At 46.2% G+C, this 57,671-nt stretch carries 42 protein-coding genes (2 of these 42 only partly in view); 28 read left to right on the top strand and 14 right to left on the bottom strand.

The window, feature by feature from the left end; all coding sequences use genetic code 11:
- The 7 genes from IEX60_RS11460 to IEX60_RS11430 all read left to right on the top strand — a co-directional run.
- Positions 1 to 294, top strand: the final stretch of a protein-coding gene (locus IEX60_RS11460) for an O-antigen ligase family protein (RefSeq protein ID WP_188750694.1). The gene continues 867 nt to the left of window position 1, outside the view; only the last 294 of its 1,161 coding nucleotides appear in the window; its start codon lies beyond the left edge, outside the window; the stop codon is at positions 292 to 294.
- A 21-nt stretch (positions 295 to 315) separates the two neighbouring features.
- A complete protein-coding gene (locus IEX60_RS11455) occupies positions 316 to 1,503 on the top strand; it encodes an acyltransferase family protein (RefSeq protein ID WP_188750693.1) in 1,188 nt (395 codons plus the stop codon).
- 286 nt (positions 1,504 to 1,789) lie between these two features.
- The gene (locus tag IEX60_RS11450) at positions 1,790 to 2,983 is read left to right on the top strand and encodes a glycosyltransferase (protein ID WP_188750691.1); all 1,194 of its coding nucleotides are present in this window, start codon (positions 1,790 to 1,792) and stop codon (positions 2,981 to 2,983) included.
- A 104-nt stretch (positions 2,984 to 3,087) separates the two neighbouring features.
- Positions 3,088 to 4,167 carry a glycosyltransferase gene (locus IEX60_RS11445; protein WP_308420746.1) on the top strand — a complete coding sequence of 360 codons (1,080 nt, stop codon included), beginning with the start codon at positions 3,088 to 3,090 and terminating at the stop codon, positions 4,165 to 4,167.
- A 1-nt stretch (position 4,168) separates the two neighbouring features.
- A complete protein-coding gene (locus tag IEX60_RS11440; protein WP_188750687.1) occupies positions 4,169 to 4,738 on the top strand; it encodes a gluconate 2-dehydrogenase subunit 3 family protein in 570 nt (189 codons plus the stop codon).
- Between the two features lie 128 nt (positions 4,739 to 4,866).
- Positions 4,867 to 6,105 (top strand): glycosyltransferase, encoded by a 1,239-nt coding sequence (locus IEX60_RS11435; protein WP_229717532.1) that lies wholly within the window; start codon positions 4,867 to 4,869, stop codon positions 6,103 to 6,105.
- Positions 6,106 to 6,155: 50 nt separating this feature from the next.
- Positions 6,156 to 7,850: an FAD-dependent oxidoreductase gene (locus IEX60_RS11430; RefSeq protein WP_188750685.1), complete on the top strand. Its 1,695-nt coding sequence runs from the start codon at positions 6,156 to 6,158 to the stop codon at positions 7,848 to 7,850.
- A 7-nt stretch (positions 7,851 to 7,857) separates the two neighbouring features.
- Here the strand turns inward: IEX60_RS11430 and IEX60_RS11425 are convergent, their stop codons facing one another.
- The 4 genes from IEX60_RS11425 to IEX60_RS11410 all read right to left on the bottom strand — a co-directional run bounded on the left by IEX60_RS11425 (position 7,858) and on the right by IEX60_RS11410 (position 25,736).
- Entirely contained in the window at positions 7,858 to 9,282 is a 1,425-nt protein-coding gene (locus IEX60_RS11425) for a hypothetical protein (protein ID WP_188750684.1), read from the bottom strand.
- A 160-nt stretch (positions 9,283 to 9,442) separates the two neighbouring features.
- Positions 9,443 to 17,869, bottom strand: a complete 8,427-nt coding sequence (locus tag IEX60_RS11420) for a non-ribosomal peptide synthetase (protein ID WP_188750681.1) — start codon at positions 17,867 to 17,869, stop codon at positions 9,443 to 9,445.
- A gap of 6 nt (positions 17,870 to 17,875) precedes the next feature.
- On the bottom strand, positions 17,876 to 24,496 hold the full coding sequence (locus IEX60_RS11415; RefSeq protein ID WP_188750680.1) for a polyketide synthase: 6,621 nt from the start codon (positions 24,494 to 24,496) through the stop codon (positions 17,876 to 17,878).
- 448 nt (positions 24,497 to 24,944) lie between these two features.
- Positions 24,945 to 25,736 carry a hypothetical protein gene (locus tag IEX60_RS11410; protein ID WP_188750678.1) on the bottom strand — a complete coding sequence of 264 codons (792 nt, stop codon included), beginning with the start codon at positions 25,734 to 25,736 and terminating at the stop codon, positions 24,945 to 24,947.
- 223 nt (positions 25,737 to 25,959) lie between these two features.
- On the opposite strand from IEX60_RS11410, the gene IEX60_RS11405 reads away from it, so the two are divergent.
- Positions 25,960 to 26,880, top strand: a complete 921-nt coding sequence (locus IEX60_RS11405) for a glycosyltransferase family 2 protein (protein ID WP_188750675.1) — start codon at positions 25,960 to 25,962, stop codon at positions 26,878 to 26,880.
- 5 nt (positions 26,881 to 26,885) lie between these two features.
- Here the strand turns inward: IEX60_RS11405 and IEX60_RS11400 are convergent, their stop codons facing one another.
- From IEX60_RS11400 to IEX60_RS11375, 6 genes are all read right to left on the bottom strand, one after another.
- The gene (locus tag IEX60_RS11400) at positions 26,886 to 28,250 is read right to left on the bottom strand and encodes a flippase (RefSeq protein ID WP_229717531.1); all 1,365 of its coding nucleotides are present in this window, start codon (positions 28,248 to 28,250) and stop codon (positions 26,886 to 26,888) included.
- Between the two features lie 288 nt (positions 28,251 to 28,538).
- The gene (dapA, locus tag IEX60_RS11395) at positions 28,539 to 29,423 is read right to left on the bottom strand and encodes a 4-hydroxy-tetrahydrodipicolinate synthase (protein ID WP_188750672.1); all 885 of its coding nucleotides are present in this window, start codon (positions 29,421 to 29,423) and stop codon (positions 28,539 to 28,541) included.
- Positions 29,424 to 29,508: 85 nt separating this feature from the next.
- Positions 29,509 to 31,530, bottom strand: a complete 2,022-nt coding sequence (gene ligA / locus IEX60_RS11390) for an NAD-dependent DNA ligase LigA (RefSeq protein WP_188750669.1) — start codon at positions 31,528 to 31,530, stop codon at positions 29,509 to 29,511.
- A 74-nt stretch (positions 31,531 to 31,604) separates the two neighbouring features.
- Positions 31,605 to 32,333, bottom strand: a complete 729-nt coding sequence (locus IEX60_RS11385) for a DUF2147 domain-containing protein (RefSeq protein WP_188750667.1) — start codon at positions 32,331 to 32,333, stop codon at positions 31,605 to 31,607.
- 154 nt (positions 32,334 to 32,487) lie between these two features.
- Positions 32,488 to 33,519, bottom strand: a complete 1,032-nt coding sequence (locus tag IEX60_RS11380) for a glycosyltransferase family 2 protein (protein ID WP_188750665.1) — start codon at positions 33,517 to 33,519, stop codon at positions 32,488 to 32,490.
- A complete protein-coding gene (locus tag IEX60_RS11375) occupies positions 33,516 to 34,388 on the bottom strand; it encodes a lysophospholipid acyltransferase family protein (protein WP_229717530.1) in 873 nt (290 codons plus the stop codon). Before IEX60_RS11375 ends, IEX60_RS11380 begins: the two co-directional genes overlap by 4 nt.
- A 228-nt stretch (positions 34,389 to 34,616) precedes the next feature.
- Between IEX60_RS11375 and IEX60_RS11370 the strand changes: the two genes are divergently transcribed.
- Positions 34,617 to 35,228 (top strand): WbqC family protein, encoded by a 612-nt coding sequence (locus IEX60_RS11370; protein ID WP_188750661.1) that lies wholly within the window; start codon positions 34,617 to 34,619, stop codon positions 35,226 to 35,228.
- Positions 35,229 to 35,286: 58 nt separating this feature from the next.
- Positions 35,287 to 35,946: a hypothetical protein gene (locus tag IEX60_RS11365; protein WP_188750659.1), complete on the top strand. Its 660-nt coding sequence runs from the start codon at positions 35,287 to 35,289 to the stop codon at positions 35,944 to 35,946.
- Positions 35,947 to 35,950: 4 nt separating this feature from the next.
- Here the strand turns inward: IEX60_RS11365 and IEX60_RS11360 are convergent, their stop codons facing one another.
- A complete protein-coding gene (locus IEX60_RS11360; protein WP_188750658.1) occupies positions 35,951 to 36,598 on the bottom strand; it encodes a hypothetical protein in 648 nt (215 codons plus the stop codon).
- Positions 36,599 to 36,761: 163 nt separating this feature from the next.
- Between IEX60_RS11360 and acpA the strand changes: the two genes are divergently transcribed.
- Positions 36,762 to 38,108 carry an acid phosphatase gene (acpA, locus tag IEX60_RS11355; RefSeq protein WP_188750656.1) on the top strand — a complete coding sequence of 449 codons (1,347 nt, stop codon included), beginning with the start codon at positions 36,762 to 36,764 and terminating at the stop codon, positions 38,106 to 38,108.
- Positions 38,109 to 38,136: 28 nt separating this feature from the next.
- The gene (locus tag IEX60_RS11350) at positions 38,137 to 39,987 is read left to right on the top strand and encodes a cytochrome-c peroxidase (protein ID WP_188750654.1); all 1,851 of its coding nucleotides are present in this window, start codon (positions 38,137 to 38,139) and stop codon (positions 39,985 to 39,987) included.
- Here the strand turns inward: IEX60_RS11350 and IEX60_RS11345 are convergent.
- Positions 39,973 to 42,600, bottom strand: coding sequence for a valine--tRNA ligase (locus tag IEX60_RS11345; RefSeq protein ID WP_188750652.1), 2,628 nt, complete (start codon positions 42,598 to 42,600; stop codon positions 39,973 to 39,975). The two genes, IEX60_RS11350 and IEX60_RS11345, sit on opposite strands and share 15 nt — an antisense overlap.
- A gap of 293 nt (positions 42,601 to 42,893) precedes the next feature.
- Between IEX60_RS11345 and IEX60_RS11340 the strand changes: the two genes are divergently transcribed.
- From IEX60_RS11340 to IEX60_RS11290, 11 genes are all read left to right on the top strand, one after another.
- Positions 42,894 to 43,553 carry a DUF6266 family protein gene (locus IEX60_RS11340; RefSeq protein WP_188750641.1) on the top strand — a complete coding sequence of 220 codons (660 nt, stop codon included), beginning with the start codon at positions 42,894 to 42,896 and terminating at the stop codon, positions 43,551 to 43,553.
- 4 nt (positions 43,554 to 43,557) lie between these two features.
- Entirely contained in the window at positions 43,558 to 44,421 is an 864-nt protein-coding gene (locus IEX60_RS11335; RefSeq protein ID WP_188750638.1) for a DMT family transporter, read from the top strand.
- Positions 44,418 to 45,035 carry an IMPACT family protein gene (locus IEX60_RS11330; RefSeq protein ID WP_188750636.1) on the top strand — a complete coding sequence of 206 codons (618 nt, stop codon included), beginning with the start codon at positions 44,418 to 44,420 and terminating at the stop codon, positions 45,033 to 45,035. The genes IEX60_RS11335 and IEX60_RS11330 overlap by 4 nt, the downstream gene beginning before the upstream one ends.
- Before the next feature lie 201 nt (positions 45,036 to 45,236).
- Positions 45,237 to 47,345 carry a ferredoxin-like domain-containing protein gene (locus IEX60_RS11325; protein ID WP_188750633.1) on the top strand — a complete coding sequence of 703 codons (2,109 nt, stop codon included), beginning with the start codon at positions 45,237 to 45,239 and terminating at the stop codon, positions 47,343 to 47,345.
- Positions 47,346 to 47,359: 14 nt separating this feature from the next.
- On the top strand, positions 47,360 to 48,142 hold the full coding sequence (gene cobA / locus IEX60_RS11320; RefSeq protein ID WP_229717529.1) for a uroporphyrinogen-III C-methyltransferase: 783 nt from the start codon (positions 47,360 to 47,362) through the stop codon (positions 48,140 to 48,142).
- Positions 48,139 to 48,738, top strand: a complete 600-nt coding sequence (locus IEX60_RS11315) for a precorrin-2 dehydrogenase/sirohydrochlorin ferrochelatase family protein (protein ID WP_188750631.1) — start codon at positions 48,139 to 48,141, stop codon at positions 48,736 to 48,738. The genes cobA and IEX60_RS11315 overlap by 4 nt, the downstream gene beginning before the upstream one ends.
- Positions 48,735 to 49,445: a phosphoadenylyl-sulfate reductase gene (locus IEX60_RS11310; RefSeq protein ID WP_188750629.1), complete on the top strand. Its 711-nt coding sequence runs from the start codon at positions 48,735 to 48,737 to the stop codon at positions 49,443 to 49,445. Before IEX60_RS11315 ends, IEX60_RS11310 begins: the two co-directional genes overlap by 4 nt.
- Positions 49,446 to 49,526: 81 nt before the next feature.
- Positions 49,527 to 50,417, top strand: coding sequence for a sulfate adenylyltransferase subunit CysD (gene cysD, locus IEX60_RS11305; protein WP_229717535.1), 891 nt, complete (start codon positions 49,527 to 49,529; stop codon positions 50,415 to 50,417).
- A 40-nt stretch (positions 50,418 to 50,457) separates the two neighbouring features.
- On the top strand, positions 50,458 to 51,708 hold the full coding sequence (locus IEX60_RS11300; RefSeq protein ID WP_188750624.1) for a sulfate adenylyltransferase subunit 1: 1,251 nt from the start codon (positions 50,458 to 50,460) through the stop codon (positions 51,706 to 51,708).
- A gap of 233 nt (positions 51,709 to 51,941) precedes the next feature.
- Positions 51,942 to 53,273: an NADP-specific glutamate dehydrogenase gene (gene gdhA, locus IEX60_RS11295; RefSeq protein ID WP_188750621.1), complete on the top strand. Its 1,332-nt coding sequence runs from the start codon at positions 51,942 to 51,944 to the stop codon at positions 53,271 to 53,273.
- Complete coding sequence (locus tag IEX60_RS11290; protein ID WP_188750619.1) at positions 53,270 to 53,518, top strand: hypothetical protein; 249 nt, start codon at positions 53,270 to 53,272, stop codon at positions 53,516 to 53,518. The genes gdhA and IEX60_RS11290 overlap by 4 nt, the downstream gene beginning before the upstream one ends.
- A gap of 16 nt (positions 53,519 to 53,534) precedes the next feature.
- On the opposite strand, the gene IEX60_RS11285 is transcribed toward IEX60_RS11290, so the two are convergent.
- Positions 53,535 to 54,218, bottom strand: a complete 684-nt coding sequence (locus tag IEX60_RS11285; protein ID WP_188750617.1) for an SIR2 family NAD-dependent protein deacylase — start codon at positions 54,216 to 54,218, stop codon at positions 53,535 to 53,537.
- Between the two features lie 71 nt (positions 54,219 to 54,289).
- Between IEX60_RS11285 and rnhA the strand changes: the two genes are divergently transcribed.
- The 5 genes from rnhA to IEX60_RS11260 all read left to right on the top strand — a co-directional run bounded on the left by rnhA (position 54,290) and on the right by IEX60_RS11260 (position 57,461).
- Complete coding sequence (gene rnhA, locus IEX60_RS11280; protein WP_188750615.1) at positions 54,290 to 54,748, top strand: ribonuclease HI; 459 nt, start codon at positions 54,290 to 54,292, stop codon at positions 54,746 to 54,748.
- 87 nt (positions 54,749 to 54,835) lie between these two features.
- A complete protein-coding gene (locus IEX60_RS11275; RefSeq protein WP_188750612.1) occupies positions 54,836 to 55,342 on the top strand; it encodes a hypothetical protein in 507 nt (168 codons plus the stop codon).
- A 25-nt stretch (positions 55,343 to 55,367) separates the two neighbouring features.
- Positions 55,368 to 56,021 (top strand): hypothetical protein, encoded by a 654-nt coding sequence (locus IEX60_RS11270; RefSeq protein WP_188750610.1) that lies wholly within the window; start codon positions 55,368 to 55,370, stop codon positions 56,019 to 56,021.
- 34 nt (positions 56,022 to 56,055) lie between these two features.
- On the top strand, positions 56,056 to 56,829 hold the full coding sequence (locus IEX60_RS11265; RefSeq protein WP_188750608.1) for a sensor histidine kinase: 774 nt from the start codon (positions 56,056 to 56,058) through the stop codon (positions 56,827 to 56,829).
- Between the two features lie 5 nt (positions 56,830 to 56,834).
- Entirely contained in the window at positions 56,835 to 57,461 is a 627-nt protein-coding gene (locus IEX60_RS11260; RefSeq protein ID WP_188750606.1) for a response regulator transcription factor, read from the top strand.
- Positions 57,462 to 57,470: 9 nt separating this feature from the next.
- Here IEX60_RS11260 and lysA read toward each other — a convergent pair whose 3' ends face one another.
- A protein-coding gene (gene lysA / locus IEX60_RS11255) for a diaminopimelate decarboxylase (protein ID WP_188750604.1) crosses the window boundary here: on the bottom strand, positions 57,471 to 57,671 show its 3' end. It continues 981 nt past the right edge of the window; 201 of the gene's 1,182 nt are visible here — the last part of the coding sequence; its start codon lies beyond the right edge, outside the window — the gene reads right to left on this strand; it ends in the stop codon at positions 57,471 to 57,473.

Genomic DNA, 57,671 nt, shown 5'->3' with positions numbered 1-57,671 from the left:
ACTATCTGGTTCATTATTAACATGTATCTCATCGGCAAGTGTTGTGGTATCGTATGGCGGATACGCGATGATTCGCTTCGCGTTAAGCTCATTGCATTAACTTCCGGCAGCATCGGCATTTTTATCTGTAGTTATGGAAACGAAGTTATTAACGGTTTTCCCTCATCCGTTATTGTGTATTTATCATGGGGGTTGGTGATATACTCGCAAAAATATATTGACGACAAACAAGAAAGTGCAGGCACTGATTCTGCGGAGAAGAATAGTTCGGCCGTTGTCACGTCAACATACTGACCGAATCAAATAGTGAATGCTGTGGAACGTATTTTTAGACAACTGAATAAACTACCCGAAAAGCTTACCCGGATAACCTCCGGGGGTAAACTCATCCGCGAAATTGACGGTCTCAGATTTATGGCCATTATACCAGTGCTAGTTCAGCATTTGAATGAGCGCTTTCTTCGGAATACAACAGTTACATTTGCTGAAGATCCTGCTAATAGTGTTATCAATTTTCTAGCAGCTAGGGGATTTCTGGGAGTTTATCTTTTTTTTGTCATCAGTGGGTTTATACTGGCACTTCCGTTCGCCACTCACCGGTTAAAAGGGGGGCGAGAAGTGAATTATAGAGCTTACTATTGGCGGCGCGTTACCCGGCTGGAGCCTCCTTATATTGTTTGGATGACGATTTTTTATATTATCTTCGTGTTTATTAATGGTACTTCTTTTGCGGCTTATTTACCCAACTATCTTGCAGGGATTACTTATACACATAGCCTGATTTTCGGAGAATGGTCCCCGTTTAACCCGCCAACATGGACATTGGAAATCGAGGTTCAATTTTACTTGTTGGCTCCGCTGCTTGCGCTGCTTTTCTTCTCTATTCGCAATAAGGTAGTAAGGCGTATTGCTAATATAGGGATTTTATTACTGATGATGGGATTACAGCAGTATGGTGAAACTTTTCGGGGACTACCCAGCCTGACAATATTGGGACATATCCACTATTTTATAGTAGGATTTTTGTTGGCCGACTTGTTTATCTGTGATTGGCACATTAGGAAAAAGCGCATCGCATATGATGTGCTGGCGGTAGGAGCGTTTGCTTGTTTGATTGTTGTTTGGAGTTGGAATTTTGAATTCTTAAGCAGAATATTGGTAATCAGTTGTTTGTTTTTATTTTTTTATTCAGTTTTTAGGGCAAAATACGTCAACACATTCCTTACAAATAGATGGATTACCTCTATAGGAGGTATGTGTTACACAATATATTTGATTCATTTGCCTTTGGCTGAGCTGTTTATTCGAATAACAAAACACTTTCAGATTTCTAACAGCTATGGACTAAACTTGCTTGTTCAATTGTTGCTCTATATTCCTGTAGTGCTCGTTATTAGTGCTTTCAGCTACTTGATTTTCGAAAAGCCTTTTATGAATAAATATTGGCCAAATGAATTGAAACTTTTTTTGAAACGGAAATTAAAAACTCAACAATCAATATAAAAGGTATTCATACTGATAAAATAAATATTAATCTCTGCTATTGCAGTAATTTCAATCAATTGAGTATTGTTCATTAAAAAGGACAAAGGAAACATGAAAATGTATTTAACATAGTTTGAATGGAACTTAAGGACACCAAATGACTGATCTTAAATTGAGATAATATGCCTTTCGAAATTTTTGTTATTCCAGGGCTGATCGCTTTTTTTTGGGGCTTCTATGTAGGAAAGAAAGCGTATAAGAAACATAATGGATATAGCAATTACCGTTAACAATAGCTCTATATATGCAAGGTGAAAATATTGTAATCGTTGGGCAACAGCCATGGGATACTGAATTGGGCAGCAACTGTAAGGATATCGCCATAGAATTTAGCCGAAAGAACCGTGTACTGTATGTTAATTCACCACTTGATCGCTATACGTCCTTGTATCACAGAAGGCAACCTTATGTTAGACGCAGGCTAAATGTCGTTTGTGGAAAAGAAAGTGGGTTTAGTCAAATCAACGAAAATCTATGGGTACTTTATCCGGATTGCATAGTGGAATCCATCAATTGGATTGAATTATGGTCATTATTCAATCTAATCAACAAACTTAACAATAAGCGGTTTGCAAAGGCTATTAAAAAATATTTAAAAGAACTGAACTTTGATAAGTTTATTCTTTTCAATGATAATGAAATCCTGAAATGCCGTTACTTAAAGGAATATCTGAATCCGGAGGTAGCTGTTTATTATTCCCGAGACTTCATTTTGGCTGCGCCCTATTGGAGCAAACGTGCTGCTGCATTGGAACCAGACATCATTCGGAAAAATGACCTCTGTGTTGCCAACTCCATGTATTTGACAAATTATTGCAAACAATATAATCCAAACTCTCACTATATAGGCCAGGGATTTAATCTCGAACTGTTTAATGATGTTGATCAAACTAGGCCAAGTGACATAAAAAGCATAACGGGAAAGATTATCGGTTATGTAGGGGTATTACACAGTAGTCGTTTGGATATTGAGACCTTAGCTTACATCGCCAGCTCTAGGCCGGAGTGGAAACTAGTGTTGGTTGGCCCCGAAGATCAAGGCTTTAAACAAAGTGTACTACATAAAGCACCCAATATCATCTTTTTAGGCATGAAAAAGGGTAATGAATTGCCAAAATACATCAACGCGTTTGATGTTTGTATTAATCCACAGTTTCTTACTCCGTTGACCATTGGCAATTATCCCCGGAAGATCGATGAATACCTGATTATGGGTAAGCCCGTTGTGGCCTTACTGACACATGCCATGGAAATATTTTCTGAGGTGACTTATTTAGCTAAAAATAAGGAAGAATATGTGGATTTTATTGAGTTGGCAATGAAGGAAGATTGTGAAGAATTACGTAATAAAAGAAAAGCGATCGCACAAAGTCATTCTTGGGAAAATTCGGTAAATGCTATTTATTCGGCCATACAGGAAGTGAAGGAAACGTTATGATCTACAGTACAATATTATTAGATGGATTTTGGTATGTTGCGCAAACCTTAATAGGGATACACTTGTTTTGGCCGCTATTACTCTATCTCGTTTATCTCATGAAAATGAAGCGAGTAAATACAACTGAACAATCGGTTCCCGAAGGGGACTATGCAATTATCGTTACTGCGTACGAACAAACTCATATGTTACCTGCGGTCGTAGCGTCCATTCTAAGATCAAAGCATACCAATTACCTGATTTATATTGTTGCAGATAAGTGTGACGTGTCTACGTTGCATTTTGCAGATGAGCGAGTCATTTTGCTTAGGCCCGAACAGGTATTATCGAGTAACACGCGATCACATTTCTATGCTATCCAGCATTTCAGGCGTCCGCATGAGCGACTGACCATCATTGACAGCGACAATTTGGTTGACGAAAATTATCTTCATGAGTTAGATCGTTCATTCAATGATGGTTTTTTAGCTGTACAGGGTGTTCGCAACGCCAAAAATAAAAATACTATGTATGCCTGCCTAGATGCGGCACGCGACCTGTATTACCATTTCTATGACGGCAAAATATTATTCGGTGTAGGCTCGTCTGCTACCTTAGCCGGTTCAGGCATGGCTTTTACCGTATCACTGTATCGGGAATGTTTAACACAGTTGGACATTAGGGGGGCAGGTTTTGATAAAGTACTTCAGTTCGAAATTCTCAAGCGGAGTAAACGCATTGCTTTTAATCAACATGCAATCGTTTACGATGAAAAAACAGCATATACCGATCAACTAGTTAAACAACGTTCCCGATGGATTAATACATGGTTTAAGTACTTCAGGTTTGGCTTTTCGCTAATGGGCAAGGGGATTCTCAATGCCAATGTAAATCAATTACTTTTCGGCTTTACTCTGTTGAGACCCCCTTTATTTATTTTGCTGGCATTATCGCTTGTTTTCTTTTTGATCAATGTCTTTATAAACATTTGGGTGGCAATCGCTTGGATTGTTGGCATATTGGCCTTTGTAGGAGGTTTTTTCCTGTCATTACACCATTCTGAAGCTGATAAGCAAATTTATGCTTCATTAAAAGGGATTCCACTATTCATTGGTTATCAGTTGGTCTCATTGGTAAAGGCTAGAAAAGCCAATACAATTTCTATAGCTACAAAGCACTATGAACGGGGAGAAACGACTAAATAGCATGAATAGAAGAGGTGCTGTCATTGCAATCATTTTAGTTGTAGTGCTTGCCTTGACCGTTAAATGGTGGCGTTGGGCAATGCCGGTGCGTCTATCTGATTTGCGGGAAAAGAAAGCACTGATCGATGAATTGACAGAAATGATTATCCCACGTACCGATACTCCAGGGGCGAAAGATGCTAAAGTTGCAGAGTTTGTAATGGAGATGGTGGAGCATGGAATATCGTCTTTTGAGCAGCGTACGTTTATCGACGGTTTAAAAGCAATAGACATCTATTGCTTGAACCATTTTCAGCGAGAATTTATCACATGCACAGAAAAGGAAAGGATGGACGTCTTAACTCATTTTGAACGGGATGAACATTGGATGGAATCGGTTTATTTATGGTCTAAAATAAAGAACAAGTTATTTGGTCGTCCATTCTTTCCGCTAATAAGGCAATTGACGGTCATCGGATACTGTACTTCAGAAGCCGGTTGCACGAAGGGATTGGCTTATGACTACATTCCCATGCAATATGAACCATGTACAGTATTAGAAAAGGGCCAAAAAGCTTGGGCTACGGCTTAATTGTGGATTTAAACTCGAATTGTGAGAAAGTCGCCAAGTCCAGAATCGAAAAACCGATTCATAATTTGAGGAAATAATTTTTTAATCAATTTTAGTGTGGACTGAATTAAATGATAAAGAAAATATACATGAATACGTTGAGTTTTGTTTTTGTGAGCCTACAGAGGATACATACAGATCGCGATTCGACATCTACCAATCTCGCCAAAGAATTAGCTAAACGGCATAAGGTATTATATATCAATGCACCCATTGATATGAGAACCTATTATTCAGGGAAATCTGATTCTTATATAAAAGAACATATTCGCCTGATCCGGAGTCAATCTAAGGATAATTATCTACGACAAACTTCAGCTAATATGTGGGTCTTGAATCCACAAACAATTATTGACTCAATCAACTGGATACCCCATACAGGTATTTTTTCACTTCTTAATAGACGAAATAATAAACGTCTTGCAAAAGAATTTAAAAAAGTACTAAAAAGTATTGGTTTTAAGCAGTTTATTTTAATCAATGATAAGGATATATATCGGAGTTTTTACTTGAAAGAGTTACTAAATCCATTGTTATATGTCTATCTGGATAGAGATTATATCGTTGGGATGAAGTATTGGAAGCGGCATGGAGCGAAATTGGAGCCCAAGTTGATAGAAAAATCTGATTTGGTACTCTGTAATTCGCCCGGATTTACTGACCGAGCAAAACCATTCAACAGCAACAGCTACTATATAGGCAATGGGTGCAATGTCGAGCTGTTTGACATTAACAAGTACCCCGAGTGCCCAGAGGATCTTAAGCGGCTTAAAGACCGTCCGATTGTCGGTTATGTTGGAGCGCTGTTAGCCATGCGGTTAGATATTGATTTGATAGTTTATTTGGCGGTCTCTAGGCCAATGTGGAATTTTGTTCTAGTCGGCTCCGAAGATGATGCTTTCGCCAACAGTCAATTGCATAAGCTGACCAACGTCTATTTTCTTGGCAAGAAAGATACTAAACAGGTTCCGGCATATATTAAGTATTTTGATGTGTGCATTAATCCGCAGGCTATTAATGAAATCACAAACGAGAACTATCCGTTGAAAATTGACGAGTATTTGGCAATGGGTCGTCCTACGGTTGCCACTCAAACCCATGTCATGAAGCAGGTTTTCAGTCCAGTTGTTAAATTGGCATCAAATCAAGAAGATTTTTTAAATGAAATTGAAGCTAGCTTGAACGAAAATGATTCCGACCGGGTTCAGGAACGGGTTGAATTAGCTAGATCTCATAGCTGGGAAAAAATTACAGAAAATGTATTGCGTGTTATATTGAAACATTTGAATAATGGGAAAAATCCAATTGGGAGTTCGGCTTTTAGTTGATAAAAGAATGAACTAAAAGCAATGGTCTTCTGTAACTAAACGCTTGAAACATGTATATTAACGATTATATCAGTAAACAGCATGTATACGATGCGATCGTCATCGGTTCGGGCATTAGTGGTGGATGGGCGGCCATGGAACTATGTAAGAAAGGATTAAAGACCTTGCTGCTTGACAGAGGTAGGGACGTGAAACACGTTGTTGATTATCCAACGGCTATGCTCCATCCGTGGGAATTTAAGCTGAGGTTGAATAATGACATGTCTGTTATTCGTGAAAATCCAATACAAAGTAAGGGATTTGATGACGGAAACCGACTATTTTACGTAAATGACAAAGAACAGCCCTATATTCAGCAAAGACCGTTCAATTGGTTTAGAGGAAATCAGGTGGGAGGGAGATCACTGGTTTGGGGAAGACAGTGTTACAGGTTGAGTGACCTTGATTTTGAAGCGAATGTCAAAGATGGCGTTGGTATAGATTGGCCGATACGATATAAGGATATCGAATCATGGTATGAATACGTGGAGCGGTATATAGGGGTCAGTGGTCGCCGAGAAGGACTAACTCACTTACCTGATGGTGCTTATTTACCACCCATGGAATTGAATTGCATTGAGCAACATCTTGAAAAGAGTATCAAAGAGCAATTCAACAGGGTATTGACTATTGCACGCGTTGCAAACTTAACAAAGGGCTGGCATGGCAGGGGGCCGTGTCTGTACCGGAATCTATGTTCACGTGGGTGCCCTTACGGAGGTTATTTTAGTAGCAACAGCGCAACAATTCCGCAAGCAATGGAAACTGGTAACTTGACACTAAGGCCTTTTTCATTGGTTACGGAAATTATATATGATAAAGAATCAAACAAGGCAAAAGGGGTACGTGTGATTGACACGGAGACAGGCGACGTATATGAATATTACGCAAGAATCATTTTTTTAAATGCTTCGACCATTGCGTCTGCGGCTATTCTGCTTAACTCTAAATCGGACAGATTCCCCGATGGATTGGGAAATGATAGTGATCAGATCGGGCGGAATCTGATGGATCATCATTCGTCAGCAGGAGCTTCAGGTATTTATGAAGGCTATCAGGATTATTATTATAAAGGTAGAAGACCTTGTGGATTCCTGATTCCTAGATTTAGGAATGTTGGGGAAAATCATCGGCCAGAGTTTGTAAGAGGGTATCAGATTCAGGGTATCGGTAGTAGGGATAGTTGGCAAAATAAGATGGAGTACCTGTCTGGGTTTGGAAAAAAATTCAAGGACGAACTTACAAAACCCGGCGTATGGTCCATCTGGATGGGAGGGTGGGGAGAGTGCTTACCTTATTCAGATAATCGAATTACATTGGATAAAGACAGGCTGGACAAATGGGGTATGCCTTTGATTGCAGTAAATTTTTCCTACCGCGAAAATGAGGCCCGTATGAAAGAAGACATTCGTGAGGTATGTGCTGAGATGTTGAGGAAATCTGGTTTTGAACAGGTAAATAGTTTTGATTATGATAAGCCAGGCGGAAACACTGTACATGAAATGGGGACAGTGCGTATGGGAAATGACCCAAAGACTTCAGTTTTGAACAAATATAATCAAATTCATGCAGTGAAAAATGTATTTATTACAGATGGAAGCTGCATGACATCTTCTGCCTGCCAAAACCCCTCATTAACTTATATGGCATTGACGGCAAGAGCTTGTACTTACGCTTACGAACTATTAAAAAAAAGAGAATTATAGCAGGCTATTATTCCACTGCACCGACCGAAGGTGAATTCTTATTGCGTTGTTTTGTATAAATATCGGTGTTTAATGCGTTGGCTACACCGCTTTGATAGGCTTTTGAATCGGCAGATAGCTTGAAATATTCTTGGTCAGCAAATCCCGCTGCTACAGACGTTGGAAAATATAGGTTGTTATATTCCTTCAGTTTGCCCTCTTCCAAAGACATATAGCTTACTATATAGCTTTTTGGATGTGGAGCCTTGAAATCAAAGGCCAAGTTGTTATAGACCTCTAATTGTCCGCCAAACAATCGATAAGCATCAACAACAACGCCATACCAATCCCTCAATTCATTTAAGCCGCCACAGGTATTATGATAAACTTTTGCGTTTACATATGTGGTTTTATTTGGAATCATGTGTCGTTCAACGGATTGGACCTCAAACGCAGAATACTTGCGGGAGTTGACGACAATGTTATTGAAGATATGAATTTCTTTCGGTGTGGAACCTATGCTCACGGCCCACGCTCTTATCGCATTTCCTTGATGCTTACTGATATGGTTATTGTAGAATTTGCCGTTTCCCATTAAAAGGAACATCGCGTTGTGATTGTCATTCTGTGCATTGATATTTGTAAACGTATTGTCATGTACATCATAATCTTCTACTAAGCCTATGTAAACAACATTCCTAGCAATTGGACAATTTGATACGTCAATATAAGAGATTTCCAGTTTTCTAATCAGGCCTTCAATTTCAGCTCCGTTTATTTCACCCGGAAAATTAATCAATGAAGCGGTGTTAACGGCTTTGAGATGTGTAAATGTGAGATTTTGGGCATATGAAGAAGTCGAGCCATCATATTTCTTCTTGTTATTATAGGAAATCACATAATCACCTATATTTTTAAATTCAACATATTGGTAAGTAAAATGGTTAATATCGCCACTCAATTCAACCGCTCTGCCTTCATTATCTCTAAATAAAAATCCTCTTTCGATTCCTTGCGTTCCGTTGCCAGAAATGGTAATATGGGAGACGTTGGCTATTGACATCGTCTTTCGGAGTCCAACAAATTCTACCAAACCATCATTTTCGATGCGGATAGGGCAACCGGAATTACCGTTAAGATTACGTATCACAATTGAATTATATTGACCCGCCTTAATGGCTATCGTGGTGTTACAATCAAATTGCTGTTGGTTCCCATCAATGACCAGCCTGCCAGTGTCATCCGCGGTTAAGGTAATTTTTTTGGTATTCGCGTTTACGTTTGGTGCCGGACTATCTTCAGTCTTTTCGGGTTCCTGTTGTGGGTTATCGTCAGCCACTACTTCTTCCTTCGGTGGAATTTCCACGGCATCTTTATCACATGATATCCAAAATGGCAGAAAGTATAATAAGAGAAATAACAATTTGTTTATTGATAATGTAATTTTTTTCACAGGCAAGAAACCACTTTTTGTAGTAAAATTACTACAAAAGAAATAAAATGTTTCTTACAAACAAATTTTTATTGTCTTTTTTCCCGCTATAGTTAAAACCCGCATTTCGCCGATAGCGGAATATCCATTTCCGAATGGATAATGTTACCAGATAAGCACGTTAAACAGGCTCCCGTATTTCAGACCATGTTTCTTGCAATTTATAGTTAAGTTTAATGCCTAAATCTGCAACTTTATCCGCATAAAACATATTATTGTGTGATTCGTGAATTGGTACAATTTGAAATGTGTTTGGATGAACAAATGGCGCCCACCCATTTGTTGCATGGTCGTCAAAGTAGCGATTGGCGGGGTTCTCGGGACTTTTAAATAATACGATATTAAAAGGGAAATCGGATTTTTCGAGTTTGTATTTGTCATGCAGGTGGCTGTAAGTCACCTGATCTTTGGTATAGCGTAAAAGCTTATGTACGCATTTGGTATAGAGCCGGTAACTAAATTTGGCAATTGTCTGCCTGAAGACGAATTCAGATGCGAAGAGCAAAAATTTAATCCAACCGAACTGTTTGATTCCTTCCGAACTGAGTGTTTGGTAGAAACGTAATTTGTCCTTGAAGCTTGGATACTGGAAATCATTCACGAAAGTATCTAGCAACCCGATGAAGGAAACTTCCTTTCCCTGTGCTTTGAGTTGTTTTGCTATTTCCCAAGCAAAAATACCGCCGAAAGAATATCCCACCAAAGCGTATGGACCATTTGGCGTGTGCTTCAACATCTCTGATACATAGTATGCAGAAATTTTTTCAACAGAGGCCAAGGGTTTACTTTTTCCACTTAAGCCCATGCCCTGTATACCGTACACAGGCTGTTCAGCGTCAAGATAGGGAAGCAAATTCCTGATGTACAAAATATCTAGAAACGCTCCGTGTACGACATAAAGAGGGGGGAGTTTTCCTTCTTTTTTTATCGGTATCACACAATCCCATTTCATGGGATCCTGCTTTTCATCAATGAGTATTGCTTGCTGTTTAATTGTTGAATGTTCAAAGAGACTACCTAAGGGGAATTTTGCACCAAAATTCTTATGGATAAGTGCCATCAGTTTAACCGCAATCAGCGAATGGCCACCCAACTCGAAGAAGTCGTCCTCGATACCGACAGTTTCGAGTTGTAGTACATCTTTCCAAATAGTGGCAAGTAGTTTCTGCGTGTCAGTTTGTGGAGGAGAGTGAAGATCACGGAGGTCTTGCACGGGTTGATGGGGCAATGCTGATAAAGCTCTTTTATCAATCTTTCCGTTTGCCATTCTGGGAATATCTTCAACCGTTGACCAAATTCGGGGAACCATGTAATCTGGTAAAGCCGATTTTAACTTCATAATTGCCTCCTGCGCATTAAAACTCCCCGTAGGTACGACGAAGGCACGCAATCTATTTAATTCGTTGTCTTGCTTTTCAGCTATTACAACACATTGGTTTATAGCTAATAGATTTGCCATTACACGCTCTATCTCGCCGAGCTCTACCCGGTTCCCTCTAATTTTTACCTGGTCATCGTCTCTGCCAATGTATTCAATTTCACCGTTCGCATTCCACCTTACCACGTCTCCCGTCTTGTAAACAATCGGGTGGTTCGAAGCTTCGATGGGGTTTGGTATAAAGACACTCTCGGTCAGCGTTGGATTGTTGTGGTATCCTGTTGCCAGCCCGGCCCCGCCGATGTATAGTTCACCGGGAACGCCAATTGCACAAAACTGCATATCGGCGTTTAACACCAGCACGGTCGTATTAGAAAACGGTTTTCCAATCGGCACCGAAACGCCGTAGTCCCGGTTCTTGTCGACGATGTGCAACAATTTCCCGATAGTTGTCTCCGTTGGTCCATAGTGATTGACAACGATACAATCCGGTGCGCTATCAGCGATGGTCTTTACAAAGTGCCCTGGTAGCAATTCACCCCCAAACATCAGCAGTTTTTTAGGAAATAATCCACTGCTCGCCTCGGAAAGATATTTCCAATGCGATGGTACGATTTTCAGACAGTCAATGTGATGTTTTTCAAAATAGCCTTTGATATAAACGGCATCGTTGAACTGTTCTTTACGGAATACGTGCAATTGAGCTCCTGAAACCAGTGCACCAAACAATACCGTATTCCCTAGGTCAGTAGCAATAGAAGAACCAAGTGCATACGATTGGCAACTATTCCACACCGGGAGGTGTTGTTTTAATCCAAAGAAGTAGTCAACGAGCGACCTGTGGGTGATGACTACGCCTTTGGGAACTCCGGTAGACCCCGAGGTATAGATTACGTAGGCGTTGTCATCCGGTTTAGGTCGTATATCAGTGTTTTTCAAACTATCGGTAGTCCAGCACCTGTCGGCCGGATCGTCCAAAAGGCAGATCTCTTGATGTTCGGTCTTTACATTGTATAACCGTATTGCCGATTCTTGGTCACTGATGATGATCGGAGATGCACATTCACTTAAGATATGGCTTACACGTTGCTGCGGAAATTCAGGATCTACAGGTACGTATGCTTTTCCTGCTTTTAGAATACCCAAAATGCCTATAACCATCTCCGGAGATGGCTGGATGAAAATCGGTATCAAAGCTGCATGAGGAGCATTGTTGTTTAAGTGATTGGCTAATTGGGTAGACTTGTCGTCTAATGCTTTGTAAGTTAAATTACGGCCTCCAAATTGTACTGCGATACCATCCGGATGACGGTTTACACCACTTGCAAATAAATCAAGCAAGGTATTATCTCTCGGATATTCACATGGGTAATCGACGTATTCAGGGAAAGGGTTGGGAAGAGGCAAACTATCTTTGACTGCCACATCGGGGGTGTTGCCGGCTGTGCGAATGAGTAACTTTAGTTCATCCATCATTCGTTCTATGGTATCTCCTTTGAATAATTGGGTATTGTACGCCCAATAACAACTCACGGTTTGAGCCTCATTGTTGACACTTATATTAAGCAAGATTTCGAAGGTATGTGATACTCGCGGGTTGGATATGAATTGGCTGTGTAGACCCTCGAAATACACATTATTTTCACCGCTCATTTGTACGGTCAACACAAAAGGCACCAATGGTACGTGCCCCTTATCTCTTTTGATATTTAGCTTTCTTAGCAACTCGCTAAACGTCAATCGTTGATGTTCGTACGCGTCATAGATGTAATTTCTTCGTGACGAAAGATATTCAGAAAGTGTTTGCCCAGGAACTATTTTGGTGCGTAATGGCAGTAGGTTTACACAATGTCCTACCATATTGGTGTGGCCGGTTAAATACTGCCCCGCTGAGGTAATACCCAGAGAGATGTTTTCCTGCCCTGTCCGATGATATAAAAAGATTTCGACGAGCGCCGTGATTGTAGCGCCTATACTCATGCCTGCATTTTTCGAAACCTGTTTAAGCATAGCATAATGCTCATGGTTTAAAGAGAAGGTTTGGTGGTCTCCTTTATATGTCCGTTCCTTTGGACGGATGAAATCTATTGGCAGGTTGAAGTCCGGAATGTCATTCTGGTATTGTGAGAGCCAAAATTGCTGCACAGCTCCATAGGCCTCCGATTGCGTAAACTCGATATACGTAGTCGCGTAGTCGCTGAACGGTGTGGGGACAGATAAAATGGGTTGTTTCCCAGCAACAAACGCATTGTAGTATGCACTGATGTCCGACAATAAAACATCCATAGATGTCGCATCACAAATAATGTGGTGTATTACTAAAGTAACGTAATGTACTTCAGCGGCATGCCTGTGGACAAGAATCTTGAATAACGGTCCGGAATAAAGATTAAACGGCGTAGCTAATAGACGTTGAATATCATGTTTGAATCGCATGTCTTTTTCCTCTTCGTTTTCCAACGAAGAAAGATCCTCGAAAATAACAGGAGAAGTGATGCTCGTTGCGATGATCAGGTATTCACCATTTTCGTCTATCGTCGCACGTAAGACCTCGTGTCGGGCAATGACATGTTCGATCGCCCGGCGGAAAGCCAATTCGTCGAATCCCCCTTCCAATTTTATGGAAAACGATTGATTATAGGCGAGATTAGCTTCATCTCCACCGATCATGCATGATAACCATATTTCCTTTTGAGACTCAATAATAGGTATCGAGCGGGTAAGGCCTGAGCTTATAACCCCTCCGTCGTCTTTTTTTTCACTTTTATTGTCGTTAAGGAGTAAAGCAAAGTCTGCTAAAACGGAATGTTTGAATATACTAGTCAGCGGGAGTAGCACCCCATAAGTTTTTTCCAGCCGTGTAATGAGTTCGACAGCCAGCAAAGAATGCCCACCCAATTCAAAAAAGTCATCTTCGGACTTAATGTTATTAATTTTCAACACCTGTGACCAGATGTCCGCAACCAGCTTTTCGTTGGCTGATAATGTCGTCTCATGATCATGACTATCAATAACTTCCTGTTCCGGTTTGGGAAGAGCCTTTCGGTCAATTTTGTTGTTATTCGTCAGTGGGAACCGGTCGAGCAAAACCCAATCGTTCGGAAGCATGTAATCAGGCAATGATTTACGGAGGTTTGATTTCCATTCTATCCATCGATCTTTCTTTGATACTTCTTTTGTTTCGCCCGGAATCCGGATAAATTCCCGAAGGGAAATTTGGCCGTCAAGTGAAGTAGGAGGTGGGGGAAGTAACTGTTGAGCCGATTCAGCTATGAATACGGCTTCGAATATGCCGTCCGTGCCATCGGTTGACCACCGTACATGAGCTTGGTAGCCGTGTCTGCTTGCGATGTCCCACAACACATTTGGATCGACGTTGTTTGAGCTAGTGATGTGATCTATCCGTGCCTTTAACATGCCCACAGTGTCAGCGTCGCGCAATTCTTCCAAGCATGCGGTAATCGCCAGGTCGCGCGCTGTACGCTGGTTTGGAATACCCTGAATGGCCACCGTTTTGCCTTGATACTGCTTCAACAACCGTTCGGTGTGTTCAATGGATTGCCATATTCCTGTATACACGGGATCTACATGCTTTTGACTGCCATTGATGTGGAGCCATACATCGTAGTGATATTTGGTGATTTCGTTGAGGAATTTCCCTCTGCGTAATTGCACATCAACACCCGTAATCTGTGGTACTAATTCGGGAAGACGGTAAAAGAATGCCGGATCCATGGTCAGCTCATCCTCCAGCCGTAACCGGTTAGCGATTATTCTTTTGAAGTCGGCGATGGTGGTTGTATCTTTTGTGCGATATAACTGGTCTGCCGTATGATGGATAGGTAAGGTATTCTTACCTTGGATATCGCCTATGAATATGCATCCCCGACTCATATGTTTGGCTGCTTCGCTGATTACCTTGATAAGGTAATCCATATCAGGGAAATACTGCACTACGCTATGTATAAGTACTAAATCGGGCTTCAATCCACCGAGACAACTGAAATCGTCAGCAGGTGCAACATGCGCTTGGGCATGGCTCAATGTATCAGGTGAGGCAACAATTTTCTCTTGTAATTTTTTGATAGCTGATTCGGCATAATCGGTAGCAATATATTGTTCTGCTTCGGCCGCCAATTCAAACATTACTTGTCCGGCACCACTACCTATTTCAAAAATTCGTTTCGGTGTCAACCGCTTAATGCGGTCCACCGAACCGTTCAGCCATTCAGCAGTTTGTTCCTTCAGGTCACCGGCTTGGTTGCCCAATTGTTCTACAATAGCAACGTCAAGGTTTTGGTTCTCAAGGTCCAAATCTGCTTCTGAACGGATTCCTTGGAGGTAGATATTGTCCCATTTATCTTTCCAGGTTACTGCTGGTTTGGTTGGCTCATTGACGGTCTCCGGGATGATATAGGCCACCAGCCGCTGATCGCCGGGGGTATCTTCCCGGGCAACGATCACCGCTTCCTTGATGCCGGGTTGTTTGGATAGTTGATGCTCAATTTCTCCTAGTTCAATCCGATGCCCCCTGATTTTGATTTGATGGTCCATCCGGCCCACACAGACAATTTCGCCATTTTCGCTGATTTTTCCAAGATCACCTGTCGCATACATACGTTGCGACGAATCTGTCAGATCGGGCAGGAAGCGTTCTTGGGTTAAGTTTGGCTTCCCATGATAACCGCGGGCTACGCCATCTCCACCGATGAACAATTGTCCAACTTCACCTTGAGGCACAGGTGCCAGTTGCTCGTCGAGGACATAGAAAGATGTGTTTGCTATGGGACGGCCTACTGTAATGGTATCCAATTCGTTTGAACGAAGTCGCTTTGTCGATGACCATATAGTGGTTTCGGTAGGGCCATACATATTCCAGACTTCGCGGCCAATTTTCAATAGCTTCTCGGCAAGGTCTTTGGGAAGTGCTTCACCACCACACAAAATTTTAAGACGCTTCTGTGAATCCCACCCTGCGTTGATCAGCATGCGCCAAGTCGCTGGGGTGGCCTGCATCATCGTTATCCCTTCTTTATCTATCACCGTGATCAGCTTCCGCGGATCTCTTGCTGATTCCTTGCTCGCCAACACCAATTCCCCACCGCTGATCAATGGTAAGTATAATTCCAAGGCAGCGATATCAAAGGATATGGTAGTGACAGCCAGCAGACGATCGTCCGGTGTTATTCCCGGTTCACGTTGCATGCTTAACAGGAAATTGGTCAGACTGTGGTGTTCGATTTCTACACCTTTGGGTTTACCGGTAGAACCCGATGTATAGAGAATATACGCCAAGTCATCACCTTCGATTTGGTTTTCCACGGTGTGACTAGGTAATTTCTCTCGTTCAAGTTCAAAGCCCTCAATCGGAATTTCTAAGACTTCGTTAGAAAATGTTCCGATGTATTGGTTGGTAGTAATAAGTAATTTAGCATTTGAATCGGATAGCATGTAAGCGATTCGTTCGCTGGGGTACTCTGGATCAAGCGGAAGGTACGCTGCTCCAGCCTTGGCAATGCCGAGTAGGGAGACTACGAGACTTATCGATCGGTCGATGGCAAGCCCAACTACATCACCATGAACGACACCTTGTTGTTGCAGGTAATGTGCAAACTGGTTGGAACGCTGGTCGAGTTCGTCGTAGGATATAGACAGTGATCCAAACCGGACAGCCGTTTTTTCGGGCATGCGTTGCGCAGTTGCGCTGATTAGCTGAAAGAAAGGGGTATCTCGTGGATAGTCTTGTTTTACGTGTAATGTTGAGGCGGTTGCTTCTGCACTGCCGAGTTGATCGGTAATCTTTAGCGCTCCAATCGATATCGATGGCGACTGGACGACTGTACGCAGCAATCCCTCAAAATCAGCCATCATCTGTTTGATGGTTTCTGCGTTAAAAAGATGGGTGTTGTAAGACCACTCCAAAATAAAACTGTCACGAGTTCCGGTCAGGTTCAGGAAGATTTCGAAATTTTCAAATGTCCGAGGATTGGAGGTCAACGTATGTTTGATATTTCGGAAAGATACGTTGGCATCCATACCCGTATCGATATTGAACACAATGGGTACCAACGATATACGTGAGGCATCTCGCTTGATTTTAAGTGACTTAAGTAGCGACCCATATGTGAATAGCTGGTGGTCATAGTCATCAAGCAGCTGAGGTTTCCGACGCTTGAGATGTTCAATAAATGGCGTGGAAGATACCACGGTACTTCGTATGGGGAGGAGGTTTACACAATGTCCAATCAAATTGAAATGGCCTGTGGCGGCTTGACCAGCTGTGGGTAAACCGATCACGATGTCGGATTGCCCTGTCAGTCGACTTAAATATACCTCAAAAGAAATCAGAAGTGTATTCACGAAACTTAGACCTTGGCTTGCTCCCAGCCGCTTGATATCTTGTACAAGAGCAGCATCCAAGAAAAAATCGTCGCGACGGCTTTGGTAGGTCCGTTCCTTTGGTCGGGGCCTATCCCTTGGGAGCATCAGCGGCTCGGGCACCACCTGAAATTTGTCGAGCCAATAGCGAAGGGTACGTTGATAATCTTCACTTTTCGCATAGGCTTCCATCTCACGGCTATATTGCGCCATAGGGATGGCCGCTTGTAATTTCGGTTGCCTCTTGTCAAGCCTTGATTGGTATATCTCCGCGAGTTCTTCCAATAAAATGCCAAATGACCAGCCGTCACAGATGATGTGATGAGCAGTCAACCTCAACACGTGGCAGTCATTTGCCAATTTAAACAACGATATTCGGAACAGTGGCCCATTTTCCAAGTCAAAAGATTCTCCCGCATCACGGTTGCCGTATTCGACTAAGTAGCGTTTCTGGTCGGTATCCGTTTTATCCGAAATGTCCTCGTAGCGGATCTTCGTCCGGCTATTTTCGGTCACATGGATTTGCCTGCCGCTTGCACTAAACGTATAGCGCAAAGCTTCATGACGCTGGATGATATCGTGCAACGATTGTTCCAGGGTTAAGGTATCCAGCGTACCTTCCAAACGTAGCGAAATGGATTCATTATATGAGCAGTTGGCATCACGACCTCCAATGGCGCACGATAACCAGATTTCCAATTGCGTTTCAGCTGTTGGAATAACTTGTTCAATCTCACCGATGAAGAATGGGTCGTGGTCAACTGGTATTAAACTATGTGTTGTTGTATTCATAAGGTATTAGGATGTGACTACTTGTAAATATTTTCCTGGGTGTTTCTCGTCTTGCACAAACCAAGCAGCGTTACCATTGGCGTCTCTGCCCAAACGAGCATGGGGCACAGGGGGAACAGCTTCCGATTTACCATCTTGATGGGTAGGAATGAAACCCGCCATAACCAGTTCATGTATGCTTCCTTCAAATGCATGTAAGAGTTGTTGAATATCCTCATCGGTATGGGCGGTGGTGAGGAAACAGGGGAAACCATCGAGTATATGGATGCCCCGTAGCCGCATAGCGACGAATAGCAACTCGCTATAGGGAAATTCCTGATAGTATTTCACTTTCCAAAGTGAGCCAAATTGGGCAATAAAAATCGGTGTCCGATATTTTTGGCAGATTTTATTGAGTTCGTCGGCAAGCGATTTAGTACGTTTCGTAAGATCTTCCTGCAATTGGGGGCCTTGTGCTTTTAAATATTCCAACGCAGCCTTGGTTGCGGCTAACGCCAAGGGATGCCGAACGAATGTGCCCGCAAAGTAGGTAACACCGATCTCTGGCACCGATTCATTGCCATATTCCCAATATCCACCGTCCAGTGCATCCATGAATGCCCTCTTTCCGGCAATCACACCGACAGACATACCTGACCCCACGACCTTCCCATAGGTCGCCAAATCCGCCTCGATTCCCCAAACATGCTGCATGCCATGCAGGTGCATGCGGAACCCGGTGATCACTTCGTCAAAAACCAGGACGATACCCGATTCCGTGGCGATGTCGCGCAACTCACGGACGAACTCGATAGGTTGGAACTCGGGTCTCCTGCTTTGGACAGGCTCCACAAGAACAGCTGCAATGTCATCTGCCCGTTCGCGGATAATTTCCAATGCTTCGGGAGAGCCATAATCAAGGATAAGCATATTTTGTACCGCTTCGGGCAAAATACCCGAGGCTGCCGGAAATGTCTTCAGTTTTTTGGTTCCTCGAACGATCACCTCATCAACGATGCCGTGATAAGAGTTTGAGAATGCTACGATTGTCGATCTACCAGTTACGGTACGGGCAATCCGCATTGCTCCTAACACAGCTTCCGATCCGGTATTGCAAAGTGCCGCCCGTTCCATTTTTGTCAGTTCGCAGATCAATTTGCATACCTCACCAGCCTTTTCGTGCTGTGGACCAACTTCATAACCTTCGTCGATTTGTTGATGTAATGCTTCCGCTATAAAATCGGGTTGGTAGCCCAGCATGTTGGAGCCGAAACCATTCAATGCGTCGATGTATTCATTGCCGTCGATATCCCATAACTTGCACCCTTTGGAACGGTTGGTTACAATGGAATAGACCAATTCCTTTGTAGTCGGCTTAAAGCCGGAAACTACCCTGGGATCAGCCATGTAAGCCCTGTGTTCTTGAGTGTATGCCTTGCTTTTGGCTGTCTTTGCCACATAACGCTCGATAAGGTCGGCTAGGTAGCGAGATTGGGTTTCATTCAGGTCAGTTGCCTGTTTCTCGATACGTGCAGTAGCCCCAAAAGGCTTTTTGAGTTCCGCTACCTCTTCAGGGGCTAAGGACAAGTCAGTTTGGTTTTTGCTTGCCGATACCGGAGTCGTTGTCTTTTGGGGGGTAGCTTGTCCATTTAGCGCAACCGAATGATTGTTGGGGTTGGGAAATACTGGAGATTGAACGGTTGTACCTCCTTGTAGCAATGCGATTTGTTGGGATATCAAATTGATTTGCTGGGATATCAAACTAATGGCATCCAATTGAGGATACGTAACCATCGCACCGCCTGTAGCCGGCAAGTGCGCGGCCACGGAGAAAGTCCCGTTAGCGGTCGGCGCAGATACTTCAGCTGCAGCAGCCGTCGTTTCGACGGGTTGCTGGAATACGTCTGCCGGCAATTGTTTGTCCAGATAGCTGCCAAGCAGATCAAGGGTATTGTACTCGTCATTCAACATACGAAACGTCACAGGCACACCAAATGCTTTCTTCAGGCTTTGTGCGATTTGGGTAAGGAGAAGCGAATCAAAGCCGATCTCAATAAAATTAGCTTGTAACGGAGCATCTGCGATATCAATACCGGAAGCTTCTTCAAGCAATTCTTTTATCTTGCTGATCAATAAATCTTTTCTCATGGCTGTGTTAGTTGTATTTGAATATTTTTTTTCTGTAGATGGTGTGCTGGATTTCGATCCTACCCAATACCGCTTTCTGTCATAGGCATAGGTGGGTAGATCGTGGATAATCCGGGGAGAGCCCTCGTGATACACGCGCTCCCATTGTGGGTCGATTCCACGTAGCCAAAGGTTTCCCAGGGCCAGCATTAACGTCATATGCTCCCCTTCTTCCGAGCGGTATAACGATGAGAATGCCCTTTTAGCATAGTCTGTACCATGCTGTTTCACGAGTGTAGACGTGACCTGCCCTGGCCCGGCCTCAAGGTAAATGGGTGATAACTCGTGTTCGATAAACGTGATAGCATTTGAAAATTGTACGGTAGCAATAATGTGATTAGCCCAGTATTCGGGGCTGGTTGCTTGCTCGTCCTTCAACCAATTGGCTGTCACCGTGGAGACAATGGGGGTTTGCGGAACTTTCAACGTCACCCTTTCCACTTCGGCCTTAAATGCATCTATGATTGGTGCCATCATGGACGAATGGAATGCATGACTGGTTTGAAGCATTTTACAAAGAATCTCCTTGCTTTCCAACAGGCCGCTGAATTCCGTTATTTCTGCTTGGGGGCCGGCAACGACACAGAGGTTTGGTGCGTTGACAGCTGCTATAGACAGTCCTTTGGGCAATAGAGGTATGATTTGTTCAGCGGCCGCCCGGACCGACAGCATGCTACCCGTTGGTATCGAGCTGGAAAGTTTTCCCCGCACTGCGATCAGCCGCAATGCATCTTTCAAGGAAAATACACCCGCAAGATGCGCCGCAACAAACTCGCCGACACTGTGGCCAACAAAAGCCGTCGCCGTAATACCCCAACTCATCCAAAGCTTTGCCAATGCGTAAGACGTAACGAACAGCGCGGGCTGAGTGTAATACGTGTTTCGCAAGGCTTCTCCAGCGGTTTCACTATCTCCTGAGAAAACAATGGTTCGTATGTCTTCGCCGACCTCTTCCAATAAAATGTCTGCACATTCGTCAAACGCCCTACGGTAGACTGGCTCGCTTTGATACAACGTTTGCCCCATATTGGCGTATTGGGCTCCTTGGCCGGGAAATAGGAAAACCAGATTGCTAACTTTTTCCTGGAGATTATACGTGTGTTGTTGTCCGGCTGTTAACCTATCCGCGAGTTGGGTCCGGCTGTTGGCAACCACCATATAACGCCTATTGAGGGATTCTCGTGTAGTTTGCAAGGTATACGCCAACCCACTGAGCGAAATAGTTGGGTTCAGTTTCAGGAAATCGAGTAATCGTGCGGTATACGTCGACCCCGATTCTTCTGTTTTTGCTGACCAAACAATCAGCGAGGAACGATCGGCAGGAGCGGGCGTACTTTCATCAATAGTAGTGTTCACGTAATTTTCCAATACGATGTGTGCATTGGTTCCTCCTACACCAAACGAACTCACACCGATACGGAACGATTCTGTGGGCTTCCAGGTGAAAGCCGTATCGTTAACGACAAATGGGGTGTTGGAGAAGTCGATATTCGGATTTGGCTTGCGGTAGTGTATGGATGATGGAATTATGCCATGGTGGAGTGATAACGCCGATTTAATGATTCCAGCCACCCCAGCGGCATGGGTAAGGTGTCCCATGTTACTTTTAATGGAACCGATGCGGCAGAACTGTTTTTCAGTCACATTTCCAAACGCCATTTTTAACCCCTCTATCTCAATCGGGTCACCTAATGGCGTAGCGGTGCCGTGTGCTTCAATATAGTTGATTGTTTCCGGCGAAAAATCGGCGTCATTCAGGGCCATTCGAATGGCGGTTGCTTGACCGACAGCTGATGGGGCCATAAAACTTCCTTTGCCTCCACCGTCATTGCTCAATCCGACACCGCGTACAACGGCGTAGATCATATCTCCGTCCGCTTCGGCATCGTCCAGATCCTTAAGTAGCACAACACCCGCCCCATCGCTAAATACGGTTCCGGTAGCTTCCGCGTCAAAAGGCCGGGTATGGCCATCGGCACTGAACATCGCACCGTCCTCAAATTGGTGTCCGCTATTGATCGGTACCGTAATCGACACCCCGCCGGCGATTGCCATGCCACATTGCCCATTCCGGATTGCTTCAACGGCTTGAGCAATGGCGACCAATGATGTGCTGCAGGCTGTATTCAGACTTACAGCTGGCCCCTTGAGGTCTAACTGGTAAGCCGTACGCGTGGCAATATAGTCCTTCTCGTTGGCCAACATGACTTGGAAAGCGCCAATTTTTGCGATTTCTTCAGGATGGTGCTGGAGGTTGTTTTGAAAATAGGTGTTGTTGCCGGTACCCGCGAAAATACCGATGTGGTGTTGGTGTCTCGATACCAAATAGCCGGAAGATTCCAATACATCACGGCATATTTCAAGAAAGATCCGCTGCTGCGGATCCATGAGCTTTGCCATGGTTGGGTTGATACCAAACAAGGCAGCATCAAATTCATCTGCTTGATCGATAATACCGCGAGCCTTGACGTAATTTGGGTCGTTACGTGCCTCATTGGGGATGCTGCCATCCAACTCTTCGTCTGAGAAGAAAGACACGGTTTCTTTCCCCGATAGTAAGATGTCCCAAAGCTCGGTTATGGAAGCGGCACCCGGGAAGCGGCCTGCCATGCCGATGATGGCCACTCCACGGTTGCTGCGGTTGTTGCGCTTTAGGCGTGCTATTGGCTGTTCCGATTGAGGTGCTCCTTCACCGTCGATAACAGCGGCGAGGTGAGCAGCTGTTGGGTACTGGTAAATTTGCGTAATCACCACTTCCGTTCCGTGCCGCTGACGGAGTTGGGCGATGGTTTGTTGGGCAAGCAGTGAGTTTCCGCCCAATTCAAAGAAATTATCGTCAACACCTATCCGGTTAATCAACAGTAATTCAGACCATAGATCAACAATTTTACGTTCACTGTTGGTCGTTGGTTTTCGATACGGTACCCCTATATCCGGGCGTGTGATTTCTGGGGCGGGCAACGCAAAACGGTCTACCTTGCCACTGGTCGTTTTCGGAAATTTATCCAACCACACGAATGCGGCGGGGATCATGTAATCGGGCAAATGCCGCATGAGATGTTCGCGGATTGGCGAAATGTCGTGCGGTTTGCCATTCTGGCCTATGAGGTAAGCCACGAGCCTTTTGCTTCCCGCAATATCTTCACGCAACACGACCACATTTTGCGCAACATAAGGTAAAGCAGCTAATTGAACCTCAATTTCACCCAGTTCTACTCGGTTACCCCTAATTTTAACCTGATGGTCCGCTCGCCCATGGAATTCGACCTCACCGTTTGGCAATACGCGACCGAGGTCACCGGTGCGGTATAGGCGGTGTGGCTGTCCTTGCCCATCCACCCAATCGAGGTACCGCTCGCGTGTCAATTCCTCACGATTCAGGTAACCTTTTGAGACGTTAACCCCTCCGATATAGATTTCACCAACATCACCAATGGCTACTTCTTTCATTTCGCTATCAAGAAAGAAAAGATCAACATTGTCTATGGGTGACCCGATGGTGGGTATATCTGGCCATAGCGAAGCGTCGCCTATAAGCCGAAGGTCTGTTACCCAAATACTGGTTTCAGTAGGACCGTAAACATTGACAAGGGTACATTCCGGCTTATGAATGAAAAAATCACGAATGACAGGGGTGATTTTCAATAGTTCGCCTCCCGTCGTGATCTCAACCAATGATTCCGGGTAACGGTTTGCGTGGAGCGCTGCTTCCGTAAGGTATTGCAGTACGACGTAAGGAACGAATATACGGTTAATCCGATGTTGTTCGATATAATGTAGCAGCCGTGCGGCGTCAAGGCGGATAGTTTCATCAATAATGTGCAAGGTGCCTCCCGAGGTCAGGCTGACAAATACTTCTTGGAACGACGCATCGAAACTCAGGTGAGAAAAAAGCAGGTTGTTTGAATGTTGTGTCGCTTTACTGTTCCTTAGTTGATGGCTGATGAGGTTAAGCATACCCGCATGGGTCATACAGACTCCTTTCGGGATTCCGGTTGAACCGGATGTATAAAGCAGCGCGACCAACTCACCTGCGCCTGATAATGTCACATCGTTGCAAGGGCTATTGGGGACGGTGTCTGAAACCGACAACGTCGTTAAACCGAATTGTGCAAAGAACTCGGATTCCGATGGGTCACACACGATGTGTTTGATACCCGCGTCTTGCACCATTTGCGCAATACGTTCCACTGGATATTCGCGATCCAAAGGAAGATAGGCTCTACCCGATTGGATGATGCCTACCATACCCACGATGGTATTGGCTGTTTTAGTAGCACTGAGTGCAATAAAAGAGCCAGAAGCGCCACTCGTATAAATTTCTGTTGCCAACCGGTCGACGGCAGCGGTAAGTTCACGGTACGATATGGACACCTCGTTATACTTTATTGCGATTGCAGCCGGTGTTTTTGCAGCCCATTGATAGATGTTGTCAATGATTGAATGTAAACTTTTTTCCATATCGCTAACGCTTTCTATTTGAATCGATAAAATTGAAGCTTAATTAACATCAGGAATTAAATAATATTATTTTGCTTGTTTGGTGTCAAATTAGCTTGCAGTAGATTTGTGATCCAAACACCGGTACTTATTATGATAATATCACTCCATATCTTCGTTAATTCAAATCCAAAAATAAAACCTTATTCTTGAAAACCACCTGAACAACAGCTGAAAATCTCTATTTGTAGTGGATATGCTACGTATGGTAGAACAATACACGCCGAATTAAAATTTTGTAAATAGTGCCCCGCGAAACAACGATGATTTGTGCCAATTGGCGTGCCTAGTAAATTACATGTTTAGCCTGCATTCTACAATAGTATAGTATTCAGATAAGCTGTTACAAACAAAAGAAAGCAATGAGGAAATACCGGTTTGCAATTGGTATAGTACAGAATCCAAAAAATTATAGTGTTCCTTTTACGGTTTTGAAGTTCTTAGCTGGATTCATTAAATACATAAAGCCTAACATGACGACAAAGTAAATAACACCAAACACCGAATAGGTAAGTATACCCCCTAAACTTGGTGATACCGGTAGTGTCACCAACGAAAGATTCAACATAAACTGTAATATACATACACAGATACCACTTTTGGTTTTTCCATAAACAACTGCACACATGCCTGAAGCACCCAACATGTTAAAAGCTAATGACCATATAGGAAGATTAGGAATAACACCTGCATTGAGTATAACTGACGGCAGCCACCAACCTGTCCAAAATAGACCAATAATTTGACTTGCGTAAAACGGTTTTATAGTTTTTGATAATTCGCGAATGGCGTAGCTTACCCACACAACTTCTCCCATAAATGCCATATTAAGTATAAAAAGCGAGGATCCTAATGGCGGAAAGTTGAATTTTAAAAGCGAAGCATATTCAATGCCCTGATAAACGCTTTTAATCAACAATGTGATGGCACAGATTACAAATGGGAACAATAAACTGAATAAATACCATTTGGGATGGACTTTCCATGCCGACATTGGTCTAAACAAATCTTTTATACCTTCTGTCCCTTTAGTAAACATTACTACGCAGACTAAAAGGAGCATCAGCGCATAAAAGCGACCAAGCCTATAAACATCAATACTAATTATTCCTTTACTGTAAGCGTAACTCACAACTACATTCACTAAAGGAGCTAGCGTCAAGAATAGCCAAATTTCATATTTCTTAATAAAATCTCTCATAGTGGGTTTTACAGATAAAAGTCAAAGGTGTAAATAAATTGTAAATGAATGTTCTAATAAAATACATACAGCGTGTCTATATTTTATTTTGTCGAAATACATCTACATGATATTAGTTATCAACCATTAGCAACAATCATTTGTAGAAGAAAATTGACGTTTTACAACAATTCGTTTGGTTTATGTAGGCATCCCCTCACCAAAAACATAGCTTTGCATCGTCATGAAAGTAACGTCCATCATTACGGTCAATTATCGGCAATCAGCGCTTACGGTTGCCTTCCTTAATTCCATTAAACAGTATGCTCCTATGGGAGCGTTGGAGGTCATTGTTGTAGACAATGGAAGCACGGAAGATAATGGCCCTCTATTCCAATCGATATACCCGGGAACAGTTTATCTTCGCTCTGCAGAAAATCTCGGCTTCGCCGGAGGTAATAACCTCGGTATCCGGCATGCCAAAGGAGATTACCTGCTTTTCCTGAATAACGATACGGAAATCACAGCTAACTTTATTTCTACGATGTGCGACGAATTGGACCGCCATCCAGAGATCGGTTTGCTTTCTCCACTCATTCTATACTACGAAGATAAACGCAAGATCCAATATGCAGGTTACACGCCCATGAATTACCTAACCGGACGAAATCAAAATATCGGTGTAATGGTAGACGACAACGGCCAATACGACCAACTGACCACCGAAACAGGGTACTGTCACGGTGCAGCTATGTTATGTCGTAAGGCTGACCTCAGGCGGGTGGGCCTGATGGAAGAACATTTTTTCTTATACTACGAAGAACTGGATTGGTGCGAGAAATTCAAGCGCGCCGGATTGAAAATCGGATTCACCGGTAAGGCGAAGATCTACCACAAAGAATCGATGAGTGTAGGTAGGGAAAGTCCCTTGAAGACTTATTTCATGGCACGTAACAGGTGGCTATTTATCCGACGCAATGCAGGGTGGCTCCAAGCATTTGTTTTTAGCAGTTACTACCTGCTAATGGCGATTCCATTTCAACTAATGAAATATGTGGCTGCCGGAAAGTTTGATTTGGCAACGGCTACGTTACGCGGTGCCAAATGGAATCTCACACATCATATCAAAAGCAATGAGCTAGGATATAAGTTGTCAGATACTTAATTCTCTTACTTTTTTTCTGAACAATTTACTTCCCTTTTCCATTCCATTAATTTATTGTACGCCTCGTTATAGCTTTCAAAGGTATACCTCCAAACGGCTACCATACTTATACCTAATATTTTTTTCAAGATAAAATATGTAGCGGTAAAAAGAATCAAATAAGATACCAACATGGCCATCGCAGCGCCAATAATTCCCCAATATCGGATAAATACATAGTTAACGACTACGTTGAGTACCACGGATATAACTGTTGCATAAAAATTTAACTTCACGCGCCCGGTCGATTCAAGGATTGTCCCAAATTGTTTCGTAAACGGTATGAAGAATGCCGAAAGCAAAGTAAGTTGCAACAACGGTATCGATTCCGGATAACGCTCATCTCCGATGAAATGGATGACGGGTCCGGCAAACACATAGGCGATAACGATAGCTGGGAAAAGCATGGCCAAAACAGTACCGACTGATTTTTCATATAGAGATTTCACCCCCACATCCCCAAAATCTTCGAGCCTCCGGGCACTTTGGGGAAAAACAATAGTCGCCATGGCATTGGTCGGGATATTAATCATGTTTGTGACACGCACGGCGATGTTGTAAATCCCCGCCGAAGTTGCAGATACCAAACTCCCGATCATCATCTGATCTATAGAACTGGAAACTACAGCTGTCATTGACGTTCCAAAAGAATATTTGCCATATTGAAGCAATTGCTTTATCCAATGTCTGTCAAGTTTTATTGATAGCCTAAATGTGTGCTGTACGAAATAACGGGATACGAGTGTAGCAACTAGGGCACCGACGGTCATCACCTGTACCAACGCAATTAATGAAGTTTGCTTGCCCTCAAAATATATGTATAAAATGAACCCTAATAACGCAAGTTGCCGGATGAGATTTGATAAAAACACACCCCTAAACTGCAGATGGGCTTGTTCAATGGCTTGATATTGTGTTAGGAATCCGGAAATGACGAATGTCACAATATATAGATTAAACAAGGGAACAAGTTGTGGACTATCCCACATTTTGCTGAATAACGGAGCAAATAGGTAGCATGCCAAGGCTAATACGATGGTCAATGATAAGTTAATGACAAACGATGCCGTAATAATAGAATTATGGGAATCGCGTGAAGCTGAAGAAAGGTAGGTAATCAAGCTCTTGCTGATTAGTCCAACCCTTGCGAATTCCATGATCGAAATCGTAGACATGAACAATATCCAAACGCCAAAATCCGCTTTGTCCAATATTCGGATCAGAAAATAGAATGAACCGAACGAGATAGCTAACGTAAATGTGTTTTGAAGTAGATTGATTGAGCCAGACCGTAACCAGTAATTTGAGTTAAAAAAAGAAATAATCTTCATGTGTTTACCGAGGTCAAAATGTATGCTTGCTGCTCGTTATTCTTCATTGGTGTCTTTCACAATCGCCCCTGAACATCACTCATAGATACCTGTATATGATCGTTCCCATTCTATATGGAAATAAATCCGCCTTTTCGATATCGTATATCGAGCACGTTGAGTGTTGACGCCCAAATTTAAATGGAATAGAATCAGCTACAATGCTTTGTAGCTGATTAATTTTCTTTTGTAGTGATATAACTACGGAGCAGGTGTGTTTGTCGTAAGACAGTTCTTGACAGAGGATATCTACACTACCGCAAAAGTCTCCAGTTCGGAACGGATCGCCTCCTGCAACTGCGCACTCACGCCCACCAACGGCAACCTCACCGTCGGTCCGCAGATTCCCAGCTCATGGAGAATAGCCTTAACTCCCGCCGGGTTGCCCTCAATGAAACACAATTCCGTAATCCGTATCAGTTTACTGTGTAAACGCCGGGCCGCTTCAAAATTATTCTCCAGGCACATCTTTGCAAGCGTTGCAACCTGGGTAGGAAAGGCATTGCCAACAACGGAAATCACGCCGACGCCTCCCATTGCCATCATGGGTAGTGTCGCTCCATCGTCTCCCGAAATCAGCAGGAAGTCCTCCGGTTTGTCACGCATGATTTTGCCAAACTGCTCCAGACTGCCCGAAGCTTCTTTGGTGGCCACGATATTGCCGACTTCCCTGGCCAACCGAACCGTGGTTTCCGGACTGACGTTGCTGCCCGTACGGCCGGGAACATTGTATAGAATCACCGGCAGGGGAGAGGCAGCTGCTATGGCTCTATAATGCTGGAAGATGCCTTCCTGTGTAGGTTTGTTGTAATAAGGGCTTACCGATAACACCGCAGCGTATCCGGTGGTGTCAAATTGCTCAAGCTGATGAACAATCTCGGCGGTATTATTGCCACCGATACCGGCCACCAAGGGAATCCGGCCTTTCACTTTTTCCACAGTAAACGCCCATACGGCCTTTCGTTCGCTTTCGGACAACGTTGCCACCTCACCGGTAGTACCCAACGAAACCAAATAATCCATGCCACCGCTGATCTGATGTTCAATCAGCCGTTCCAAACCCCCGAAATCAATCGTTCCGTCCGAATGAAATGGGGTCACCAAAGCTACTCCTGCGCCGTAAAGCTCGTTCATGTTGTTATCGTAATTTGCCTGAAGCGTTTTATCGTTTGATCCAAACAGGCGGTCAAAATTAAGGGAAATAAATGATTTTAATGCACTATGATCCGATCAATTGCAACAATTCTTGTTCGGAAATGATCGGGATTTTCAGTTTTTCAGCTTTTGCCAGTTTGGAGGGGCCCATTTTGTCGCCCGCTACGAGGTAATCCAGTTTGCCGGATATGCTGCTCAACAGTTTCCCGCCATGGCTTTCAATGAGTGCGGTAAGTTCCTCACGGCTGAATTGCTCAAATACACCGGAGATGACGAAGCTCTTGCCCGCCAATGAATCGCCTAACTGTTCAACTTCCTTTTCTTCCACAGCCAATTGGAGGCCGTGTTGCCGCAGCCGCTCAATCTGTTCCCGGTGCAGTCCGTTGGCAAAATATTCGGTGACACTTTCGGCAATGCGCTCGCCGATTTCGTAGACCGACTGAATCTCCTCTTTGGAGGCCGCCATCAGCGCATCGATGGTTTTGAAGTGAAGCGCCAGTTTTTTTGCCACGGTTTCACCCACGTATCGGATGCCGAGTGCAAACAATACTTTCTCAAAGGGCTTTTCCTTGGACTTTTCAATGCCGGCAATCATGTTGTCGATTGATTTCTGGCCGAAGCGTTCCAGTTGGATAAGTTCTTCCTGTTTGTCTTTAAGCGTATAGATATCCGTGATGTTGTGGAGCAAGCCCAGTCTATAGAACGTCTCGATCGTCTCATCGCCCATGCCTTCTATGTCCATGGCCTTGCGGCCGATGAAATGTTGCATGCGGCCCACAATCTGCGGTCGGCAGCCATCTTCGTTCGGGCAATAGTGGACCGCCTCGCCGTCCTTGCGCACCAGGGGAGTCCCGCATACCGGACAGAGAAGTGGGTACAGAATCGGCTGTGCATCCGGTTGGCGTTTCAGCAGGTTCACGCCCATTACTTTGGGAATGATTTCACCCCCTTTTTCGACGTAAACCGTGTCGCCTTCTCGCAGATCCAGCCGTTCGATCTCATTAGCATTGTGCAGGCTCGCCCGCTTTACCGTGGTACCAGCCAGCAAAACGGGTTTCAGGTTAGCTACGGGGGTCACTGCACCCGTACGCCCTACCTGATAACTAACCGATTGGAACAGGGTTTCCACTTGCTCGGCTTTGTATTTGTAAGAAATCGCCCACCGGGGTGACTTGGCTGTGAACCCCAGTTCTTCCTGCTGACCGTAATCATTTACCTTGATAACGATACCGTCGATGTCGTAGCTCAGGTCGTAGCGTGCCTCTTCCCATTTGGCAATGAAGGCAAGCACGTCATCGATCGAGGTACAGCGCGCCGTATGCTCACAAACGTGAAATCCCCAAGACTTTACGGCCTGGAGACTATCCCAATGGTTGCTGAACAGCCGGTTGCGGTTGTCGCTATACAGGAAGTACAAAAAACAATCCAACGGACGGCGCGCCACCTCTGCCGAATTTTGAAGCTTGATCGTACCGGCCGCAAAGTTGCGGGGATTGGCATAAGCCATCTCACCGTTTTCGATCCGTTCGTTATTCAGGCGCTGGAAAGCGGCGCGGTGCATGAAAATCTCGCCCCGTATTTCAAACAGATCGGGGTATCCATCGGTCCGCAGTTTATTCGGTATCTTCTTGATAGTACGTACGTTGGTGGTCACATCGTCACCCTGAATACCGTCTCCCCGGGTAACCGCCCGCTTCAGTATTCCATGTTCGTAGGTAAGGCTGATGGAAAGACCATCAAATTTCAATTCACAGACGTATTCAAAATCGTTTCCGATGGCCTTGCGTACCCGTTCATCGAAATCGCGCAATTCCTGTTCGCTGTAGGTATTGCTCAGCGAAAGCATGGGCCATCGGTGACGTACCGTATCGAAACGCTGCGTGATGTCGCCGCCTACCTTTTGCGTCGGCGAGTCAGGATCCAGGAATTGCGGGAATAGCCGCTCCAATTCCTCCAGTTCTTTGAGCTTCTGGTCGAAATCGTAGTCAGAAATGGTTGGAGAGGCCAATACATAGTACTGGTAGTTGTATTCGTTGAGCTCCCGGGTTAGCTCTTCGATCCGGATGGCTGCTTCTGCTGGTGACATGGCAACGAAAATACAAATTTTATGGCTTTCGGCAATCGGATTTCAGCTAATGGCCCGTTGTCACGCACCGATGCCTATTCTTCCAGCTTGTCCCAGATTTCGTAAATCGGATCTCCCGCAGAGCTCAGCCCGGAATGGTGCCACGAGCCATTTTCGATTTTACCATCGAAAGACAGCGAGGCACCCACACGGCTGTTATCGCGTGAAAAGAATTCGATGTTTTCGGTGTATTTCCCGTTTTCAAAGGTATACGTACCTCCACCTGTACCGGAAAACTCTCCGGTTTTGATGTTGATCGCCACCCACTGGAAACGCGTACCGCTCAGGATCTTCAGCGTTCTGCGGTCTCGCAAAGGCATTTGCCCCATTTCGTCACCCTGTTTACGGCCCGTAATGCGCCATACCCCCGCCATGGGGCCTTCATTGCTGTCGATACGTTGCCAGCTTGCGGAAGCACCCGATAAATTGGTAGACAGTGTATTTCCCGGGGTTACATCAAACGTGCCGGACTGGCCCACCCACGTATCGGCGGCTACGTTACTGGCCGCCTTATCCGTATCGTATTGCCAGGTTACGGTCAACGTCTTCCCGTCAGTAGTATACGTACCGCCTCGTGTTGAGATAAATTTTTTGTTTTTGAGATCATAAGTGCTGTGCGACAGGTAACCGTCTACAAATACAGCCGTTTGTATCACATCGCCCTGTTGTGTCTGCCAGGCCCCCGCCAGGGCATCCTGCTGGTAAGCTTGGGTGCTCAGCGTTGCCGCGCAGGCAACCAGTAAAGAAAGAATAATCCGTTTCATGATTCATTATATTGGTTTGTAATCCGTGTCAATCGGTGTATCCGTGGCTGTCCTCTTTGCCGCGAATGCACAAACAACCATTCATCCGTCACATCCGGTCAACGTTCCTAAAATAACAACTAATTTCCCAAAAAGTTGTCTTGTAGCCGGTATTTTACAAAAATCGTTTGAGATCCAGTTGGCTGAAATATGTTTTCCGCTGAATATAAAACGCCCAGATGAAGCTTCCATTATAGATTCCTTTCTTGCTGAAGGACTGATTATAACGTCTACGCTTCCGGGCAGTCTTGAAGAAGTCGAGAAAAAAACGCTGATGGGAACGGCTGATGGCCCAGGCATCACTGAGTTTGCCCTGTACCAAGAAGTGGATAAGGGCAATGAGGTCGATCCACATGCGGGCAAATATGACCCAGCACGCATCGATCAACGGTAGGTTTTTCTGCATCATGAATAGGCTGTTGCGGAAATTGAGGTATGTTTTCGTCGGGTTGGCCGCCGCCAGCGTGCCGCCTCCTACGTGATAGACAACCGACTGCGGACAGTAGCCGATCCGGTATCCCTTGCGTTTGAGGCGCCAGCAGAGATCCACTTCTTCCATATGCGCGAAGAAATCGGCGTCAAATCCACCCGAGGCTTCCCAGCAGGCGCGTTTGATAAAAAAGGCGGCACCGCTGGCCCAAAAAATTTCACAGGCATCGTCATACTGACCTCGGTCCTTTTCCATGACATGAAGCATCCGCCCACGGCAGAAGGGAAATCCGTAATAATCAATAAAACCACCGCCTGCTCCCGCATGTTCAAAATATTCCCGTTGGTAATACGAACGGATTTTGGGTTGTGCAGCTGCCATGTCAGGTTGACTTTCCAAGAGCTCGATGACAGGTGTGATCCAATGGGGGGGGACTTCTACATCCGAATTAAGCAGCACGAAGTAATCGGCTTCCAGGTATTTTAATATTTCGTTATACCCCCCTGCAAAACCGAGGTTACGTTCATTACGTATGATGCGGATAGCCGGATAGGTGGCTGTCACAAATGCCACGGAATCATCGGTAGAACCGTTATCGCCCACAACAAACTCGATGTTTGGATAATCGGTATTATATACCGACGGGAGAAATTTTTCCAGAAAAAATCTCCCGTTCCAATTCAATATGACAACGGCTACTTTCGGATAGTGGGTCATGTTCTAGCTTTCGGTTTTCGTTTCCAGCGCCGGTGCGACCAGAGCCACCATTCGGGCTTTTGACGGATAATGTCTTCCGTAAATTGATTATGAATGTCGGTGATACCATGGCCGGGCACTTCGGCTGGGTTTTCAACCAGGGTCTTAAACGTACAGCAATAATACCCGCGCCGAAGCCGGTCGATGTGACAGAAGACCACCGGAAAGTTGGTCATCTTTGCGATTTTCTCAGCCCCGGTATATACCAACGTATCTTGATTCAGGAACCGGATAAAGTAATCCGAATCCCGGTACATGGGCGTCTGGTCGGCCACAAACATACTGATATGGGGCTGGTGGCGGTATGCCACAATTTTGCGAAGTGTCTGCTTCATGGGCACCATGATTGCACCGAAACGGCCTCTCACCGAATTGTAAATGGTATCGACAGTCTTATTGTGCAAGGGTTTGTAGATAATCAGTACGGGATGGTCTGTCAGCAAACTCAGCCGGTGGATACCCAGCTCCCAATTCGCGTAGTGAGCCGTAACCCCCACAACACCCTTGCCGGCATTGAAATGGCGTTCCAGTTCTTCCATGCCATAAATAACAATCCGCCTTTTAACTTCGGCGGCAGAGATACTGCGCATCTTAACCGCTTCCACAATCAGGTCCGGAAGAAACCGGTAAAACTTCCGGGCAATCTTCCTACGTTCTTCCGCCGACTTCTCCGGAAATGCATTGGTAAGGTTTTCATACACAATGGCTTTCCGGTATCCGACTACGTGATACAATAGTACATATAAAACGTCCGATATTCGGTAAAGCACCCAAAAAGGAAGCAACGAGACCAGATAAACAAAGAAATTCGCTACGGAAGATTTTCGCATTACGGCCATTGATGATGCTTGAAGCTGCAAACTTAGATAAAGTTACGTTTATATGCAATTTAATCGTATCGCCTGTAAACGTAACGTTATTCGCAACAATTTTACGCTCAGCGGTGCTCATGATTACTTTGCAGTTGGTCGATCGCTCCGCCGCAGAGAATGGGCTAAAAGTGGATATATCCTTAATTTAAATTACTTTTACAGCACAAACTTATATTTCTTGCGTTCATGGACAATCACCTCATATTACCTGCTTTTTATCTGCCACCCGTTTCCTATTTCCGTGCCATCCAATCCGCTTCGTTACCCATTCTGATCGAGCAATACGAACACTACCCGAAGCAAACGTATCGCACCCGTGCGGCCATCTATTCGGCCAACGGCAAATTAGACCTTATCGTGCCTGTACAGCGGGGGCATAAGGGGCATACCAAAATGAAAGATGTAAAAATCAGCTATGAGTGGAACTGGCAGCGGCTGCATTGGATGAGTTTGCAGACCGCCTATCGCAGTTCCGCCTATTTTGAGTATTACGAAGACGAGTTTTTGCCTTTTTATCAACAGAAATTTGAATGGCTGCTTGACTATAACGTAACGCAACTGGAATTACTGCTTCGGTTATTGAAAATCGAGCGTTCCGTGGGGTATACGGAAAGCTACCGTCAGGATTATGCTCCGAACGTTGATTTTCGTACATCCATCCACCCGAAGCGCTTAAATCACACAGGCGCAGCCAGGCCTTATTATCAGGTTTTTGAAAATAAACACGGTTTTTTGGCCGATCTGAGTATTGTCGATCTGCTTTTTAACCACGGACCTCAAAGTAAAGGATATCTTTAACGGTGTGAAACTTTTTTGGCACGGCCCTGTTTTAGTGTCACAATCATTGAAAAAAAATATGATCAAACCATTTTTAGGCACATTGCTGCTCTTACTTTTGTTAACCCGAACCGTCTGTGCGCAGTCAGGCACTGACACCATTCACCATCAGAAAGTCTACGTGGTCAGCGGTCTGGGATGGGGATTTGCAGTAGGGGAGACCAGCGAGGTACTACAGGCTAAATTTTCAAACAGCATAGGATTGGATATTTCGCTTGCAAATCGTCATTACTTTTTATATCCTTCTGTTGACTTCCTCTCGTACCGCTATAACCAGCAGGTCCATGATCCGGATTATCCGTATGACCTGGAAAAAGGGAGAAGCAATTTCTACATCCTGAATCTGGCCGGTGGTGTCCGGAAACAGATCGAAAAGCTCAATATATATGCGTATGCCGGACCCGGAGCAGGTGTAGTCGTTGAACCCCGCGCACGGGTATCGGAAGGGCAAAAGCGTGTCATTGTAGAAAATACCACCCACCTAACGCCCACGTTGCGGGCAGGCGTAGGCGCAGACTACAAAATCGGGAATTTTTTCCTTTTCCTCGAAGCTGGGTGGCTGCATAACTTCCGCAACATACAAGAGCGGCAGGTTAACCTGCTATCGATGTATGGCGGGTTAAAGACAGACGTTACCGCCTTGAAAAACAAGGTGGCAAGCGTGATGGGGATACAATAGGAATCTATTTCCGCGAAACGTTCAACTCAACGACCTCCACGTCAATGGAGTTAAAAAGTTTGTGCGATGATTTCAGTTCGGATTCCGGCTTTATTTCATCCAGTGTCCGTACATCTACCCCCCGTTGCTTCGTAATGTCCAGCCGGCCACCCAAACAAGGATAGTTAGTTTCGATATCCCCACCGTTGAAACTGGTGATGGTCGCAAATCCATCCAGGTTGTTGTAAAAATTGGTCATGGTTATCGGCATAAAGTTATTGTATTGCTTCAGGTCGTTCAGGGTTGAGCCTACGCGCAATCCTTCAGCGGTCTGATAGGGACCAAAGTTATTGGCAACAGCAATTTTGGTGATCGTCTGATAAGGCTCTTTGCTTTCTGCCCAGTATACGGTAATTTCCTCGGCCTCGTTGGGAAATACCTTGGTAATCTGCACCTTTTTTCCATCTACCTCTGCTGTTCCGTTTTCAAGTTTATCGGCACCGATGGCACTATCCAGTGAAGCATACGAATCAGTGAGTTTGACAGGACCGATGCCTTCGCAGGTAATCGCATTCGGATCTGCTTGGGGTACTTCTTCCTGTTGTTGTTTCTGCGGCTGTTGGCAGGCAAGGGCAAATGCCCCGATAAGGGCGATACGATGTATAAGGCGCATAATCAAAGGTTTTGTTCATTAAAGGGAGCTAAGTTAGGAAAAACAGTCCAATTTCCAATAAGTTGATTCGATCGCGTTGATTTTACAACAAAATGCAGTAAGTTTGTCTTAAGTACAACGCAAATCGGAATTCTTTATTTCTCATAAATCTTCAAAAAACAGCATGTCAGTACAGCGGTTCTTTTTTATTTTTCTTATCTTATTGGTGGTAAGCAGCTGTGGGACCACCCAAAAGGTACAGCATCACGATGTCTCATTTGACGAAGGCATCCGGCAGATCAACCACCTGGTGGTTGTCTACATGGAAAATCACAGCTTCGATAACCTATACGGTGAGTTCAAAGGAGCAAACGGTCTTAAAAATGCCCAAAAAGGAAATTTCGTGCAGGTAGATGAGCAGGAAAATCCGTATACCTACCTGCCTGAGATCCCAAGGAACAATTCGTTTCCCACCAATTTGCCTAACAAGCTTTTTAATATCGACCAATATGTCCCGTCCGACAAGAAAACACCGGATGTTACGCATCGCTTTTTTCACAACCAGTTGCAGATCAACGGTGGTAAAATGGATAAGTTCGCGGCATACAACGATTCCAAGGGACTGGCGATGGGCTACTACCACACGAAGAAATTGCCGCTCTACCCGCTGGCTAAAGAATATACCCTGTGTGACAACTTTTTTCAGAGCGTCTTCGGCGGCTCTTATTTCAACCACGTGTACCTGATCTCTGCCGCCGTACCGGTATGGCCGGATGCCCCGGAATCAATGATCGCTGAAATCGACGCAGATGGCAAGATGGTAAAAGACGGTATTGTCACTTCGGATGGTTACGTGGTCAATCACGTCCTTTCCCGGAACTGGCCTTACCCGCCCAAATCGGATACTTCCCAATTGCTGCCGTCACAGACCATGCCGACCATCGGCGACCGTCTGAGCGAGAAAGGCATATCCTGGGCATGGTACTCGGAAGGGTGGGACGATGCCGTGGCAGGAAGGAAAAATAACTTTGCGTACAATCATGAGCCTTTCCTGTATTTTGCCCAATATGAGGAGGGGACAGCGGGCAGAAAACACCTGAAAGATCAAAACGATTTCATAAAGGCCGCGAAAGAAGGTACCCTTCCCAGCGTTTCCTTTGTGAAACCCGGTGGCGGGAACGACGAGCACCCGGGCGGCTCTGATGTGTATTCTTCCGAGCAGTTGGCCGTCAACCTGATCAACGCGGTATTGGAAGGACCCAATGCGAAGGATGCATTGGTCATCCTGACCTACGACGAGTTCGGTGGATTTTTCGATCACGTAGCGCCGCCCGTTATCGACAGATGGGGCCCCGGTAGCCGTATTCCCGCGATTGTCATCGGCCCGTTTGCGAAAAAGGGCCACGTGGATCATACGCAGTACGAGACCGTCAGCATTCTTTCGTTTATCGAACACAGATGGGGGATAGCGCCGCTGGCTGAACGGGATAAAAATGCGAGTCCTTTCCGGAATGCACTGGTATTCAAGTAATCACTGTTGATCGGGAGGCGGGTGTGTGATGCATAGAAAGATTGCGGTTGTTGCCTTCCTGTTTACAGGAGTGCTTCTTGCAGCCTTTACCCAGCACCCGGGTCACTATCCGGATAATGCTACGCAGACGCAGTCCGGCCCGCGTGAACGCCGTGTGCAGAAAAAAATATTCAGTCAGCTCGAATCGTTCCGCGATTACGTAAGGGATACGCTCTACGGGGAGGTCAGCAAAACGGAAGTGGATACACAACGCGTCCGGCAGGCCTTTTTAAAATCACGGTTATTGTTCAAAGCGTTTGAATGGGCAGCAGCCTATTTTGCGGCTGACCTGACGGATCGACTGAATGGCCCCCCGGTACAGGAGATCGAAAACGCCGACCTGTTAGACCCTTCCATGGCCCGGGCCATCGACCCGATGGGCCTGCAGGTGATCGAGGAGCTTATCTATCCACAGTACGATGCAGCTGCAAGAGAAGAGCTGATCCGCGAAGTCGGCCACCTGGTAACCAATACGGAATACCTGGTCTCTTATTTTGCCGATCATCCGCTTGCCCGTTGGCGGATTCTGGATGCAGCCAAGTTGGAAGTGTTCCGGATCATCACCTTGGGGATTACCGGGTTTGACGATGCGCTTTCCTTGAACAGTATGGAAGAATCGGCCGTATCCCTGGAAAGCCTGCGGGATGTGCTTTCCCGCTACCTGAACCAAGATAAGCGCGTGTCTTTATTGCAGCACCTGGACGCCGCCATCGAATACCTACGCCAAAATCCCGATTTCGACTCGTTCGACAGAGCGGCATTCATTACCCGCTTCGCCAATAAAATCAGCACCGGGATCGCCCGATTGGAACAGGGATTACCCGGCCCCCGGATTAAGTACAACCGGATGCTGAGGCAGGAGGTAAGTACGTTATTTGATCCCGGCGCATTCAATGTAGATGCGTTTTCTCCCGGACCTGAATTTCACCTAACGGATGCGAAAGTGGCATTGGGTGAAAAGCTATTTTACGATGCCGCACTATCCGGTACGGGTACCCGGAGCTGTGCTTCCTGTCATAAACCCAATCTGGCGTATACCGACGGACTGCCTAAACCTGCGGATATCCACGATCCGGAAAAACCACTGGTAAGAAACGTACCCACCTTGCTCAACGCGGCGCTGCAGTCAAATTATTTCTATGACATGCGGGCGTTGACCCTGGAGGACCAGATACGGGATGTCATCGGCAATCAACAGGAGATGGACGGGTCGATGGATGCAATCCTGAACCATGTTTCGGCAGACCCGTCGTATCAGTCGCTTTTTGCACAGGCTTTTCCCGCAACCGCCGGAAAAGGGATCCGTCCGGATGAGGTGACGAATGCACTTGCTTCGTACATACGCAGCCTCACAAAGCTCAATAGCCGGTTTGATGAATATATGCAGGGCAAAGAAGATGCCCTCTCAGGACAGGAACTGAAAGGCTTTAACCTGTTTATGGGAAAAGCGAAATGTGCCACCTGTCATTTCATCCCCTTGTTTAATGGGGTTACGCCGCCCAAATACGTCATGAGCGAGACGGAGGTATTGGGAGTTCCCGTTTCTACGGCAGATTCCACGCTGGATCCGGATCGGGGCTATTACGACGTAATCGGTATCGATTCCTATAGGAACGCGTTTAAGATACCCACTGTCCGGAACATCCTCAAAACGGCTCCTTACATGCACAACGGAGCTTATCAGACGCTGGAAGAAGTGATGGAGTTTTACGACAAGGGAGGCGCTGCGGGCTTGGGAATCAACCTCCCCAACCAGACGCTTCCGGAAGACAGCCTTCAGCTCACCGAACCGGAAAAAGCGGACATCATTGCTTTCATGAAGAGCTTAGAAAGCAAGTAGTTGCTCGTTCAGCAATTTGATCTTCGCTTCCGCGTCCGCTTTCTTGTTCCGCTCGTTGGCCACGATTTCCGGCTTGGCATTTTGTACAAAACGTTCGTTGGCTAATTTTGCATTGACCGATTTCAGGAAACCTTCCAAATAGGCGAGTTCCTTGCTGATGCGTTCCCGCTCAGCTTCCACATCGATATTCTGCGCAACATCCACATAAAATTCGTCTTTGCCCACCAGAAAACTGGTGACTCCGGACGGTTTTTGGTCGACAAAATCGACAGCGGAGACATTGGCCATTTTCTGGATGCTCTCGCTGTAACGTGAAAAGTCGATACCCGATGTGGCATGGATGGCCAATGGTAGTGCTGTTTTGGGTGATAATTGCTTGGTATTACGTAGGTTACGGATTTCCGAAACCACTTGCTGTACCGCCGCAAAATCTGCCAGCAGTTTTTCGTCAAAGGCGCCGCTCCGCGGGTATTCCGCCACGATGCAGCAGTCGTGCTCGGCCCTTACACCGAATAGCTCGTCGTGCCACAATTCCTCACTGATGAACGGCATAAACGGGTGGACAAGTTTCAGCACCGATTCGAAGAATCCCTTCGTTGCTTCAAAGGCTTCACGGGCGATGGGCTGCTGGTAAGCAGGCTTTGCCAGTTCGAGGTACCATGCGCAGAAATCGTCCCATATCAGTTTGTAGGTAGCCATCAGGGCATCTGAAATCCGGTACGCCGCAAAATGGTCTTCGATTTCGGTTAACGCCTGGTTAAACCGGTACCCGAACCAGTGGGCGGCTTCCTGTTGTGCAGATGTGGCCGGTATATCGGCCACTTCCCATCCCTTTACCAGCCGGAATGCATTCCAGATCTTGTTGGCAAAGTTACGGCCCTGCTCGCAGTAGGACACGTCAAACATCAGGTCGTTGCCGGCAGGAGAGGAGAGGAGCATGCCCACCCGTACCCCGTCTGTGCCGTATTGCTCCATCAGTTCGATGGGGTCCGGCGAGTTGCCGAGCGATTTGGACATCTTGCGCCCCAGCTTATCGCGCACGATACCGGTGAGGTACACATGTTCGAAGGGCGGTTTGCCCGTATATTCATGGCCGAAGATGATCATGCGCGCGACCCAGAAAAATAGGATTTCGGGTGCCGTAACCAGGTCATTGGTCGGATAGTAATACCGGATATCTGCATTGTCCGGATGGCGGGTGCCGTCGAATACTGACATCGGCCAGAGGCCCGATGAAAACCAGGTGTCCAGTACGTCATCCTCCTGCCGGATGCCGTCGGCCGATTTTCCTTCGGCCGCGAACAGCGCTGCGGCTTCCGTCCCGGTTTTGGCTACCACCCATTCGTTTTGGGCATTGTACCACGCCGGTATGCGTTGTCCCCACCACAGCTGCCGGCTGATGGTCCAGTCCTTGATGTTTTCCATCCAATGGCGGTAGGTATTGATAAATTTGTCGGGAATGAGCTTCACTTCGCCGTTCACCACATAATCCAGCGCCGGTTTGGCCAGCTCCTGCATGCGGCAGAACCATTGCATGGAAAGCTTCGGCTCAATGGCCGCATCGGTGCGCTCGGAAAATCCCACCTGCGATTTGTAGGGTTCTGTTTTTTCAAGCTGTCCGGCTTCTTCCAGCAGGATAGCTACCGCCTTGCGGGCTTTGAAACGGTCTTCGCCAACGAGAATTTCGGCCTTTTCGTTAAGTGTTCCGTCGTCGTTCAGGATATCGATGATCGCCAGGTTGTATTTCTGTCCCAGCTCATAGTCATTCAGGTCATGGGCGGGTGTTACCTTGAGGCAGCCCGTACCAAACTCCATATCCACGTATTCATCCTCGATGATGGGAATCTCACGGTTAATAAGCGGTACCAGTGCGGTTTTGCCTTTCAGCTGTGTATACCGCGGATCGTTGGGGTTGATGCACACCGCCGTATCGGCCATGATGGTTTCTGGCCGTGTGGTGGCGACGGTCAGATAGGAAGGCGCTCCGTTGGCAGCATCTTTCACCGCATAGCGGACGTAGTAAAGCGTCTGGTTGACCTCTTTGCGGATCACTTCCTCGTCAGACAGGGCGGTACGTCCCTGTGGATCCCAGTTGACCATTCGTACGCCCCGGTAGATATATCCTTTCCGGTACAGGCGGATGAACGTGTCGATAACCGCTTCGGACAGGTCAGCTTCCATGGTAAAACGCGTACGCTCCCAATCGCAGGAGGCTCCCAGCTTTTCCAGTTGCTTCAGGATGATACCGCCGTATTTTTCCTTCCACTCCCACGCGTACTCAAGAAACTGTTCACGTGTCAGGTCTTTCTTATTGATGCCCTTTTCTTTAAGCATGGCGACCACTTTCGCTTCCGTCGCAATGGAGGCGTGGTCGGTGCCGGGAACCCAGCAGGCATTTTTCCCCTGCATGCGGGCCCGTCGGATGAGCACATCCTGCAGAGTGTTGTTGAGCATGTGCCCCATGTGAAGCACGCCGGTGACATTGGGAGGTGGCATCACGATGGTATACGGTTCGCGATCATCCGGCACGGAACGGAAAAAGCCTTTTTCCATCCAGTATGTGTACCATTTATCTTCGGCGTCTTTTGGGTTGTATGTCTTTGCAATGCTCATGAACCGTCTGCAGTTTTAAGGGACGCAAACTTAGGGAAAGTTGGGAATTAAAGCAAATACCATATCGCTTGTTTGGCAGGACATCCGGTTGCCCCAATGCTTGGGTATAGCGTATCTTTACCTTACACAAACCTCACTATTTACTTTATATTTAATTGAGTTTTATTCGGAGTTTGTTCGGAGTTTACTCGGTAATTAACCGAATAAACTAAAAGTAAAATAAGATTTATTATCATCTGATTTCAAATTTATTAGTAGTTTTGGTGTAAACTTAATGTAAAGGAGAAGTAACTATGGCGATCATAACAGAAGGAGTGAATGGGCCGGTTACCGGCCGATTAGGCAATGTGGTTTTTTATCAGGTTAAAGGGCAGAACCGCGCCCGGTCGTTGCCGCGTGTAACCCGGCGTAAGCGCAAGCCCAGTCCGGAACAGGCCATGCAGCGGGCCAAGTTCAAGTTGATGCAGGAATGGCTAAAACCGATGAGAGGTCTGGTGCGTATCGGTTTCGGGCATTACGCGCCGCCCAAAACGGGGCATAACGTGGCGATGTCTTACAATATGAAGCATGCGATCGTTGAAAATAACGGCCAGTTTTCTGTGGATCCGGAAGCTTTTTGTTTCAGTGCGGGGCCGCTGACATCGCCCGTGAACCCCCGCGTATCCTTGGGAGAAGATGCCCTGCATTTTACGTGGGAAAAGCCTGGCATCGATGCCAGGCTCGGCAATGCACGCACGCTGCTACTTGCCTATAACACCACGGAATCATTGGCTTATTACGAGGTCTGCGGCGCAGGTGCCCATTCGTGTTCGGGAGAACTGTCACTCCGTTTTCTCGGCTATCGCGAAGGTACTGTGTGCCATGCCTATATGGCTTTTATGAATGTCGAGACAGGCGAAGTATCCGACAGTGTGTATGCGGGCAGGATAGTGTTCGAAAACGGCTCAGTCTGACGGTATGCTCTACGTGCTTTTCAGCGTTGTGTGCAGTGTCACGGTCTCGGTGATCCTCAAACTGGCGCGGCGTTATGAAGTGGACACTACCCAGATCATCGTCTGGAATTACCCGGTAGCCGTGCTGTGCACGTGGGGTTTTCTCCAACCCGTGTGGACCCCCACGGTGATGGCAGATGCTCCGTTCGGATTGTATGGTACGCTGGCCGTCTTACTACCCGGGATCTTCGTGGCACTCGGTGCCTCGATCCGCTATGCTGGGATCGTCCGCACGGAAGTGGCGCAACGCCTGTCGCTGTTTATCTCGTTGATAGCGGCATTTCTGCTGTTCGGCGAAACACCACAGTCTGCCAAGCTTGCGGGGGTTGCCGTCGGTGTTGTGGGCATCCTATGTAGCATCGGTTGGCATAAAGGCAAAAACCAGTATGGGCTTAACCATCGGGTGTGGTTATATCCGGTGGTCATATTCTTCGGATATGGCATTGTCGATATCCTGTTCAAGCAGGTCGCCCAGCATACGGATGTACCCTATACAACGTCGATGCTGATGGTGTTTCTTTTGGCCATGGGTGTGGCGTTTATCTACCTGGCCTATCACATCATGGGGGCGAAGAAACGCTTTTCCGTGCATGCAATCTTCTGGGGAATGGTATTGGGTGGATTCAACTTTGCCAACATCCTGTTTTACATGCGGGCACACCGTGCCCTGCCGGACAATCCGTCCATCGTTTTCACCGGCATGAATGTCGGAGTCATCGCACTGGGAGCCCTTATCGGTATTTTTCTTTTTCAGGAAAAATTGTCGTTTATCAACAAAATTGGGATAATTTTGGCCGTAATATCGGTATTGATGATCGCGTATCTGTGAGTTTATTCGAAGACACCTATAAAACCATTGCTTCCCCAAGTGAGGGAATATACAAGGATAAGGGCAGCAAATTCATTGCGTATGCCTATCCGCTGCGCAGTGAGGACCAAATAAAGGAACGGGTGGCTGCTTTGAAATCCGAACATCCCAAAGCACGGCACCACTGCTGGGCGTACCGGCTTACGCCCGACCGCTCCGTATATCGCATCAATGACGACGGAGAACCGTCAGGCACAGCCGGCCGACCGATTCTCAACACCCTGCTATCGTACGATCTCACCAATATTCTCGTGGTGGTGGTGCGCTATTTCGGAGGCACGTTACTCGGTGTACCGGGATTGATCCATGCGTATAAAACGGCTACTCAAGAAGCATTGACCGCCGCAGAAGTGGTGGAGTTGACGGTAAATGATATATACCGTGTATCCTTCGGCTACGAACAGATGAACGACGTGATGCGTATCGTGAAAGATGAAGGAATCGGCGTATTGAAACAGGAGTTTGATAGCCAGTGTATCCTGGAACTGGAAATCCGGCAACAACAGGTAAACCGGGCGTCGGGGAGGCTACAGCAGGTGACGGGGGCGGAAGTAAAATATGTGGGGACACAGTAATTTTAATTTTATTCTACTATTTCTATATACTTTACGTATATTTGTCGCATGAAACAAACAAACGAGCAAAAAATGTACTGTTGCATGCCTCTTGAATAAGGGTGGCTGTTGGTATACGTTTCCGCTTAAGGTAAGATATAACGGCCTCCGCTAACAATTAGGGAGGTTTTATTATTTATAAAATATAACTAAACAACATTCATGCAGAGCTTTCGAACCGAACTGGAAAATCCGGTTGTTGAAAAGGAAATCATCGAGCTCGAACGCAAAATCAGAGCGTATCGGGAAGGATCCATGGTTGAAGATAAATTCAAGAGCCTACGTCTGGCCCGGGGAATTTATGGTCAACGGCAACCCGGCGTACAGATGGTACGGATTAAGCTACCTTTCGGCAAAGCAACGTTCAAGCAACTGCTGCGCATTGCGGATATATCCGATGAGTATGCCATCCGGAATTTGCATTTTACCACCCGGCAGGACATACAGATTCACTTTGTGAGTTTGGACCGTACACCCGAACTCTGGGCGAAATTGGCCCAGGATGATATCACCATCCGCGAGGCCTGCGGCAACACCGTGCGTAATGTGACGGCATCTCCCCAGGCGGGTATTGATCCCGAGGAACCGTTTGATGTGTCGCCCTATGCACACGCGACATTTTCCTATTTCCTGCGCAATCCGATTTGCCAGGAACTCGGCCGGAAGTTTAAATTCGGCTTTTCATCCAGCACACGGGATACGGCTTTTGCTTTTGGGCAGGACCTGGGTTTTATTCCAAAAGTCCGGACGGTGAATAACGTCGAAGAACGCGGATTCCGGGTGATCCTGGGCGGTGGGCTCGGGGCGCAGCCGATGGCCGGGCACCTGGTGCATGAGTTCCTTCCCGAAGACCAGTTGATTCCCTATTCGGAAAGTGTACTCCGGGTATTTGACCGGTATGGCGAACGGAACAACAGAAACAAAGCCCGTTTTAAATATCTGATCCAAAAGCTTGGGCTGGATGAAGTAAAACGGCTGATTGCTGAAGAGCAGATAGCAAGCAAAGTAAAGACATTCAAGATCGACCGAGATGCGGTGCCCCAACCTGAACCACCGGAATTACGCCCGATCGAGGAGGAGCCTGTGTCGAATCCGATCGCGTATGAGGTCTGGAAAAAGACCAATACATGGGAACAAAAACAGACGGGGTATTATGCCGTCTATGTGAAGGTGCCAACCGGTGACATGCCGACCAAGGATGCACGGGTATTGATAGCAGGTATACGCGGGCATGTGGCCGATGAAGTACGGATTACACAAAATCAGGGACTGCTGCTGAAATTTGCACGGGAAGAATCCCTTCCGCATATATACAATGTGCTGGAAAAGATCGGTTTCGCCAAACCCGGTTTTGACAGCGTAGCCGATGTGACCACCTGCCCGGGTACGGATACATGTAACCTCGGTATTTCCAACAGTACCGAAATGGCCAGGGTGCTCGAATCGTTAATATACGATGAATATGAGGAACTGGTTTTTGACCGGGAAATTAAAATCAAAATCAGCGGGTGCATGAATTCATGCGGACAGCATGGGATCGCAAACATCGGGATACACGGTAGCTCGCTGAAAGCCGATGGCAGGGTGGTTCCTGCCGCCCAGATTATGCTGGGAGGCGGTGTGTTGGGCGACGGACTGGGACGCGTGGCTGAACGTGTGATCAAAGTTCCGTCTAAGCGCGTAGTCAGTGCCGTACGTTTGCTGCTGGACGATTACCTGGCTAATTCCAATCCGGAAGAGCGCTTTCATGATTACTACGACCGGCAAACCAAAGATTATTTTTACCGCATGCTGAAACCGCTGGCAGACCTTACCACGCTGATTGAGGATGAGTTTGTCGATTGGGGACACCAGGAAACCTACCAGCAGGCGATCGGTGTGGGCGAGTGTGCCGGTGTGGTCATCGACCTCGTTGCGGTGTTACTATTCGAGGCGGAAGAAAAACTGGGCTGGGCAAACGAGAGCTACAGTGCAGGCGCTTATGCCGATGCGATCTATCATGCCTATGCCGTATACATAAGTACCGCAAAAGCCTTGTTGCTTGACAAAGGCATCCACAGCAGTACCCAGATTGCAATTATCAGGGATTTTGATAAGAATTTCGTGGAATCGGGTGAGTTCCTGGTATCCGGCGGTTTTGAAGACCGGGTGCTGGAAATCAACAAGCACGAGCCTTCGGAGGCATTTGCCCGTCAATACCTTGCCGGCGTAATCGATTTCTATCAAACAGTCGCTGCGAAACGATCGGTTACCGCCGAGGTAAATGGTTAATAACGGCAGGTTAAATGCATGAACAACAAGTTAAGAAAATGAACGCTTATCCCAAAATAACGTTAGTAGGAGCGGGGCCGGGGGATACTGATTTGATCAGCCTCAAGGGATTGAAAGCATTGTCAACAGCCGATGTGGTGCTTTACGACGCGTTGGTCAACGAAGAGCTGCTGGAATATGTACCGAAAGAGGCACTGCGGGTTTTCGTGGGCAAACGCGCAAACCAGCACGCATATAGCCAGCAACAGATCAATGAAATGATGGTGGCCTATGCCCGTTCGAATGGCCATGTGGTACGGTTGAAAGGCGGCGATCCGTTTGTATTCGGAAGAGGCGGTGAAGAATTGGATCACGCCGCGCTATGCGGTATCCCCACCGCTGTGGTACCCGGTATAAGCAGCGCTGTCGCACTTGCGGGATTACAGGGAATACCGTTAACCTACCGCGGCATAAGTGAGAGTTTCTGGGTGATTACCGGTGCAACCACGGCCGGCGTAATTTCGCAGGATATCCATGCTGCCGCCAAGACCGGAGCCACGGTTGTCATCCTCATGGGACTGAATAAGCTCACGGAGATCGTTACGGTTTTCCGGAACGAGGGAAAAGGAAACCTTCCGATTGCCGTGATCCAAAATGGCTCTATGCCTGACGAAAAGATCGTATTAGGCACGATAGATACCATTGTTGCGCACGTAAAAGATCAGGGAATAGGCGCACCTGCGGTCATTGTGATCGGCGAGGTCGTAGCCAAACATAAACAATTCGGGCTGGAACAAGCCAATGCGATAGCGGTATGAAAGAAGTTACAGGCAATCCGTTGTTTCCTGTGTTCCTGCAGTTGAATAAACTGCATGTCCTGCTCGTGGGTGGAGGAAACGTGGGATTGGAGAAACTGACGGCATTGCTGGGTAACAGCCCGGAAGCAACGGTAACGCTTGTGGCACGCGAAATCAGTACAGATGTGCGCAGCTATGTTGCTGACTACCCCGCTGTGCGATTGCGCGAGCGCGCATTCGAAGAAGCGGATCTCGACGGGGTGGACCTGGTCGTGGTGGCATCCAATAATCCTCAATTGAATGCACATATCCGGAATGAATGCCGTAAACGACATTTGTTAATCAACGTGGCAGATAAACCGGATTTGTGTGATTTTTACCTGGGCTCGGTCGTAAAGAAAGGAAATCTGAAACTGGGAATTTCGACCAACGGCAAATCACCGACCATTGCAAAAAGAATCAAAGAATTATTGAATGACGCGTTGCCGGACGAAATTGATGAGACACTGACATATATGAGTCAGCTGCGGGATTTACTAAAGGGGGATTTCAATGACAAGGTAAAGGCATTGAATGCACATACTGCTTCGCTGCTGGCGTCAAAGGAGGGAATATGAACGTTTTGACAGAAGAAATAAGCGAATTGGTATACGGAAAGGATACGGTGCAGGCATTAACAGCTTTGGCCGATAGGTTTCCGGGAAAGATCGTATTTTCAACCAGTTTTGGTATTGAAGATCAAATCATTACACATTTTATCTTTAGCAACAATTTACCCATCAGGGTCTTTACACTGGAAACGGGGCGGTTATTTCCGGAAACGTACTACGTTTGGAACCGTACGCTGGAGATCTATAAAAAAGACATCGAAGCGTATTTCCCGGATACCCATGCCGTGCAGCAACTGATCAGCCAAAAGGGGCCGTCAAGTTTCTACGAGTCGGTCGAAAACAGGAAAGAGTGCTGCCGTATCCGCAAAATTGAACCCCTGCAACGGGCTTTGGAAGGAGCAGAATGCTGGATTACCGGCATCCGCGCTGAACAGTCGGACAACAGGCAGGGTATGTCCCAGATTGAATGGGACAACAACAACCAGTTGCTCAAGTTCCATCCGATCTACGATTGGTCGTTGGATGAAGTTTGGAGCTTCACGAAGGCGCACCATATTCCCTATAACCCGCTGCATGACAAAGGATTTCCCAGCATCGGATGTGCTCCCTGTACACGTGCCGTCAGGGAAGGGGAGGACTTCCGGGCAGGCCGCTGGTGGTGGGAGGATACCAGTAAAAAAGAATGCGGATTGCACGCTACCGAAACACATTGAGCGTTACGAATGAACGAAGGTATCTCGCTAAAGGCCGATAGCCGAAAGCAGATAACTGAAAAAATACAACAAACAACAAATATGGATTATTTAGACCATTTAGAGGCGGAGGCGATCTATATCCTGCGTGAGGTGGCAGGTCAATTTGAAAAACCGGCTTTGCTATTTTCCGGAGGAAAGGACTCCATAACATTGGTTCATTTAGCAGAAAAAGCATTTCGCCCCGGCAAATTCCCATTCCCACTGGTGCATATAGATACCGGTCATAATTTTCCCGAAACCATTGAATTCCGTGATGAACTAGTAGCTAGGTTGGGGGAAGAACTAATCGTTGGTTACGTACAGGAAAGCATTGATACCGGAAAAGTGGTTGAGCAGAAAGGCAAGAACGCCAGCCGGAACCCACTTCAGACCGTTACACTTCTTGATACCATTGCGAAGCATGGTTTTGACGCCTGCATCGGTGGTGCCAGACGGGATGAGGAAAAAGCACGGGCCAAGGAGCGCATTTTTTCGGTGCGCGATGAGTTTGGACAATGGGATCCCAAAAGGCAACGCCCGGAGCTATGGAACATCTACAACGGACGTATCCATAAAGGAGAAAACGTACGGGTGTTTCCCATCAGCAACTGGACGGAGCTGGACGTATGGAATTACATCCGGAGAGAAAATATTAAGTTGCCCTCCATTTATTTTTCCCATGAGCGCGATGTCATCACCCGCAACGGACAATTAATGGCAGCTACCGAATTTCTGAACCTAGATCACGAAGATGTAATCGAATACCGGAAAGTACGGTTCCGGACGGTAGGGGATATGACCTGTACTGCTGCAGTACCCTCCGAGGCCTACCACATCGATGACATCATCGAAGAAATCCGGTTGTCGAAAATAAGTGAACGCGGAGCCAGAATGGACGACAAGGTGTCGGAAGCTGCAATGGAGGACCGTAAAAAAGGCGGATATTTTTGAGAAAGTAAAAAGTAGAAAGTAAGAAGAAAACAATCCAAACATGGATCTATTAAAATTTATTACAGCAGGAAGTGTGGACGACGGAAAGAGCACACTGATCGGGCGATTGCTGTATGATACAAACTCGGTGCTTGACGATCAATTGGAGGCCATACAACGAGCCAACCGGAAAAACAACGACGGCACACTGGATTTAGCCATATTGACCGATGGACTAAAGGCGGAACGCGAACAGGGAATTACCATTGATGTGGCATACAAATATTTCCAAACGGAAAAGCGTAAATTCATTATCGCAGATGCACCCGGGCATATTCAATATACCCGGAACATGGTAACCGGAGCGTCCAATTCTGATTTGGCCATCATCCTGATCGATGCACGCAAAGGTGTGGTGGAACAAACACGGAGGCATTCGTTTATTGTGTCGTTACTGGGGATCCCGAATGTCCTCGTGTGTGTGAATAAAATGGATATGGTAGACTACGACCAGGCGGTATTCGACAAAATCAAAACAGATTACGAGCGGCTTGCACAAAGTCTACGCATCAAACAGATCGATTATATCCCTGTGAGCGCGTTGAAGGGCGATAACATCGTTACAACGTCTATAAATATCCCCTGGTACCAGGGCAGACCTTTGCTGGACTTCCTTGAAACCGTACAAATAGATCATGCCTCGGATAACAAGCAGGCCCGTTTTCCGGTACAATGGGTCATCCGGCCACAGACACAGGCATTACACGATTACCGCGGCTATGCGGGACGGGTAGTGGGAGGTACGTTTGAAGTGGGGGACCGGGTGGTCGCATTGCCATCCGGATTCAGCAGCATAGTTAGCCGTATTGAATTGGCTAACAACGATTTAAATACCGCACCCGAGGGTGCTTCTGTTGTCATCCACCTGGCTGATGACATCGATATCAGCAGGGGAGATATGCTGGTAAAACAAGATGAGCAGCCCGCTGTTTCACAGCGCTTTGAAGCGGAAATCTGCTGGATGGATACCCGGCCGCTGGATCTCAATCAGTTTTATTTGCTGCAGCAGCACGGAAAAACAGCCAAGGTAAAAATACAGGACGTAATTTACCGGGTCAACGTTGAAACATTACAGCAGTCGGCCGCTGCAGAGCTTGATTTGAACGACATCGGTAAAATCCAATTCAAATCGGCAGATCCGCTGGCATTTGACAGCTACGTGTCGAACAAAGCAAACGGTGGCGCAATTCTCATTGATCTGCGGAATAACCTGACTGTGGCGGCGCTAATGATCACAGAGCCCGTCGACTAATTGCATGATTAGTAAGTTACCAGCAAACGAATGAAAAAGGGAACGGAATGGGGTTCCCTTTATTTGTTTACTGAATTATTATTTAACATAACGTCAATTATAGTCTAAAATATGTGCTGTAAATAGCTATGTAACACCTAATGTCACTTTTCTTTGATAATAAGATAATAAAATCTTATTTCTCTTAAAAAAATTATAAATTTGCTGCGAAACTTATATTAAATTTTTAAACGATGCCAAGTTATTTACATTCGTTCATCGAAGACGTTGCCACACGAAATCCACATCAACCTGAGTTTTTGCAAGCAGTCAGGGAAATTGCTGAAGATGTTATTCCGTATATTGAAAAAAATGCGCCTGAGTTCATCGACCGGAAATTGCTTGAACGGATGGTGGAACCGGAACGGACTATTTCTTTCCGGGTAGTTTGGCAGGACGACCAAAACAACATACAGGTTAACCGTGGTTACCGGGTACAAATGAATAGCTCACTGGGGCCTTATAAAGGCGGCCTACGCTTTTCACCAACGGTGAATCTCAGTATTTTAAAATTCCTCGCGTTCGAACAAACTTTTAAAAACAGCCTGACCGGCCTGCCGCTTGGCAGTGGCAAAGGCGGTGCAGATTTTGATCCCAAGGGCAAATCGGACAATGAAATCATGCGCTTTTGCCAAAGCTTCATGACCGAGTTATACCGGCATATCGGTTCCGAAACCGATGTTCCCGCAGGTGATATCGGTGTGGGAGAACGTGAAATCGGGTATTTATTTGGTCAATACAAACGCCTGCAGAATAATTTTACCGGCGTACTTACCGGCAAAGGCCCAACCTGGGCAGGCAGTTTCATCCGCCCGGAAGCTACCGGTTTCGGATTGCTTTATTTTGTAGAGCGCATGCTGTATGAAGTTGAGGATTCCCTGAAAGGCAAAACGGTTGCCGTATCAGGTGCAGGAAACGTTGCTTATTATGCAGCCTTAAAAGCAACTTCTCTGGGTGCTAAAGTCGTGACCATATCCAATAGTACCGGTACAATTTACGACGAAAACGGCTTCACTGCCGAAAAATTGGATTACGTCAATTCGCTGAAGCGGAACTTACAGGAATATACGAAACGTTATGCTTCGGAGTTTCATGCGGGAAAGAAACCCTGGCAGTTTCCGTGTGATATAGCCCTCCCCTGCGCTACTCAAAACGAACTGGATGAAGAAGATGCAAAACAGCTTATCGGAAATGGCTGCTTTTGTATTGCGGAAGGTGCGAACATGCCCTGCACCGAGGAGGCTGTAAAAGAAATACTGAAAGCCAACCTATTATTTGCTCCCGGTAAAGCGGCAAACGCCGGTGGCGTTGCGGTATCCGGACTCGAAATGTCTCAAAACCGCATCGGTCAGCAATGGCCGGCAGAAAAAGTGGATAGCAAACTCAAAAAAATCATGCACGACATCCACGATACCTGCTCGCACTACGGCAAGAATAAGAACGGGCGGATTAACTACTTAAAAGGTGCCAACATCGGAGGTTTTGTCAAGGTGGCTACCGCAATGCGGGCACAAGGACTGGTATGAGGACCGTCGCAGAACTCCCCCACCCCGATTTTAAAATAACGATTTTCACGATGAACCAAAAATTCATCGTGAAATTCGAACAAGGTACACTTGAACAGGTTTATAAGATCGCAGAAGCGGATATTACCGACGGGGTCAACGGGGTGTTTCAGCTGATTGATGACGACTTTACCAAGTCGGTATCCCAACGTTTTGATGAAATGCGTCAGTCCTTCATCGGCGCATACAAACGGCATGAATATTAATTGCGGCTCACTTTTGCTACGCCATCAGCCTCTCTACGAGTTGAGGTACGGCAGCCGCAGCCTTATCATCAACACAGATCACCCCGGGTTGCCGCGATAGCAGAGAAGCCTGCGGATCCACAAAATATTTAACCGCACGGTCTGGTACTTCATCCAACAAGCCTGCAGCGGGATAGACCTGCAGCGACGTGCCGACAACAATAAAAACGTCTGCTTGGTGGCATACTCCGATCGCCTCTCCCATGGCGGGAACGGCTTCGCCAAACCACACGACATGCGGGCGCAGTTGGCTGCCCAGTTCGCAACACTCACCCATGCGGATTTCGTCGCCGGTAATGGGATAAGTCAGCGCCGGATTCACACTGGATTGCGACCTGGTAATCAACCCATGGAGATGCAGCACCGTACTCGAACCTGCCCGTTCGTGAAGGTCATCTATATTCTGCGTGACGACGGTCACCCGGTATTTTTCCTCCAGTTTTGCCAACGCCTGATGTGCGGCGTTCGGTCGGGCTTCGCGTACCGCCTTTCTGCGAATGTTATAAAAATGTTGTACCAGTTCCGGGTTCCGCTCCCAGGCTTCCGGCGTGGCTACCTCTTCTACCCGGTACCCTTCCCACAGTCCATCCGTCCCACGGAAAGTTTTGAGCCCGCTTTCGGCCGATATACCTGCCCCGGTAAATACCACAATGTGTTCCATGTAGACAAAATAACCAATTTCCGGTGTAATTACCCAACGATTTAACCCGGAATGCCTTACCTTTGCGCACGATGATCGAACTGTATACCGATGGCGCTTCGAGCGGCAATCCCGGTCCCGGTGGATATGGAGTTATCCTGAGGTCCGGTCCCCATTACAAAGAACTATCCCAAGGTTTCCGGAAGACCACCAACAACCGGATGGAGCTGCTTGCCGTAATCACCGGGCTGGAAGCGCTGCGGAAACCCGGTCAGGACGTGGTGGTTTATTCCGATTCGAAGTATGTCATCGATGCGGTTGAAAAAGGCTGGGTACATGGCTGGGTAAGGAAAGGCTTTGCAGGAAAAAAAAACAAGGATCTGTGGATGCGTTTCCTGAAGATTTATAACCTGCACAGGGTACGGTTTGTCTGGGTAAAGGGCCATGCGGGTCATCCCGAAAATGAGCGTTGTGACCAACTGGCCGTGCAGGCCTCGCTTAATTCATCGCAGTGGCTGATTGACGGGGGTTTTGAATCCGCTGCTGTATAAAAATACCCATTTTGGTGTATTGCCATTACACTTGTTTTTTTCGATGTTTGTAGCATTCTAAAAATTAAGCAAGTAAAAAGACCTGTTATGAAAGATTCAATCAATCCGAGAAAAAGTAAATTAAATCTGATTCCCGTCGAATTAGCCCAGCATATGGTCAAAGCCTATCGGGAACAACGCAGTGCGCCAGCGGCTAAAATGCGAAGCAAGGAATTGGGAAAAGAGGTTGAAGAGCCTCACTCATTTTGGGTAAGCAAAGAAGCGCTGCTTGAACTGATGACCCTAAATAAAGCCGATGGCATCCGGTTCTACTACGCAATTGCCGATGATTATCCGGGCTTCCCGCTGAAAAAGACAGACCATAAAAAAGCACATACGGTAGTAATGGTGGCTACGCGATCCGAAGATCCGGATAACCCAACCATGGAAAACAGTACTGATTGCCTGAATATACCAAAAAAAGAAGAAAGAACCTTAGAAAAAGGCGGGAAAGTCGGATCCGTGATTTTTCCCGTAGCTCCTTCACAGGCAGGATTGCCGGCGGATGAGCTGGAACTGTGCCCGCCACCCAAGCCGAAAGGACATCTGTTGTAAGTTCAGTTAGTGGCCGGATCAGCCTATGGATGCTATTACGATTGTCCTACTGGGACTGATTTTGTTGGGGGCCGTGATCGGATTCTATAGCCGGAAAAACTTTAAAATACCGGTTTTGAAGTTATTTCCCTACTTCCTGCTGTTCCAGTTTATCTATCAATTCGTTGCATCCGCGTATTCATTTGTATTCACCGACAATGCTTCCAACCATTTTATTTTCAATCTGGTATTGCCGGTGAATATCGTGTACTTTGGTATGCTATATCACGGGATCATCCGGAGCACCGTCAAGCGCAGGGTGGTTTTGATAGGTACAGTGCTGAACCTGCTGTTCTTTGTTGTCAATTTGATTTTCATTCAGGATATTTCCTTCCTGATGACTTATTCAAGGACAGCCATGTCGGTCTCGCTGGTGATCTTTAGCTTACTGTACTTCCATGAAATAGTAACCGACGATACCGGAGAAAACATCAATCCGGTGCGCAACGTTTCGTTCTGGATCGTTACCAGCATATTTTTCTTTTATCTATGCAGCACATTGACGATCATTTTTTGGAGTTATTTTGTCATTAACAATGAATATTTCGGAACGGTCATGATGCGTGTATTTGTTTTCCTCTTGTATTCGATGTATATTGCTGGCATGTTGTTGCATAGATCAGCCGAAGGAGATCCTTGACACATGCCGGTTTCGGCACATAAGGATGTGAAACATGGAAACATCGAACATTGAAGTGGTTCTTGCGGTTCTTTTCGGGAGCCTGATACTTGCTTTGATCGGTGTTTTTATGTTTGTAATGGTCATTGTTTATCAGAAAAGGAAGATCAAAAACATCCGGGAACAGCAACGGCTGATCACGCAGTACGAACAAGCGGTTCTGAAAGCAAAAGTGGAAATGCGTGAAGAAACCCTTAAGTATGTAGGCCAGGAACTTCATGATAACGTCGGGCAGGTATTATCTTTGATCAAACTTTACCTTTCCCAGCCGGAAATACAGCAGAAAGCGGCAATCAGGCAGCTGATCGATCAGGCAATTTCAGATATCCGTTCACTATCCCAAGACCTAAACATAAACCGGGTAGAACAGTATTCCTTGAGCGACTTTATAGAGCAGGAACTTAATAAAGTACACAAAGCGGGCCTCGTGAAAACCTCCTTTGAAAGTATGGGTGCCTGTGAACCGTTAAACATGCATGATCGACTGATGATCAGCCGTATTTTTCAGGAATGCATCAATAATATCCTGAAACATGCAGAAGCAAAACATATATTTGTAAAACTGTTTACGGTAGATGGTACCTGCATGCTGTCTGTGGTAGATGACGGCGTAGGGTTTGAAACAACCGCTGCGCATCTCGGTTCGGGGCTGATTAACATTTACGATCGCGTAAAGCTCATTGGCGGCGACATAGAGATCCATTCTGCCCTGGGTGCGGGAACAGAGATAAAACTCCGGATACCACGGTTAACATTCGCTGAAAACTGACCAATATGATAACGATAGCCATAGCCGACGATCACAAACTGATGTCTGAAGGAATTGCCTCGATCCTGCAGTCCGACCCCGATTTGCGGGTGTCCAAAATCTGCACCAATGGCAAGGAACTGATCGAATACCTAAAGAAAAACGAGGTAGACCTCGTATTGATTGACCTGAATATGCCCGTGTTAAACGGGCCGGACACCATACGTGTCCTGAGAAATAGTTGTATACCGGTTAAAATTGTCGTGTTGAGCATGTATGCAGACGAAACAATTTATGCAAAATGCAGGGAACTGGACATAAATGGTTACCTGCATAAAGACTCGGATGCACAGCACCTGATCGATACGATCAAAGTGATATCAGCGGGAGAAAATCGTTACGACTATGACCATTTGCCTAAATCGAGCTTCGCCGGAGATCCCCTTTTTGAGGACAAGTTTGTAAATAAGTTTAAACTTTCCCAACGGGAACAGGAAATTATTCAACTGGTCCGTAATGGACATACCAACCAGGAAATAGCTGATATACTGTTTCTGTCCATCCATACCGTAATGACGCACCGGAAGAATATCCTGCATAAATTAAGCGTGCGAAACACGGCGGAAATGCTCACACTGATTGGTGGGAATTAAGGTGTGCCGCTAATTTGAAACGTCGGTAAGCACAGGGCTGTATACATAGCGTATTTCATCCCTCAGGTTATAACGGGAAGCCATGACCTCCCCATAGGCACCCGCCGTCCGGATCGCTATCAGATCGCCACGCTCACATTTAGGAAGCGGTACTTCCTTACCGAAACAGTCGGTGCTTTCGCAAATGGGGCCTACCACGTCGTAACGAAG

This window comes from Parapedobacter defluvii, assembly GCF_014642075.1.
Classification (GTDB): Bacteria; Bacteroidota; Bacteroidia; order Sphingobacteriales; family Sphingobacteriaceae; genus Parapedobacter; species Parapedobacter defluvii.
The sequence above is the reverse complement of the archived record's forward strand: the minus strand, read 5'-3'. Positions and strand labels throughout refer to the sequence as shown.

Coding starts and splice junctions, on each gene's coding strand:
- IEX60_RS11450 (WP_188750691.1), top strand. CDS start 1,790: ATGCAAGGTGAAAATATTGTAATCGTTGGGCAACAGCCATGGGATACT.
- IEX60_RS11445 (WP_308420746.1), top strand. CDS start 3,088: ATGAAGCGAGTAAATACAACTGAACAATCGGTTCCCGAAGGGGACTAT.
- IEX60_RS11440 (WP_188750687.1), top strand. CDS start 4,169: ATGAATAGAAGAGGTGCTGTCATTGCAATCATTTTAGTTGTAGTGCTT.
- IEX60_RS11435 (WP_229717532.1), top strand. CDS start 4,867: ATGAATACGTTGAGTTTTGTTTTTGTGAGCCTACAGAGGATACATACA.
- IEX60_RS11430 (WP_188750685.1), top strand. CDS start 6,156: ATGTATATTAACGATTATATCAGTAAACAGCATGTATACGATGCGATC.
- IEX60_RS11420 (WP_188750681.1), bottom strand. CDS start 17,869: ATGAATACAACAACACATAGTTTAATACCAGTTGACCACGACCCATTC.
- IEX60_RS11415 (WP_188750680.1), bottom strand. CDS start 24,496: ATGGAAAAAAGTTTACATTCAATCATTGACAACATCTATCAATGGGCT.
- IEX60_RS11410 (WP_188750678.1), bottom strand. CDS start 25,736: ATGAGAGATTTTATTAAGAAATATGAAATTTGGCTATTCTTGACGCTA.
- IEX60_RS11405 (WP_188750675.1), top strand. CDS start 25,960: ATGAAAGTAACGTCCATCATTACGGTCAATTATCGGCAATCAGCGCTT.
- IEX60_RS11400 (WP_229717531.1), bottom strand. CDS start 28,250: ATGAAGATTATTTCTTTTTTTAACTCAAATTACTGGTTACGGTCTGGC.
- dapA (WP_188750672.1), bottom strand. CDS start 29,423: ATGAACGAGCTTTACGGCGCAGGAGTAGCTTTGGTGACCCCATTTCAT.
- ligA (WP_188750669.1), bottom strand. CDS start 31,530: ATGTCACCAGCAGAAGCAGCCATCCGGATCGAAGAGCTAACCCGGGAG.
- IEX60_RS11385 (WP_188750667.1), bottom strand. CDS start 32,333: ATGAAACGGATTATTCTTTCTTTACTGGTTGCCTGCGCGGCAACGCTG.
- IEX60_RS11380 (WP_188750665.1), bottom strand. CDS start 33,519: ATGACCCACTATCCGAAAGTAGCCGTTGTCATATTGAATTGGAACGGG.
- IEX60_RS11375 (WP_229717530.1), bottom strand. CDS start 34,388: ATGCGAAAATCTTCCGTAGCGAATTTCTTTGTTTATCTGGTCTCGTTG.
- IEX60_RS11370 (WP_188750661.1), top strand. CDS start 34,617: ATGGACAATCACCTCATATTACCTGCTTTTTATCTGCCACCCGTTTCC.
- IEX60_RS11365 (WP_188750659.1), top strand. CDS start 35,287: ATGATCAAACCATTTTTAGGCACATTGCTGCTCTTACTTTTGTTAACC.
- IEX60_RS11360 (WP_188750658.1), bottom strand. CDS start 36,598: ATGCGCCTTATACATCGTATCGCCCTTATCGGGGCATTTGCCCTTGCC.
- acpA (WP_188750656.1), top strand. CDS start 36,762: ATGTCAGTACAGCGGTTCTTTTTTATTTTTCTTATCTTATTGGTGGTA.
- IEX60_RS11350 (WP_188750654.1), top strand. CDS start 38,137: ATGCATAGAAAGATTGCGGTTGTTGCCTTCCTGTTTACAGGAGTGCTT.
- IEX60_RS11345 (WP_188750652.1), bottom strand. CDS start 42,600: ATGAGCATTGCAAAGACATACAACCCAAAAGACGCCGAAGATAAATGG.
- IEX60_RS11340 (WP_188750641.1), top strand. CDS start 42,894: ATGGCGATCATAACAGAAGGAGTGAATGGGCCGGTTACCGGCCGATTA.
- IEX60_RS11335 (WP_188750638.1), top strand. CDS start 43,558: ATGCTCTACGTGCTTTTCAGCGTTGTGTGCAGTGTCACGGTCTCGGTG.
- IEX60_RS11325 (WP_188750633.1), top strand. CDS start 45,237: ATGCAGAGCTTTCGAACCGAACTGGAAAATCCGGTTGTTGAAAAGGAA.
- cobA (WP_229717529.1), top strand. CDS start 47,360: ATGCATGAACAACAAGTTAAGAAAATGAACGCTTATCCCAAAATAACG.
- IEX60_RS11315 (WP_188750631.1), top strand. CDS start 48,139: ATGAAAGAAGTTACAGGCAATCCGTTGTTTCCTGTGTTCCTGCAGTTG.
- IEX60_RS11310 (WP_188750629.1), top strand. CDS start 48,735: ATGAACGTTTTGACAGAAGAAATAAGCGAATTGGTATACGGAAAGGAT.
- cysD (WP_229717535.1), top strand. CDS start 49,527: ATGGATTATTTAGACCATTTAGAGGCGGAGGCGATCTATATCCTGCGT.
- IEX60_RS11300 (WP_188750624.1), top strand. CDS start 50,458: ATGGATCTATTAAAATTTATTACAGCAGGAAGTGTGGACGACGGAAAG.
- gdhA (WP_188750621.1), top strand. CDS start 51,942: ATGCCAAGTTATTTACATTCGTTCATCGAAGACGTTGCCACACGAAAT.
- IEX60_RS11290 (WP_188750619.1), top strand. CDS start 53,270: ATGAGGACCGTCGCAGAACTCCCCCACCCCGATTTTAAAATAACGATT.
- IEX60_RS11285 (WP_188750617.1), bottom strand. CDS start 54,218: ATGGAACACATTGTGGTATTTACCGGGGCAGGTATATCGGCCGAAAGC.
- rnhA (WP_188750615.1), top strand. CDS start 54,290: ATGATCGAACTGTATACCGATGGCGCTTCGAGCGGCAATCCCGGTCCC.
- IEX60_RS11275 (WP_188750612.1), top strand. CDS start 54,836: ATGAAAGATTCAATCAATCCGAGAAAAAGTAAATTAAATCTGATTCCC.
- IEX60_RS11270 (WP_188750610.1), top strand. CDS start 55,368: ATGGATGCTATTACGATTGTCCTACTGGGACTGATTTTGTTGGGGGCC.
- IEX60_RS11265 (WP_188750608.1), top strand. CDS start 56,056: ATGGAAACATCGAACATTGAAGTGGTTCTTGCGGTTCTTTTCGGGAGC.
- IEX60_RS11260 (WP_188750606.1), top strand. CDS start 56,835: ATGATAACGATAGCCATAGCCGACGATCACAAACTGATGTCTGAAGGA.